Annotated in this window: 44 protein-coding genes and 1 tRNA gene (1 of these 45 only partly in view); 21 read left to right on the forward strand and 24 right to left on the reverse strand. The window is 63.4% G+C overall.

Annotation, left to right across the window (positions count from 1 at the left end; translation table 11 throughout):
• Together AC1DSJ_RS16800 and AC1DSJ_RS16805 are read left to right on the forward strand one after the other, a co-directional pair.
• Positions 1-289 carry the end of an acrylyl-CoA reductase family protein gene (locus tag AC1DSJ_RS16800; protein ID WP_441371672.1) on the forward strand. Its footprint begins 707 nt before the window's first position, so only the last 289 of its 996 coding nucleotides appear in the window; its start codon lies off the left edge, out of view; it ends in the stop codon at positions 287-289.
• A gap of 74 nt (positions 290-363) precedes the next feature.
• Entirely contained in the window at positions 364-2,508 is a 2,145-nt protein-coding gene (locus tag AC1DSJ_RS16805) for an acetate--CoA ligase family protein (RefSeq protein ID WP_441371673.1), read from the forward strand.
• Here AC1DSJ_RS16805 and AC1DSJ_RS16810 read toward each other — a convergent pair.
• The 4 genes from AC1DSJ_RS16810 to AC1DSJ_RS16825 form a co-directional block, all read right to left on the reverse strand.
• A complete protein-coding gene (locus AC1DSJ_RS16810; protein WP_441371674.1) occupies positions 2,468-3,721 on the reverse strand; it encodes a type II toxin-antitoxin system HipA family toxin in 1,254 nt (417 codons plus the stop codon). The two genes, AC1DSJ_RS16805 and AC1DSJ_RS16810, sit on opposite strands and share 41 nt — an antisense overlap.
• Entirely contained in the window at positions 3,718-3,975 is a 258-nt protein-coding gene (locus AC1DSJ_RS16815) for a helix-turn-helix domain-containing protein (protein WP_054427527.1), read from the reverse strand. The genes AC1DSJ_RS16810 and AC1DSJ_RS16815 overlap by 4 nt, the downstream gene beginning before the upstream one ends.
• A gap of 199 nt (positions 3,976-4,174) precedes the next feature.
• Positions 4,175-6,073 carry a molecular chaperone HtpG gene (htpG, locus tag AC1DSJ_RS16820; protein WP_054427526.1) on the reverse strand — a complete coding sequence of 633 codons (1,899 nt, stop codon included), beginning with the start codon at positions 6,071-6,073 and terminating at the stop codon, positions 4,175-4,177.
• 137 nt (positions 6,074-6,210) lie between these two features.
• Complete coding sequence (locus AC1DSJ_RS16825) at positions 6,211-7,611, reverse strand: DKNYY domain-containing protein (RefSeq protein ID WP_441371675.1); 1,401 nt, start codon at positions 7,609-7,611, stop codon at positions 6,211-6,213.
• A gap of 155 nt (positions 7,612-7,766) precedes the next feature.
• Between AC1DSJ_RS16825 and AC1DSJ_RS16830 the strand changes: the two genes are divergently transcribed.
• From AC1DSJ_RS16830 to AC1DSJ_RS16850, 5 genes are all read left to right on the forward strand, one after another.
• The gene (locus AC1DSJ_RS16830) at positions 7,767-9,155 is read left to right on the forward strand and encodes a uracil-xanthine permease family protein (RefSeq protein ID WP_175171012.1); all 1,389 of its coding nucleotides are present in this window, start codon (positions 7,767-7,769) and stop codon (positions 9,153-9,155) included.
• Positions 9,156-9,328: 173 nt separating this feature from the next.
• Positions 9,329-9,413: transfer RNA gene (locus AC1DSJ_RS16835), tRNA-Leu, on the forward strand.
• A gap of 266 nt (positions 9,414-9,679) precedes the next feature.
• Positions 9,680-10,318 (forward strand): nucleotidyltransferase domain-containing protein, encoded by a 639-nt coding sequence (locus AC1DSJ_RS16840; RefSeq protein WP_441371676.1) that lies wholly within the window; start codon positions 9,680-9,682, stop codon positions 10,316-10,318.
• A 290-nt stretch (positions 10,319-10,608) separates the two neighbouring features.
• The gene (locus AC1DSJ_RS16845; RefSeq protein ID WP_441371677.1) at positions 10,609-11,067 is read left to right on the forward strand and encodes a hypothetical protein; all 459 of its coding nucleotides are present in this window, start codon (positions 10,609-10,611) and stop codon (positions 11,065-11,067) included.
• Between the two features lie 40 nt (positions 11,068-11,107).
• On the forward strand, positions 11,108-11,575 hold the full coding sequence (locus AC1DSJ_RS16850) for a MarR family winged helix-turn-helix transcriptional regulator (protein WP_054427522.1): 468 nt from the start codon (positions 11,108-11,110) through the stop codon (positions 11,573-11,575).
• Positions 11,576-11,733: 158 nt separating this feature from the next.
• On the opposite strand, the gene AC1DSJ_RS16855 is transcribed toward AC1DSJ_RS16850, so the two are convergent.
• The 4 genes from AC1DSJ_RS16855 to AC1DSJ_RS16870 form a co-directional block, all read right to left on the reverse strand.
• On the reverse strand, positions 11,734-13,050 hold the full coding sequence (locus tag AC1DSJ_RS16855) for an MFS transporter (protein ID WP_175171015.1): 1,317 nt from the start codon (positions 13,048-13,050) through the stop codon (positions 11,734-11,736).
• 58 nt (positions 13,051-13,108) lie between these two features.
• A complete protein-coding gene (locus tag AC1DSJ_RS16860) occupies positions 13,109-16,327 on the reverse strand; it encodes a c-type cytochrome (RefSeq protein ID WP_441371678.1) in 3,219 nt (1,072 codons plus the stop codon).
• Positions 16,324-16,839, reverse strand: a complete 516-nt coding sequence (locus AC1DSJ_RS16865; protein ID WP_427945113.1) for a (2Fe-2S)-binding protein — start codon at positions 16,837-16,839, stop codon at positions 16,324-16,326. Before AC1DSJ_RS16865 ends, AC1DSJ_RS16860 begins: the two co-directional genes overlap by 4 nt.
• Before the next feature lie 94 nt (positions 16,840-16,933).
• Positions 16,934-18,091 carry an FAD-dependent monooxygenase gene (locus tag AC1DSJ_RS16870; RefSeq protein WP_054427518.1) on the reverse strand — a complete coding sequence of 386 codons (1,158 nt, stop codon included), beginning with the start codon at positions 18,089-18,091 and terminating at the stop codon, positions 16,934-16,936.
• Positions 18,092-18,364: 273 nt separating this feature from the next.
• On the opposite strand from AC1DSJ_RS16870, the gene AC1DSJ_RS16875 reads away from it, so the two are divergent.
• Genes AC1DSJ_RS16875 through AC1DSJ_RS16900 form a run of 6 tightly spaced genes read left to right on the forward strand, consistent with a single transcriptional unit; the run spans position 18,365 to position 25,120 of the window.
• Positions 18,365-19,141: a maleate cis-trans isomerase family protein gene (locus AC1DSJ_RS16875; RefSeq protein ID WP_441371679.1), complete on the forward strand. Its 777-nt coding sequence runs from the start codon at positions 18,365-18,367 to the stop codon at positions 19,139-19,141.
• Entirely contained in the window at positions 19,138-19,968 is an 831-nt protein-coding gene (locus AC1DSJ_RS16880; RefSeq protein WP_441371680.1) for an alpha/beta fold hydrolase, read from the forward strand. Before AC1DSJ_RS16875 ends, AC1DSJ_RS16880 begins: the two co-directional genes overlap by 4 nt.
• Positions 19,969-20,010: 42 nt before the next feature.
• The gene (locus tag AC1DSJ_RS16885; protein ID WP_441371681.1) at positions 20,011-21,084 is read left to right on the forward strand and encodes a 2,5-dihydroxypyridine 5,6-dioxygenase NicX family protein; all 1,074 of its coding nucleotides are present in this window, start codon (positions 20,011-20,013) and stop codon (positions 21,082-21,084) included.
• Positions 21,081-21,767: an isochorismatase family protein gene (locus AC1DSJ_RS16890; protein WP_054427514.1), complete on the forward strand. Its 687-nt coding sequence runs from the start codon at positions 21,081-21,083 to the stop codon at positions 21,765-21,767. Before AC1DSJ_RS16885 ends, AC1DSJ_RS16890 begins: the two co-directional genes overlap by 4 nt.
• A gap of 37 nt (positions 21,768-21,804) precedes the next feature.
• The gene (locus tag AC1DSJ_RS16895; protein WP_441371682.1) at positions 21,805-24,093 is read left to right on the forward strand and encodes a xanthine dehydrogenase family protein molybdopterin-binding subunit; all 2,289 of its coding nucleotides are present in this window, start codon (positions 21,805-21,807) and stop codon (positions 24,091-24,093) included.
• A 22-nt stretch (positions 24,094-24,115) separates the two neighbouring features.
• A complete protein-coding gene (locus AC1DSJ_RS16900) occupies positions 24,116-25,120 on the forward strand; it encodes an XdhC family protein (RefSeq protein ID WP_441371683.1) in 1,005 nt (334 codons plus the stop codon).
• A gap of 26 nt (positions 25,121-25,146) precedes the next feature.
• On the opposite strand, the gene AC1DSJ_RS16905 is transcribed toward AC1DSJ_RS16900, so the two are convergent.
• The 3 genes from AC1DSJ_RS16905 to AC1DSJ_RS16915 all read right to left on the reverse strand — a co-directional run bounded on the left by AC1DSJ_RS16905 (position 25,147) and on the right by AC1DSJ_RS16915 (position 28,371).
• Positions 25,147-25,692: a GAF domain-containing protein gene (locus tag AC1DSJ_RS16905; protein WP_342066798.1), complete on the reverse strand. Its 546-nt coding sequence runs from the start codon at positions 25,690-25,692 to the stop codon at positions 25,147-25,149.
• Complete coding sequence (locus AC1DSJ_RS16910; RefSeq protein WP_441371684.1) at positions 25,692-27,044, reverse strand: MFS transporter; 1,353 nt, start codon at positions 27,042-27,044, stop codon at positions 25,692-25,694. Before AC1DSJ_RS16910 ends, AC1DSJ_RS16905 begins: the two co-directional genes overlap by 1 nt.
• Positions 27,045-27,138: 94 nt before the next feature.
• Complete coding sequence (locus tag AC1DSJ_RS16915) at positions 27,139-28,371, reverse strand: metal-dependent hydrolase family protein (RefSeq protein ID WP_054427509.1); 1,233 nt, start codon at positions 28,369-28,371, stop codon at positions 27,139-27,141.
• A gap of 247 nt (positions 28,372-28,618) precedes the next feature.
• Here AC1DSJ_RS16915 and AC1DSJ_RS16920 point away from each other — a divergent pair, with 247 nt between their 5' ends.
• Positions 28,619-29,569 carry a LysR substrate-binding domain-containing protein gene (locus tag AC1DSJ_RS16920; RefSeq protein ID WP_346551768.1) on the forward strand — a complete coding sequence of 317 codons (951 nt, stop codon included), beginning with the start codon at positions 28,619-28,621 and terminating at the stop codon, positions 29,567-29,569.
• Here the strand turns inward: AC1DSJ_RS16920 and AC1DSJ_RS16925 are convergent.
• Positions 29,528-30,634: an FUSC family protein gene (locus AC1DSJ_RS16925; protein WP_441371685.1), complete on the reverse strand. Its 1,107-nt coding sequence runs from the start codon at positions 30,632-30,634 to the stop codon at positions 29,528-29,530. The genes AC1DSJ_RS16920 and AC1DSJ_RS16925 overlap by 42 nt on opposite strands.
• A gap of 187 nt (positions 30,635-30,821) precedes the next feature.
• On the opposite strand from AC1DSJ_RS16925, the gene AC1DSJ_RS16930 reads away from it, so the two are divergent.
• The 3 genes from AC1DSJ_RS16930 (at position 30,822) to AC1DSJ_RS16940 (ending at position 34,643) form a co-directional block, all read left to right on the forward strand.
• Positions 30,822-31,838, forward strand: a complete 1,017-nt coding sequence (locus AC1DSJ_RS16930) for an amino acid ABC transporter substrate-binding protein (RefSeq protein WP_054427506.1) — start codon at positions 30,822-30,824, stop codon at positions 31,836-31,838.
• A 235-nt stretch (positions 31,839-32,073) separates the two neighbouring features.
• Entirely contained in the window at positions 32,074-34,209 is a 2,136-nt protein-coding gene (locus tag AC1DSJ_RS16935; protein ID WP_441371686.1) for an ATP-dependent helicase, read from the forward strand.
• Between the two features lie 152 nt (positions 34,210-34,361).
• Positions 34,362-34,643: a peptidylprolyl isomerase gene (locus AC1DSJ_RS16940; RefSeq protein ID WP_054427504.1), complete on the forward strand. Its 282-nt coding sequence runs from the start codon at positions 34,362-34,364 to the stop codon at positions 34,641-34,643.
• A 128-nt stretch (positions 34,644-34,771) separates the two neighbouring features.
• On the opposite strand, the gene AC1DSJ_RS16945 is transcribed toward AC1DSJ_RS16940, so the two are convergent.
• From AC1DSJ_RS16945 to AC1DSJ_RS16960, 4 genes are all read right to left on the reverse strand, one after another.
• Positions 34,772-35,515 carry an ATP-binding cassette domain-containing protein gene (locus AC1DSJ_RS16945; RefSeq protein ID WP_054427599.1) on the reverse strand — a complete coding sequence of 248 codons (744 nt, stop codon included), beginning with the start codon at positions 35,513-35,515 and terminating at the stop codon, positions 34,772-34,774.
• Positions 35,516-35,537: 22 nt separating this feature from the next.
• Entirely contained in the window at positions 35,538-36,500 is a 963-nt protein-coding gene (locus AC1DSJ_RS16950) for a sugar ABC transporter substrate-binding protein (protein WP_346551733.1), read from the reverse strand.
• Between the two features lie 18 nt (positions 36,501-36,518).
• Entirely contained in the window at positions 36,519-37,460 is a 942-nt protein-coding gene (locus AC1DSJ_RS16955; protein WP_054427502.1) for an ABC transporter permease, read from the reverse strand.
• Between the two features lie 144 nt (positions 37,461-37,604).
• Positions 37,605-39,173, reverse strand: a complete 1,569-nt coding sequence (locus tag AC1DSJ_RS16960; RefSeq protein ID WP_441371687.1) for a xylulokinase — start codon at positions 39,171-39,173, stop codon at positions 37,605-37,607.
• 294 nt (positions 39,174-39,467) lie between these two features.
• Here AC1DSJ_RS16960 and kce point away from each other — a divergent pair, with 294 nt between their 5' ends.
• From kce to AC1DSJ_RS16975, 3 genes are all read left to right on the forward strand, one after another.
• Complete coding sequence (gene kce, locus AC1DSJ_RS16965; protein WP_054427501.1) at positions 39,468-40,403, forward strand: 3,5-dioxohexanoate:acetyl-CoA acetone transferase; 936 nt, start codon at positions 39,468-39,470, stop codon at positions 40,401-40,403.
• A 44-nt stretch (positions 40,404-40,447) separates the two neighbouring features.
• Positions 40,448-41,647, forward strand: coding sequence for an ABC transporter substrate-binding protein (locus tag AC1DSJ_RS16970; protein ID WP_175171029.1), 1,200 nt, complete (start codon positions 40,448-40,450; stop codon positions 41,645-41,647).
• Between the two features lie 88 nt (positions 41,648-41,735).
• Complete coding sequence (locus tag AC1DSJ_RS16975; protein WP_441371688.1) at positions 41,736-42,539, forward strand: SDR family oxidoreductase; 804 nt, start codon at positions 41,736-41,738, stop codon at positions 42,537-42,539.
• Between the two features lie 11 nt (positions 42,540-42,550).
• On the opposite strand, the gene AC1DSJ_RS16980 is transcribed toward AC1DSJ_RS16975, so the two are convergent.
• Positions 42,551-43,480 carry a LysR family transcriptional regulator gene (locus AC1DSJ_RS16980; RefSeq protein ID WP_054427498.1) on the reverse strand — a complete coding sequence of 310 codons (930 nt, stop codon included), beginning with the start codon at positions 43,478-43,480 and terminating at the stop codon, positions 42,551-42,553.
• A gap of 4 nt (positions 43,481-43,484) precedes the next feature.
• On the reverse strand, positions 43,485-44,969 hold the full coding sequence (locus AC1DSJ_RS16985) for a DUF1254 domain-containing protein (protein ID WP_441371689.1): 1,485 nt from the start codon (positions 44,967-44,969) through the stop codon (positions 43,485-43,487).
• A gap of 232 nt (positions 44,970-45,201) precedes the next feature.
• Here AC1DSJ_RS16985 and AC1DSJ_RS16990 point away from each other — a divergent pair, with 232 nt between their 5' ends.
• Positions 45,202-45,789 (forward strand): hypothetical protein, encoded by a 588-nt coding sequence (locus tag AC1DSJ_RS16990; RefSeq protein WP_441371690.1) that lies wholly within the window; start codon positions 45,202-45,204, stop codon positions 45,787-45,789.
• Between the two features lie 50 nt (positions 45,790-45,839).
• Here the strand turns inward: AC1DSJ_RS16990 and AC1DSJ_RS16995 are convergent, their stop codons facing one another.
• The 6 genes from AC1DSJ_RS16995 to AC1DSJ_RS17020 form a co-directional block, all read right to left on the reverse strand.
• Entirely contained in the window at positions 45,840-46,403 is a 564-nt protein-coding gene (locus AC1DSJ_RS16995; RefSeq protein ID WP_441371691.1) for an ureidoglycolate lyase, read from the reverse strand.
• Positions 46,400-46,639, reverse strand: a complete 240-nt coding sequence (locus AC1DSJ_RS17000; protein ID WP_441371692.1) for an Arm DNA-binding domain-containing protein — start codon at positions 46,637-46,639, stop codon at positions 46,400-46,402. The genes AC1DSJ_RS16995 and AC1DSJ_RS17000 overlap by 4 nt, the downstream gene beginning before the upstream one ends.
• A 74-nt stretch (positions 46,640-46,713) precedes the next feature.
• Positions 46,714-47,196, reverse strand: a complete 483-nt coding sequence (locus AC1DSJ_RS17005; RefSeq protein ID WP_441371693.1) for a DUF6708 domain-containing protein — start codon at positions 47,194-47,196, stop codon at positions 46,714-46,716.
• Positions 47,197-47,596: 400 nt separating this feature from the next.
• Positions 47,597-48,124: a DUF6708 domain-containing protein gene (locus AC1DSJ_RS17010; protein WP_441371694.1), complete on the reverse strand. Its 528-nt coding sequence runs from the start codon at positions 48,122-48,124 to the stop codon at positions 47,597-47,599.
• A 357-nt stretch (positions 48,125-48,481) separates the two neighbouring features.
• Entirely contained in the window at positions 48,482-49,039 is a 558-nt protein-coding gene (locus AC1DSJ_RS17015) for a DUF6708 domain-containing protein (protein ID WP_441371695.1), read from the reverse strand.
• Positions 49,040-49,320: 281 nt separating this feature from the next.
• Positions 49,321-50,598: hypothetical protein (locus AC1DSJ_RS17020; RefSeq protein WP_441371696.1), on the reverse strand; the 1,278-nt coding region annotated here is incomplete at its 5' end.

The raw sequence follows: 50,598 nt of genomic DNA on the forward strand, positions 1-50,598 counted from the left end.
GGCCAGCCTGCGCCCGGATGGCGTGGCCGCCGCGTTCGGCAATGCGGGCGGCGCGGAACTGCCCACCACGGTCATTCCCTTCATTCTGCGCGGCGTAAAGCTGCTGGGCATCAACGCCAACAGCCCGATGCCGCTGCGCCGCGCGCTATGGCAAAAACTCGCGGGTGAATACCGCCCGTCGCGGCTGGATCTTATCGCCCGTGTCATCGAACCCCAGGATTTGCCGCAAGCGCTGGCCGCCCTGCTTGAACGCGGCAGCACCGGCCGCAGCGTCGTGCGCTTCTCTTGATTGGTTTCTCCTGATTCGCTTGTCTTGATTCGCTTCTATCGACCCGCTTCTGCTGACTCTTTCCCGCCCAGACCATGACCACGCCTTCCGACGCTTCCCTGTCCCGCCTGTTCAATCCCGGCAGCATCGCCGTCGTGGGCGCTTCCGCCACGGCGGGCAAGATCGGCGCGATGCCGGTCAGTCTGCTGCGCCAGCACGGCTATGACGGCCGCATCTTGCCCATCAACCCACGCGCCGATGTCATTCAGGGCTTGCCCGCCGCGCCCGACCTGTCCGCGCTGGACGGCGACGTTGATCTGGTCATCCTGGCCGTGCCGGCGGCGCACGCGGCCCAGGCGCTGGAACGCGCGCGGCCCGGACAAGTGGGCGGCGCCGTCGTCTTCACGTCAGGCTTCTCGGAAACGGGTGCGTCCGGCGTGCACATGCAGGAACAGTTGTGCGCCATCGCGCGCGAACGCGGCATCCGCTTGCTGGGCCCCAACTGCCTGGGCTTCATGAATGTGCGGCGCAACGTCTACGCCACGTTTTCCCCCGCCCCCGCCAACGGCGCCGTGGCAGCGGGCGGCATCGGCATGGTGTCGCAAAGCGGCGCGTTCGGCGCCTACGCCTATTGCATGGCGCGCGACCGTGGCTTGGGGCTGTCGCACTGGATCAGCACCGGCAACGAGGCCGACATCGACGTGGCCGATTGCATCGAATGGCTGGCCCGCGACGCCGATACGCGCGTCATCATGGCGTACATGGAAGGCTGCCGCGACGGCGCCAAGCTGCGCCGCGCACTAGCCGCCGCGCGCGACGCCGGCAAGCCCGTCGTCGTGACGAAGATCGGCCGCACGCAGGCCGGCGCGCAAGCCGCTGCCTCGCACACCGCGGCACTTGCTGGCGACGACGCTGTCTACGATGCACTCTTTCGCCAATACGGCGCGCTGCGCGCCCGAACCATCGAAGAATTTTTCAACCTGGGATACGCGCTGGATACCTGGAAGCAGCGTCCACAGGGCAAGCGTCTGGGCATCTTCACGATCTCGGGCGGCGTCGGCGCACTGATGGCGGACGACGCCGAAGACGCCGGCTTGTCGCTGCCCGAACCCGACGCCTTGGCGCAAGCCCGGCTGCTGGAACGCGTGCCGTTCGCCGGGCCGCGGAACCCCATCGATGTCACCGGCCAGGTGGTATCCGAACCCGGCCTGCTGCTGGCCACCGCCGACGACATGCTGGCCGATGGCCGCTACGACGCACTGGCCGTGTTCCTGGCTGCCGCGGGGTCATCAGACACCTTGTGGCCCACGTTCGAAACCTTCGCCCGCGAAATGCGCAGCCGCCATCCCAACGTTCCGCTCGCCATCTGCGCTCTGTTCCCGCCCGACCGCCGCCGCGAACTCGAACGCCTGGGCACGCTGGTATTCGTCGACCCGAGCGCCGCGATCCGGACCATCGGCGCAGTGGCGAATCTGGCCGACATGCACGTCGCTGGGCAGACGGCCGCAGACCCTTCGGACGCCGCCCCTGCCGCCACATCCATCACGAAAATCTTCGACACCTACAACGAAGTGCAAGCGATGGAAGTTCTGCGCCTAGCGGGCATTCCCGTGCCAGACTGCACGCTTGCCACCGACGCCGACACCGCCGTCGCTGCCGCAGCGCGCGCATCAGGCCCCATGGTTTTGAAAGTGGTCTCGCCCGACATCCTGCATAAAAGCGATGTCGGCGGCGTGAAGCTGAACCTGCACGGTGAAGACGCCGTACGTCGCGGCCACGCAGCCATCCTGGACAGCGTGCGATCCCACTGCCCCGATGCCCGCATCGACGGCGTGCTGGTCGCCCCCATGGCGCCCAAGGGCGTGGAGTGCATCGTGGGCGTGCACGGCGACCCGGTCTTCGGCCCCGTCGTCATGTTCGGTTTGGGCGGCGTGTTCGTCGAAGTATTGAAAGACGTCAGCTTCCGCCTTGCCCCCTTTGACCGCACCCAAGCGATGGCGATGATCCGTGAAATCAAAGGCTATGCGCTGCTGCAAGGCGCACGCGGCACGCCTCCCTGCGACATCGGGGCGCTTGCCGATGCCTTGGCCGCGCTATCGCAATTCGCGCACGCGCATCGGGACGATTTCAGTTCAATCGAGGTCAACCCGCTGCTGGCGCTACCCGACGGCCAGGGCGCGCTGGCGTTAGACGCCGTGCTTATTCCCAACGCTGCGCGTGCTTGCGGGCGTTCGTCCTGATCCAGTTGCCCAGCCGTTCGATCAGCGTTCGTTCGGTGCCGACGGCGGCCTGCGCCAGCAGCGCCGCCTGCACTTGATCCAATGCGGTGGGCAACGCCGTCATCAATGCTCGCGCGACCGTCAATACATAACGGGGATTAAAGCCTAGCTCCATCGCCATCGCCTCGATCTGGCCGCGCGCGATGCGGCCCGGCATCATCTCGCCGCCAATCGACAGCGCAAATTTACGCGACAGCCCGGGATACATCGCCGTGCACATCAAGTCATAGAACGGCGCCAGCCGATACCGTCCGTCGGGCGACTGCAGCACTGACAGATTCTTCGCGTGACTATCGTTGTTGCCCACGCACAGATTGAAAATCACCCACTGCAAAAAGCGCTTCAGGTCCGCTGCGCTAACGCTCGCCTGTTTAAGCAAGCGAAGGCAGTCAACCAGCGATGGGCCACCATCCGCTTCGTACTTCACATCGGATGGCTTGCCAGCCAATTGGCACAAGTCCAGTTGATGCAAGCGCTGCAAACCGCCTTGGCCGTCTGGCACGCGGTCATAGCGTTTAATCAGACACGCCTGGGTATCAGACTGATAGTGCGCCTCTGCCACGCCTAAGCCGAGTTGGGCCGCCAATTGCATCACCAGGGTTTCATTCAGCGCCGACGCCCATACTCCCTTCAATCCGCCAATATCCGGCTTCAGGATGTGGGATGACGGTGCTGTACCAGCGGGTATTGCGGGCAATCCGTCTGCCAGAACCGTCAACAGCAACTTGTCTTGCGCGCCTGCCAAAGAGATCCGCGCGCCTTCTGCATTCTCGGCGACCAGCGCTGGGGTGGATGCATCCTTCAGCCGTGCGGCAACGGCTTGCCACGTGGTGGCGCGGTAATGCGGTGGCGCGGGCCGTTCGCCCTGCGGCAGAATCGTCAGGCCACTGGCGGTGTCGCCCCCAACGCTGCGCAACAGCCCGAACACCGTCGTTGCATGTCGGCTGATTTGCAGGAACTTGCGAATATGCCCTTCTGGCAACAGGTTTTCGAAGAAGGCATGAACGGCGTCGCTTGCGTGATCACCGCTTGCGAGTGGGATCGCAGGCGAAATCGCACGTGCGTCTGGCAGGCTCAACCAGGATTCGTCGTACACGAATCGGAGCGGCCGCTCGTCAAACAAGCGGCCCACTTTACGATCTGCTTGATACAGATCCAAGGCGCCAATGGTCATGACAACCTCGGGCGTTTCGGCACCACCTGAACTTCCAGGCCGAGCAGGTCCAACATGTCCAGCACCTTCTGCAATTGCAGCGTCGGCTTACCGCGTTCGAGTTCGCCGACAAAGCGATTGCCCGTGCCTGACAAGCCGGCCAGATCGGCTTGCAACAGCCCCTGAGCGCGCCGCACTCCCTTCACCAGCTCGCCGAGCTCGGCGGCCGTGTGTATTGAGACGGGGGACGAAAGGGTCGCCGGGTCAGTAGACATCGTCGCGCTCCAAAATTACCGTTCGGGAATTTTATGCTGTTTAGTTGGCGAAATCCATCAAATATTACCGAGCGGTACTTTCACTCAAAAATGGAGTGAATTACGAAGAAAACTTACCGATCGGGAATATTTCCACATTCCATCCCCCCACCCAAAAAAAAGGGCGCCCTCAGGCGCCCTTCCCTTCAACCCCTGCCGCTTACTTCAGCAACAACGCATTCAAGCGCTTCACGAATGCGGCCGGGTCGGCGATTTGCGCGCCTTCGGCCAGCAGGGCTTGGTCCAGCAGCAGACGTGCCCACTGGTCGAACTCGCTGTCATCTGCCGCGCGGATGCGGGCCAGCAGCGGGTGTTCCGGGTTGATTTCCAGCACCGGCTTCACGTTGGGCGCTTCCTGGCCGGCGGCCTTCAGCATGCGCAGCAGGTGCGGGCTGAGTTCGTTCTGGCCCACCACCACGCACGCCGGCGAATCCACCAGACGCAGCGTGACGCGCACTTCCTTGACCTGCTCTTCCAGCGTCTTTTGCAGGCGCTCGACCAGCGGCTTGAAGTCTTCAGCCACTTCGGCCTGATGCTTCTTTTCTTCGTCGTCAGCCAGTTCGGCCAAGTCCAGACCGCCCTTGGCCACCGACACCAGCGACTTGCCGTCGAACTCACGCAGGTAGGAAAGCATCCATTCGTCCACGCGATCCGACAGCAGCAGCACTTCAATGCCCTTCTTGCGGAAGATCTCCAGATGCGGGCTGTTGCTGGCCGCGGCGAACGTGTCTGCCGTGACGTAGTAAATCTTGTCCTGGCCTTCCTTCATGCGCGACACGTAGTCGGCGAACGACACCGTCTGCGCCTGGTCGCCCGACTGCGTGGACGCAAAGCGCATCAGCTTGGCGATACGTTCCAGATTGGCCGAATCTTCGCCCGCGCCTTCCTTCAGCACCTGGCCGAATTCCGACCAGAACGTGGCGTAGTCTTCCGGCTTGTTCTCAGCCAGGTCTTCCAAGAGCGACAGGATGCGCTTGGCCGAGCCTTCGCGAATCGCGCGCACATCACGGCTTTCCTGCAAGATTTCGCGCGACACGTTCAACGGCAGGTCGGCCGAATCAATCACGCCGCGCACAAAGCGCAGGTACGACGGCAGCAGCTGGTCGGCGTCGTCCATGATGAACACGCGCTTGACGTACAGCTTCACGCCGTGGCGGCCGTCGCGGTCCCACATGTCCATGGGTGCGTGCTTGGGCACATACAGCAGTTGCGTGTATTCGCTGCGGCCTTCGACGCGGTTATGCGTCCAGGCGAGCGGGTCGTCGTAGTCGTGCGAGACGGTCTTGTAGAACTCGCGGTACTGCTCGTCCGTGACGTCAGACTTGCTGCGGGCCCACAGGGCGCTTGCCTGGTTCACCGTTTCCAGTTCTTCGGTCTTGACCTGCTCGCCCTTCTCTTGGTCCCACTCTTCCTTGGCCATGCGGATCGGCAAGGAAATGTGGTCGGAGTAGCGGCGCAGAATCTCGCGCAGCTTCCAGCCGTTCAAGAGTTCGTCTTCATCAGCGCGCAGGTGCAGCGTCACGTCGGTACCGCGCGTGGCCTTCTCGGCGGCGGCAATCGTGAACTCGCCCTGGCCGTCGGATTCCCACTGGATGGCGTCGGTGGCGCCGGCGCGGCGGCTCACCACCGTGACCTTGTCAGCGACGATGAACGACGAATAAAAGCCCACGCCAAACTGACCGATCAGTTGCGCGTCTTTTTGCTTGTCGCCCGTCAGTTGCGAGAAGAATTCCCGCGTGCCGGAACGCGCGATCGTGCCCAAGTTAGCCACGGCTTCTTCACGCGACAGGCCGATGCCGTTGTCGGAAATCGTGATGGTGCGGGCGGCCTTGTCATAGCTGACCGTGATGGCCAGTTCGCCATTGCCTTCCAGCAGCTCGGGCTGGTCGATGGCTTCAAAGCGCAGCTTGTCGCAAGCGTCCGATGCGTTCGACACCAGCTCGCGCAGGAAAATTTCCTTGTTGCTGTACAGCGARTGRATCATCAGGTGCAGCAGTTGCTTCACCTCGGCCTGGAACCCCAGGGTTTCGGACGTGGAAGACGTGGCGGTTTGGCTCATAGTTTTACGAGAAGGTCGAAAAAATTAGGGACAAATAATGGCGGAATGCCCGGGCGCAACGGCGCTTGCGGTTGCGCTGCCCGGCAGCCGGGAAACCCTACTGTAGTGGGGGCTATCGCGCACTTTTCAAGGGTTCCTCAAAACAGTGACAGAAAGCCGCGATACCGCGTCTTGGCGTGAAGCACCTCCTCGCCGGCGGGCGCCTGGAGCTTTCCGCTGCGAATCAGCTTGCGGATATCGTCCATCCTGATGTCCAGCGTCTGCTGCGAACGCAACAGAAAATCTGCCGTCGCGCTGTCCATAATCCGATAGATGGGGCTGGACACCAATTGGCTGTTGCCCGTCTCGTCAAAATAATAAAGCCGCTCACCGTTCTGCCAGATCGAACCGAAGCGGTGATAGACGTCGCCCCGTTTTTTCCACCCGCCCACGGGCGCGTCGTTCAGCCGCATGATCAGCGTGGACCGGGAAATCAACCCGCCCCGGCCGCCCCGCGAAGAACCCCAGGACTCTTCGCCCTTTAAATACAGCACCTGCTTGCCGTCCGTAAACACAAACGGCGACATCGCCGAAAACCGCCCGGACGCGAACGGATCATCGCCCGCCCGCTCCATGCGCCGCTTTTGGTTATTGAAGAAATAAATGCCGTCCTTGCCCGCAAACAGCACTTGATAGATATGCTCGCCGCGCTCGCTCAAGAGCCGGTACGGCGCATGCGCCGCATCAAAGGGCTGCGCGCCCACGTAAATCATGCCGTCGCGCGGGTCGTGCAAATAGGCTTCGCGGTCCAGGTCGCCCACCTTGAAGGTATTGAGCGCCGGGTCATCCGACAGCGGCAGCAAGGTGTCATGAAAATACACGCGGCGCCCATCCGCAAAGAAATCATCGCTGGTCTGCTCGCGGCTATTCCGCGTGGCCGGTAAACGGCGCAGCGTGGCCGGCTGTGCCTGCGGCATTTCGCGGCCTTCGTAAAAGACGCGCGCCCCATCCGTTGCCAAATCCCGATCCAGCAGCGCCCGATAGGGTTGCGAGCTGGCGGGCAAGGCGGTAAACGGATGCAGATACGCCTGCGGCTTGGGGCCATGCCCGGTCCTGAACCGTATCGTCTGCCAGACCTCGCGCACGGCGCCCAGCTCGCGATTGATGGTGGTGAACAGCGCGCAGTAATACGTGGTGTCGCCGTCGCTGAAATAGCTATTGCCCAGAAACTGCGTCGACGCGGGTTTCAGGCCTGGCAGGATCAGATTGCCGCAATAGACGTGGCGGCTGTCCCTGGCGGCCTGGCGGCCATCATAGGTGGGCGTGTCAAACGCCTTGAAACTGGCCGGGTCCGCCTCGTCCATCCGGTAATAGCCATTGCTGGGCACGGCGGCGTAAATCGCGCCTTCATAACGCTTGTAGATGCTGCCCTTATACGATTCCCCGTCATCAGCGCCGGCGTAATCATCGTTGTCCAGCACCAGCAACAACAGCGTCATCGGCAAACCGGCGATGACCAAGGCCAGGATAATTCCGATCCATCTCTTGCGATTCAGCATTCGGCCTTTTTGCATTCACAGTGGCGGCCCAAAATTCTAACAAGCCCATACCGCCATTGCCGACCGCGATTAACTCCCCAGGCAAGCCCGGGCCTTCCCCGCTAAAATCCCGCACTTTCCCCTCCTACCCCCTCCACCTGGCCGGCCCTCCGCCCATGCAACCCGCCTCCCTTTCCCAACCCGCCCCCCACAGCGCCGCCGACGACGCGCCCAGCCATGATCTGGTCTATGGCCCCGACGACCGCCCCGCGCCGCCCGTCGCCTTCGTCGCCGCGTTGCAGCACCTGCTGGCCATCCTGGTTCCCATCGTCACCCCCGGCCTCTTGATCTGCCAGGCGCTCGGCGTCAGCAGCCGCGACACGACGCTGATCGTGTCGATGTCGCTGGTCATCTCCGGCATCGCCACCTACGTGCAGTGCAAGCGCTTCGGCCCCCTGGGCGCCGGGCTGCTCATCGTGCAGGGCACGAGCTTCAACTTCGTGGGGCCGCTGATCGCTGGCGGCTCGGTCATGGTCAAGCAAGGCACGCCCGTCGAAGCCGTAATGGCCGCGATCTTTGGCGTCGTCATCGCCGGCTCGTTCGTCGAGATGGGCATCAGCCGCATCCTGCCGTTCGTCAAACGCCTGATCACCCCGCTTGTCACCGGCATCGTCGTGCTGTTGATCGGCCTGACCCTGATCAAGGTCGGCCTGATCAGCATGGGCGGCGGCTTCGGCGCCATGGCCAACGGCACCTTTGCCAGCGCGGAAAACCTGACGCTGTCCGGCCTGGTGCTGGGCACGATTATCCTGCTGAACCGCGTGCCGGTCGTATGGATTCGCAGCACGGCGCTGGTCCTGGCGCTGGCCATCGGCTACATCGCTGCCGCCGCCATGGGCCGCCTGGACTTCACCGGCGCGCGCGAAGCCGCCCTGTTCCAGATTCCCGTGCCGCTGCACTTCGGCCTGGGCTTCTCGTGGGCGCTGTTCGTGCCGATGCTGATCATTTATCTGGTCACGTCGCTGGAAGCCATCGGCGACGTCACCGCCACCAGCAAGGTGTCCAAGCAGCCCGTTGAAGGCCCGCTGTGGATGCAGCGCATCAAGGGCGGTGTCCTCGTCAACGGCGCGAATTCGCTCTTGGCCGGCGTGTTCAACACCTTCCCGAGCTCGGTCTTCGCGCAGAACAACGGCGTGATCCAGCTGACCGGCATCGCCAGCCGCCACGTCGGCGTGTGGATCGCCGGCATGCTGATCCTGCTGGGCCTGTTCCCGGGCGTGGCGGGCGTGCTGCAAGCCGTGCCCGAGCCCGTACTGGGCGGCGCCGCCATGGTGATGTTCGGCGCGGTCGCCGCATCCGGCATCAACATCCTGGCCGGCATCCAGCTGGACCGCCGCGCGCTGCTGATCATCGCCGTGTCGCTGGCCTTGGGCCTGGGCGTGTCGCAAGTGCCGGAAATCCTGTCGCACCTGCCGCACGCAGTGAAAAGCGTGCTGGAATCGGGCGTGGCTACCGGCGGCATCTGCGCGCTGGTGATGAACTGGTTCCTGCCGGAAAAGAAGTAATTGCGGGATGGGGCGGATGGGCGTTGCCAGTGGATTTTGGGGCTGGCGACGCCCCGATCCCCCCCTGTCAGACCGCCCAAAAAACAGGCCGCCTGACAATTTTCAAAAGTCCGCATATAATCGCTGTCTTCGTTCTCCCGCAGCCGTCATCTGGACGTGTTCGCGACCCCCTTGCCCGGGTGGTGAAATTGGTAGACGCAGGGGACTCAAAATCCCCCGCCGCAAGGCGTGCCGGTTCGATTCCGGCCCCGGGCACCAGAAAGCTCTCAAGCATTCGCCGGTTATATCGAAACCGCGCAACGCAAATTCCTCTGCATTGATTCCGCCATACGTTCCGCCTTTAGCCGGCGTAGAACGATGTGCTCGGGCGCGACGAGTTCGTTGCACGAACCAAGAATGCACGACAGAAGATTCAAAAGCCTCTGCACAAGCAGAGGCTTTTTTTCGTTGCGGAGTTTGGCACGGGGGTAAACCCAGCCGCACGTTGAGCCACTAACGATGGGCAGCTTCTCAACATTCCCAATATGGGTACAATCACACCCAATATGGGTATATCAGCCAAAGCCCCCCTCCCGCACAGCAGCCTTGCCGATGCGCTCTTTCCTGGCACCAAACAACGCGTGCTGGGGTTGTTGTTCGGCCAGCCGGATCGCAGCTTCTATGCCACCGAAGTGATCGGGCTTGTCGCCAGTGGATCGGGAGCTGTGCAGCGCGAGTTGGCCAATCTCGCGCAGACCGGCTTGGTGACTGTGAAAGCGGTCGGCAATCAGAAGCACTACCAAGCCAATCCCGACTCGCCCATCTTCGCGGAACTCTGCGCCATCGTGCAAAAAACGATCGGCTTGGCGGAACCGCTACGCGAGGCGCTTGCCCCGATGGCACCGAAGATCCAGGCGGCTTTCGTCTACGGCTCGGTTGCAAAAAACACCGACACCGCTCGCAGCGACATTGATCTGATGTTGCTTAGTGACGACGTCAGCTACGGCGATGTATTCGCAGCATTGGAGGTTGCGGGTAATACGCTTGGCAGGCCGGTGAATCCGACCATACTGACGCACAAGGAATTCACCAAACGGGTGAAGACGCAAGAGTCTTTTCTGACCCGAGTGCTGGCGCAGCCCAAGATCTGGATCATAGGAGGAGACGGTGACCTCCCCATTTGAAACGCTCAGCGGCCCGGGAAAGCCACTGAAGCCCGAGCCTCCCGACCCCAGGGAATTTGAAGGTCTGAAACGCTCAGGGCATGCAAGGCTGTTGCTGCGAAGGTCGATGCACTCGCACCGCTAGACGCGGGGAATGCAAGCGGCAACGCATAGGCGTGATTGCCCCAGAAGGCGTCACACCCCGACTCATCGTCAGATACCGTCAAGAGCGCCCGGAGTCGCATCGGAAGATCATGAAGTTCTCACATCACCTATGGGCAGTGGCCCTCAGCGTCATGGCGTCTTCGAGTATGGCCACGGAACCCTCCGCTCCTGGTGAGCTGGACGCCATACAACGTGCATCGCCGCAAGAGGCCCCTCATAAGGCGCCAGCTGACATCGCCGCTTCACCCCCAGCGCCCATCCAGATCTACGCCCCATCCGCGCCCTGCCGTGCCAAAACTGTCCGGCCCGGCGCCAAGACGATTGAAATCTACTGGACTAACGGTACGGATGGCGCGCGTGTGACGACTGACGAAGTCGATCACTACGTGGATTTGAACGTGGTCGTCAGAACGACAGGCTATCGGCATGGCGACTGCATCGAAGTCAAATTCCATTCTTCAGACGGCGAGGATGTCGCTATGGGAGAAAAGGAAATCGTGGTGCGCGGCAGAGTGAACGAAAGTGGCATCGCTTACTTCAAAGAACCGTTAAGAAACCATACTCTCTGGCTACGGGCACACACCCCTCAAAGCGTGTACCGTTGACAAAAATCATCATGACTCTTGCATCGCTTCGGATAGGCTTATGCGCAACGTAAAAGGCAAGTCCTCGTCCACCACGGACGGCTATTTGTTTTCTGATCAGATAGGTCACCTGCTGCGGCGTGTCTATCAGCGGCACACCGCGCTGTTTCAGCAATACATTCCCGATTCCCAACTCACCGCCGCGCAATTCGTGGTGCTGTGTTCGGTGCGGGACAATGGCGCGAGCTCGTTGGCCGACCTGGTCAAGGCCACGGTCATTGATCAGGCCACGGTGCGCGGCGTGGTGGACCGGCTCAAGCAGCGTGAATTGGTGCAGGTGGACCACGACCCGGTCGACCGCCGCAAAGTCGTCATCAACCTGACGCCCATCGGGCAGGCGCTGGTTCAGGAAATGGAACCGTTCGCCAAGCAGATCACCGAAAGCACCTACGGCACACTGAACCCCGCCGAACGTCTGGCGCTGGATTTTCTGCTGACCAAAATGCTGAACGGCGACGAACAGGAATAACCCGTTCATCGCCGCTGTTCAGTTGTGTCCGTCGCCGTTCCGCAAGCCTGCTCATCGCGTTCCGCAAGCACGCTCATCGCTCCAGGCCACGGCTCGTAGCCATTCAGCGCCACACACCGCGGCCTATCGCGGCATGTGGCGATTGATCAAGCCACCAATCAATCCAGCGCCCGGTTCCTCGATTCCACATCCACGGACCAGATCGCGACGGCGCCCGCCACCAGCATGCTCGACAGCACCACCAGCGACAGCGTGAAGTGGCTGGTCATGATGGGTGCGATGATGGCCGGTGCGAACAGCCCGCCAAAGCGCGCCACTGCTCCCGCCATGCCCATGCCGCTTGCGCGCAGGTCTGTCGGGTAGACCTCGGGCGTGAACGCGTACAGCGCGCCCCACGTGCCCAGCAGCGAGAAGCTCATCAACAAGGTCGAGCCGATCACAACGGCAGGCGACGTGCCCAAGCTGTACAGCATGCATCCCACCGCGCTCAGGATCAGGAAGCCGATCAGCGTGGGCTTGCGGCCCCAGCGTTCAACGCCATAGGCCGACAGCGCGAAGCCGGGCAGTTGCACCAGCGCCAGCAGCACCAGAAATTCCTGCCCGCGCATGAAGGCGAAGCCTTCCGTGCTGAGCTTGACCGGCAGGTAGACGAAGACGCCGTAGTACGCGATGGAGATCAGCGCCCATGCTAGCAACAGCCCAATACTGCGGCGGCGATAGCTGGACGAGAACAGCGCGAACATGGATTTGTGCACGGGCGCTTCCGGTTGCAGCGCAGGCACTTCGACGTCACGGCGGTTGACGCGCGCAACACGCTCCAGCACCTTGCGCGCCTGGTCTGACTTGCCGTTCCGATTCAAGTACATCGGCGATTCAGGGATGTAGAAGCGCAGCACCACACCGATCAAGGCAGGCAGGCCGGTCACGAAGAAGATCACGCGCCAGGCGTCATCGCCCCACGACACGGCGACCAGCGCCAGCAGCGCCAGGAAGATGGTGCCCACGGCCCAGAACGATTCCAGCAGCACGAGCCAGCGGCCACGGCGATCACTGGGCAAGAATTCCGCCATCATCGTGTAGTCCACCGGCAGCGTGCCGCCCACGCCGATGCCGGTCAGGAAACGCAGGAACAGCAGCCACGTGAATTCCGGCGCAAAGGCCGACGCCACGCCCGCGCAGGCGTCGATGACCACGGCAATCATCAGGACCGGGCGCCGCCCGATGCGGTCGGCCATCCGGCCGAACACGAAGGCGCCAATCAGCATGCCGATAAAAAAGAACGTGCCGCTCTGAAGCGCTTGCGGCACGGTGATGCCGAAGGTCTTCGCGATGGACGGCGCGGAGAATCCGATGGACAACACTTGCATGGCGTCGGCCATCCAGACCAACCCGAATATCACGAAGAGCCGGTACTGGAACTTGCCGACACCCGCCACCTGAATGGCTTTGTCCACTGAAACCAATGAAGCTGACATAAATGAAACCCCTTGATGTGATCATCGCTAAAACCGCACGCGTTATGTCCGCGTTTCCTTAATGCAGCGCCGCATGCTCGCGTAGCCGCTTAATCGTTGCCGTGGGATCAGGCCAAGGCGGCGCTTGTGACGCATGGCGTTCCCGCAAATAACCGACCAAGTCCGCGACCTGCTGGTCGTTAAGGCTGTCCTTGAATCCCGGCATGTATCCCAACGCGTCGTCGGCGGGTTCCTGGATGCCATTCAAGATCACCTGGATCAGGTTGTCGGGCGTGGCCGCATGCACGTTGGTGTTTGCGCTTAGCAACGGCCTTGCGCCAAACAGCGTGGGGCCGCTGCCTGCGTCATGACAGGCCGCGCAGGCGTTCTGATAGATGCGTTCGCCATTGGCGCGACGGCCCTGAAGGGCATGTATCGTCGCGGCGGCGGGCGGGGGGGTGGTGGTGATTGGCGACGGCGCGGGGGTCACTGCGTAAGGCGATGGCCCGGTAGCGGCGGCGTCAGGCGACGGCGCAGCGGGCATATCGGCGGAAGCGGTCAGATCGCCCACCGCCGCCGGAGCCGCCGCGCCCGCCCCCTTCGGCAAGTCCAACAGATACGTCGTGATGGCGCGCACGTCGCTATCGGGCAATTCGGCCAGGCCATGAATGACCGGCGCCATCGGCCCCGCCGCCACGCCATGCCGCGTTGAATAGCCCGTGCGCAGATACTGAAACAGCTCATCGCTGCCCCAGGCGCGCGGGCCGCTGGCCAACTGGTTCAGCGCGGGCGCGGTCCAGCCTTCGGCCTCGCCGCCCGCCAGATAATGCACGCCGGTTTTCTCCGCGCCCAGTGGGTTGCGCGGGGAATGGCATGCGGCGCAATGGCCTGCGCCTTCTACCAGATACGCGCCCCGCAACCACTGCGCGCTGCGCGACGGGTCGGGCGTGAACGGCGTGGCGTCGTGAAACAACGCGTTCCAGCCCGCCAGCAGCGGACGCATATTGAACGGGAACGCCAGCTGTGTCTTGGGCGGTTCCGACTTCACGGCAGGCTGCGACATCAAGTAACCGTACAGCGCCTGCATGTCCGCATCGCTCAGCTTGGCGTAGGCCGTGTACGGGAATGCGGGATACAGTTGCCGGCCATCCTGATGCACGCCTTGGCGCATGGCGCGTTCGAATGCCGTGTACGACCAGCGGCCAATACCGGTGTCGTTGTCGGGCGTGATGTTGGTGGTGTAAATCGTGCCGAAGGGGGTGTCCAGCGCCAGGCCGCCCGCATTGGTTTGGCCGCCAGGGGCCGTGTGGCAGACCATGCAATCGCCCGCGGCCGCCACCAGGCGCCCGCGTTCAAGCGCACGCATTGAATACAGCGACACGTCCGGCCCCGCCGTAAGCGGCAGCGCCGGCTTCATCGGCCAGAGCGTCACGGCCAGACCCGCCAGACCTGCAAGCCCCGCCGCGCCCGCAGCCAGCCACACCCTGGCGCGCGACAAGGCAGTGCGCGCGGGGCGGCGTCCCGCCAGCGCCACGCGCAATGACTCGGCTTCGAACGGCGCTTGCCGCAGGCGCACGCCGGTTGCGTTGTGGATGGCGTTGGCGATGGCCGCCGCTGCGGGCAAGGTCACCACGCCGTCCACGTCCAACTGGCCTTGCGTGACGACATCGCCCACAGGCTCGCGGCGGCTCAGTTCATGCGCAGTTTCGTATCGGGACAATGCGCCAGACGAGTCATCCGCGCCCTGCGATGCCGGGCTGGACCAATCGTCGAAGGCGGGTGGCGCGGCCAGCAAGCGGCGGGCGTTCTCCAACAACCACGGAGATTGGCTTTCTATTTCAGCGCGCACCGGCGCGCTGTGCGCGGGGTGCGCGGGGTGCGCGGGGTGCAGATGCTGGCTATCATGCCCGGCAACCACGCGGGTCACATCGACGTGGCCGGTCTGCGGCTGCACGGCCACCTCGGCGACCCAGGCGCTCCACACCGTGCGGGCCGCGCCGGATTCGTCCGTGCATTGCACCTGCGCAGTGGCGAAGCCGGTTCCGCGCAGCACGCCCGCCCGCGCGGGCGGGGTGTCAGCCGCGGGCAGACCCGCCTGTTCAACGACTTGGCGCGCCAAGTTGCGCGCCCTGCCCTCGGGCAAGTGCCGCAGCCGCCATTGCACGGGGTCTTCGTTCAAGGCCAAGGCCTGCTCATGCCACAAGCTTTCCTGCGCAAACACCTGCGCGGCATTCAAGGCATCAACACTTGCGTGCAGCGGCACGGCAGCGCGCTTGCCGAACGCGATGGGCGCATCGCTGCGCGCGGTGGCCTGCGCCGAGGCACCGGCCTGCCCAGGCTGGCTCAACATGCGCGCCAGACTGGGACGCACCGCCCAGGGCGCATCCGATGCAAACACGTTGTTCAACGCATCAGCTGAATGCGCGGATGGCGATATCGCGGCGCGATCGGAAGCCAAATCAGCGGCCACATCAGGGGCCAAATCAGAGCCCAAATCAGTGCCCACGTCAGTGCCCACTTCAGTGCCCACATCGGACCCCACATCGGAGCCCATATCAGAGCCCATATCAGAGCCCATATCAGAGCCCAAATGAGAGCCCACATCGGCAGCCACCGAACCGTTCGCCTTCGACACGCGCAGCACGAGCTCATCGGCCGCCCCCGACTGGCAAGGCACGCACACCGGCCGGCCCACGGCCTGCGACAGCAGCGCGGCATCGGCCGCGGCGTCCATCAGGTCCAGGGGATGCAAGGCGTCTGTGGCGATAGCACGCGCGCCATCGCCTTCCGCCGTTACCGTGATCGCTGCGTCTTGCTGCTGTAGCAGCACCGCAAGCTCGCGCCTGATCAACGCCAGCGTTGCCGCCGTGCAAGCCGGCAGCCACACGCGGGTGTGCCCGTTCAAGCTCCATGCCACCACACGTGCGCCCACAGGCGGTTCGGATTGTGACGGCCGCAATGTGTATTGAAGTGCATCAGCATCCACCTTGGACGCCGGCGATGACGCATCAGGCGTCAAGCGCTGCCACACCGGCGCCAAGGCCGCCGCCGCTTGCCGCGCGTATAACGGCGTCACCGCCACCACGCCCGCGAAATGCGTGCGCAGCACCGCCGCCACCACACCCGGCTGCGCGCGAACCTCTGCCAGCTGCACCCGCTGCAATACGCTGCCCCGGTAGCGCGCGCCGTCCCACAACACCTCGGGCGGACGCAGCGCCAAGCCGTGCAACAGATCATCGGGCAGCGCGGCCGGCAGGCTGGCGGCGCGCGAGGGTGCGTCGAAAGGAATTGCGCTCATCGCGTGGGCTCGCCCTTCGCCGCCCGCAGCTGCACCGCCCGCATCGCCGCCTGCATGATCTCGACATGCGTACCGCAGCGGCACAGGTTGTGATGCAGCTCGCTGCGTATCGCGTCTTCAGTGGGGTTGGGATTGCGCCGCAGCAGCGCTTCCACCGTCATGATCATGCCGTTCAAGCAGTAGCCGCATTGCGCCGCCTGGCAGTCGATGAAGGCTTGCTGCGTGGGGCCGGGCTGCTCGCGCGTGCCCAGCCCTTCCAGCGTGGTCACCGCCCGCCCCTGCGCCGCCTTGACCGGGATGACGCACGACCGCGCCGCCACCCCATCGATCAGCACCGTGCACGCGCCGCATTCGCCCAGGCCGCAGCCGTACTTGGGGCTGTTCAGCTCAAGATCGTTACGCAATACGTGCAGCAGCGCCGTCCCGGGCGCGGCCGGCACGGCGCATTCGCGTCCGTTGACGGTCAAGCGGATCGGAGGGGTGACGCTGCTTGAATTGGCTGAAGATCCCATGGGGCGTGACGCATGTCGGCAGTTCGGAAGGTACGAAGGTTGCCGCGACGCGGGCTGGGGATCAAGCCCCTTTGCCCGCGCGGCGGACACGGCGTCAGGCGGCGGCCCGGGACTTGGGGTCCACAAGCGGCGCGCTGAACACGTCGTAACCAAAGCACCAGGACGGGTCCTCGTTAGTGCGCAGCCAGGTGTTGTCGTGCGAAATGCGTTGCACCTTGCTGGCGCGTTCGGCGCGGTTGGCTTCGTACAGCGCAAACGCCAGCTCGTGGTTGTTCACGCCAACTTCCTTGAAGCAACGCGCCAGCATGGCGCCATCTTCAATGGCCATGGCGGCGCCTTGCGCCATGTGCGGCTTCATCGGGTGGCAGGCGTCGCCCAACAGCACCAGGCGGCCCCGGCTCCACAGCGGCAGCGGATCACGTTCCAGCAATGACCACTTGGTCACGTCCACCGTGGCGTCAATCAGCGCCTGCACCGTGGGATGCCAGCCGCTGAACGCCTCGCGCATTTCGTCCTTGCTGCTGGGCAGCCAACGGTCATTCAGGTCCCAGTGTTCGACGGGTACGCCCGTCACGTAATAGAGCTCGTCCGCCTTGCCGGTCACGAAGTACACCATCATGTGGCGGTCGTCGCTCCACCATTTCACGCAGGCGTCGAACGGCAGCATGCCGGCCTTGACCTGCGGCGTGGGAAACACCGCGCGGTGCGCCAGATAGCCTGCGTACTTGGGCAGTTCCGGCCCCAGCAGTTCTTCGCGGATACGGGAGTTCACGCCGTCGGCGCCGATCACGATGTCGGCTTCTTCCGACGTGCCATCGGCAAAGTGCATCACCACCACATCGCCCTTGTCTTCCACGCGCGTCAGGCTCTTGTCGTAGACAACAGCGCTCTTGGGCAGGGCGTCGATCAGCAAGGCATGGAAGTCGCCGCGGTGCACGGTCAGGTACGACGCGCCGTATTCCTTCACGGCGTAATCACCCAGCGGAATCTGCGCCAGGATGTCGCCCGTTTCCCAGTGGCGGCTGTACCAGTAATCCGGGTGCGACCCCTGAGCATTAAGCGCGTCTTCGACCCCGATGCGGCGCAGGATCTTCATGACGTTCGGCCCCACGTGGATGCCGGCCCCTAGCCGCGAAAAACCCGGCGCCTGCTCGTAGACGCGGACATTCAGCCCTTCCTTGAGCAACAGCGCTGCGGTGGCGGCGCCGCCGAGACCCGCGCCGACGATGGCGATACGAGGGGATGTAGACACGGAACTTCTCCTTGCTGTTTTTTGAAAATCCAGAAAAGCGAACGCTTGAAAATTATGAAGTACACGCTTTAATTTTTGGTACCAAAATTTTCAGATCAAGCGTAAACCCCAAGACAGAGCACCAAAATAGTGCCTATATTTCACATGATTAGGTGAAAACCACTACGGAATGCAGGCTGGTCATCTGTCTCGCTCTTTGCAAGAATAGAGCGTATACGCTTCTTTTGAATTTATCGAAAACCCTAGGACCGACACTTTTTCAAGGCTTCCTACATGACGAAGACATTCCGAATTGGCCAGATCGTCCCCAGCTCGAACACGACGATGGAAACTGAAGTGCCCGCCATGCTGCAGGCGCATTCGTCGCTGCGCCCCGCCGACCGCTTTACGTTCCACTCCAGCCGCATGCGCATGAAGAAAGTGCAGAAGGAAGAGCTGGCCGCCATGGACGCCGAGAGCGACCGCTGCGCGCTGGAACTCAGCGATGCGCGGGTCGATGTGCTGGGCTACGCCTGCCTGGTCGCCATCATGGCGATGGGGCGCGGCTATCACCGCGTCTCGCAAAAGCGCCTGACCGAACGCACCGCCGAAAACGGCGCATCCGCCCCCGTCATCACCAGCGCCGGTGCGCTGGTGGAAGCGCTGCACGTCATGGGCGCAAAAAAGATTGCGCTGGTCGCGCCCTACATGGTGCCGCTGACCGAACTGGTCATGGACTACATCGCCGCCGAGGGTTTTGAAATTGTGGATTGGCGCGCGCTGGAAATTCCCGACAACCTGGAAGTGGGCCGCCATGACCCCGCCAAGCTGCCGAGCATCGTCGCGGGCATGAACGTGGCCGATGCCGATGTGATCGTGCTGTCGGCCTGCGTGCAAATGCCGTCGCTGCCGGCGGTGTCGCAAGTCGAAGCCGAAACGGGCAAGCCCGTGCTCACCGCGTCCATCGCCACCACCTACGCCATCCTGAAGGAATTGGGGCTGGACCCGGTGGTGCCGGGCGCTGGCGCCCTGCTCTCGGGCGCGTACCCCTATTCCCGGAGCGCACAATGACCCCCAGCACCTATCTCTACGGCGGCCAGGTACACGCCAACGGCATCCGCCAACACTATCTGCGCTATGGCGGCACGGCCGATAACCGAGCCAGCCGCGCCGCCGTCATCCTGATCCCCGGCATCACCAGCCCCGCCGTCACCTGGGGCTTTGTCGCCGAACACCTGGGCCGCCAATTCGACACCTATGTGCTCGACGTGCGCGGTCGCGGCCTGTCGGCCTCCGGCCCCGGGCTGGACTACGGCCTGAACGCGCAAGCCGCCGACGTCACCGCTTTCGCGCAAGCCTTGGGGCTGGAACGCTACACGCTCGTCGGCCATTCGATGGGCGGCCGCATTGCCGTGCGTGCAGCCAGCAAGCAACCGCAAGGGCTGGCAAGTCTGGTCATCGTTGACCCGCCCGTGTCCGGCCCCGGCCGCCGCGCCTACCCCGCCAATCTGGCCTGGTACGTCGACTCCATCCGGCAAGCCACCCACGGCATGACCGCCGAAGACATGAAGGCGTTCTGCCCCACCTGGACCGAGGCCCAACGCCAGTTGCGCGCGCAGTGGCTGCACACCTGCCATGAGCCCGCCATCGTGCAGAGCTTTGAAGACTTTGGCCGCGACGACATCCACGCCGACCTGCCCCGCATCACCGTGCCGCTGCTGTTGATGACGGCCGAAAAAGGCGGCGTGGTCGGTGACGACGACGTGGCGGAATGGCAGGGCCTGGCGCCGCAGACGCAGCATGTGCGCGTGCTGGGTGCGGGCCACATGATTCCCTGGGACAACGAAGCCGGCTTCTACGCCGCGTTCGGCGATTTCCTTGGGGCTCGGGTGGACTGACGCGCCCTCTACCAATCACTTTGCCGCCTTAAGGAATTCGCCATGTCCGTCAGCGATATCGATTTGATCCACGCCTGGAAGCAGGTGCTAACGCTGTCCCGCTTGGAAGCCGGCCAGATCGTCACCGTGTTGACCGGCGCCGACACGCATCCGCAAACCTTGCGCTGCGCAATTGCCGCCGCCACCGACATGGGCGCGCGCGTCAACCGCCTGGACCTGCCGCCCGTCAACGCCGATAAATCCATCAGCCGCGATGCGCTGGCGTATCTGGGCACCACGCCGCTCACCGGCAACCCGGCCGCCATCGCGGCGCTGACGGCCAGCGACCTGGTTCTGGATTTGATGACGCTGCTGTTCTCACCCGAGCAGCACGAGATCCTGAAGACCGGCACCAAGATCCTGCTGGCCATCGAACCGCCCGAAGTGCTGTGCCGGCTGGTGCCCACCGACGCCGACCGCACGCGTGTGCAAACCGCGGCGCGCCGCATCGAAGCGTCCAAGCAGATGCACATCACGTCAGACGCCGGCACCGACCTGCGCTGCGCGCTGGGCGACTTCCCGGCCATTTCCGAATATGGTTTTGTCGACCAGCCCGGCCGCTGGGACCACTGGCCCAGCGGCTTCGTGCTGACGTGGCCCAACGAAGGCCAGAGCAATGGCCGCGTGGTGCTGGACCGCGGCGACATCCTGCTGCCCATGAAAGACTACGTGACCGACCCCATCGAACTTGTCATTGAAAGCGGCTACGTCACGCGCATCAACGGCGGTTTGCAGGCCGACATCCTGAAGGAATACATGGCGGCCTATGACGATCCGGAAGCCTATGCCGTGTCGCACATCGGCTGGGGCTTGCAGCCGCGCGCGCAGTGGTCAATGCTGGCGCACTACAACAAGGAAGCGCATATCGGCATGGACGCCCGCGCCTTCGAAGGCAACTTCCTGTGGTCCATGGGCCCCAATAACGAAGCAGGCGGCAGCCGCAATACCGCCTGCCATATCGACATCCCGATGCGCCATTGCAGCGTCGCACTCGACGGCCAGCCCGTCGTGATTCGTGGCGTGGTGCAAGACGAACCCGGACTGGCGCGCGCCGCCCGCCGCAAGGACACCCCATGAACGCATCCACCCAAACGATTCCCGCCGATGCCGTGCCCGGCGACATCTCGGCCTATTCCCGCCAGGGCTTCGGCACGCCGCTGCCGCTCAAAGCGCCCTTCGGCTTGTTGATCGTCGACTTCGTCAATGGCTTTGCCGACCCGGCCGTGCTGGGCGGCGGCAACATCCCTGAAGCCATCGCGCAGACGCGCCACCTGCTGGCCCATGCCCGCGCGCGCGGCTGGCCCGTGGCCCACAGCCGCATCGTGTTCTCTGACGACGATGCCGACAGCAACATCTTCTGCCTGAAAGTGCCCGCCATGCTGGCGCTGAAAGAACACAGCCCCAACAGCGCCATCGTGCCTGAGCTGGCCCCCGCGCCCGGCGAATACGTGGTGCGCAAGAGCACGCCGTCCGCCTTCTTCGGCACGATGCTTGCACCGTGGCTTGCGCAACGCGGCGTGCAGACCTTGCTGGTGGCCGGCTGCGTCACCAGCGGCTGCGTGCGCGCAAGCGTGGTGGACGCCATGCAGGCGGGCTTTCGGCCGCTGGTCGTAGCCGACTGCTGCGGCGACCGCGCCCTGGGTCCGCATGACGCCAACCTCTTCGACATGGCGCAGAAGTACGCCGCCGTCATGCCGTGGGAGCAAGCGCTGTCAGAGACTAACGCCATGGTGGACTCCCTAATGCCGGCGGCTCGCTGAACCCGGCATAATCATCGCCCGGCCTGGACCTGCCCCAATGCCCCTGCCCCAGCCTCACCATTTGTCCCCCGCGCTGCTCGCTCATGCCGACGCATTACTCGTTGTGCGCGAGCCCACCGCGCCGCCCAAGCCGGCGCCGGGGCAACCCGGCACCGCGACGGATTATGTTCAGGCCACCCCCGAAATCTTCGTCGCGGTGGTGGCCGATGGCAGCCGGGTGTCGGAAGGCGGCGCAGGCTGGCGTGTGCTGGCCTTCAATGGCCACGTAGACCTGGGCACCGGCATCCGCACGTCGCTTGCGCAAATCGTCGCCGAAGAAATCGACGTGCCGATGGCGCGGCTGGACATGGTGCTGGGCCACACCAACGCCGCGCCCAATCAAGGGCCAACCATTGCCAGCGCCAGCATCCAGATCTCGGCCGTTCCACTGCGCCGCGCCGCCGCCCAGGCGCGCGAACACTTGATGCAGCTGGCCGCCGAACGATGGAACCTGCCGCGTGACGCGCTGCGTGTGCGCGACGGCGTGGTGCGCCCCCGCTGCGACTATGACCCGCGCCAGTTGGACTACGGTGAACTGCTAGCCGGCCAGCACATTCGGCTGACACTGGCCCCGCCCGATCAACCCGTCCGCTTGAAGCCCGCCAGCGACTACCGCATCGTTGGGCAAGGTGTGGCGCGCGTGGACATTCCCGCCAAGGCCACGGGCGAACTCAGCTTTGTGCATGACGTGCGCGTGCCTGGCATGCGTCATGGCCGCGTGGTTCGTCCGCCGCATCCCGGGCGCGACGCCGGAGACTTCATTGGCCGTTGCCTGATCGATGTAGACCGGGATTCCGTCGCGCATCTGCCCGGCAACGTGCAGGTGGTGGCGCAAGGCGATTTCATCGGCGTGGTGGCGGATCGTGAAGAGCAGGCCATTGCCGCGATGCGCGCGCTGAAGGTGCGCTGGAAGCCGATTCCGCCCGCGCCGCAATTGGACGATCTGGCTGCCGCCATCCGCACGAATCCGTCGAAGGCACGGCCCTTGATTGAAGACGGCGACGTGGATGCCGTCTGTGCCCAGGCCGCCACGCATTTGCGCCGCACCTACGTCTGGCCCTATCAGATGCATGCATCCATCGGCCCGTCTTGCGCCGTGGCGGATTTTTGCGACGGCCGGCTTACCGTCTGGACCGGCACGCAGAACCCGCACATGCTGCGCACCGATCTCGACCGCCTCTTGAAACTGGGCGAAGGCCAGATTGAGCTGATCCGCCTGGAGGCCGCCGGTTGTTATGGCCGCAATTGCGCCGACGACGTCTGCGCCGACGCGGCCTTGCTGTCGCGGGCCGTGGGCGCGCCCGTGCGCGTGCAACTCACGCGCGAACAAGAGCATCAGTGGGAGCCCAAAGGCACCGGGCAATTGATGGACGTGGGCGCGGCCATTGATGCGCAAGGTGAGCTGCTGGCTTACGACTTCGCCGTGCGTTACCCGTCCAACGACGCGCCACTGCTGGCGCTGCTGCTGACGGGCGCCATACCGGGCGAACCGCGCACGTTGGAAATGGGCGACCGCACCGCCGCGCCGCCCTACCGTTACGCAAACCGCCGCGTCGTCTGCCACGACATGCCGCCCATCGTGCGCTCGTCCTGGCTGCGCGGCGTGTCGGCGCTGCCGAATTCCTTCGCGCATGACTGCATGATCGACGAACTGGCCGAGGCGGCAGGCGCCGACCCGGTCGACTACCGCTTGCGCAACCTGGATGACGCGCGCGCCGTTGCACTGATCGACGCCACCGCAAAACACGCCGGATGGCAGCCACGCACGCCGGGCAGCCGAGGCAAGCCGGATGCCGACGGCATGCTGCATGGCCGGGGCGTGGCCTATGCCCGCTACGTGCATAGCAAGTTTCCCGGCTTTGGCGCGGCCTGGGCCGCCTGGGTCATCGACCTAAGCGTCGACGCCGCCACCGGCCGCCTCCGCGTGCAACGCATCGTCGTCGGGCAAGACACCGGCATGGTGATCAACCCGGACGGCGTGCGCCATCAAATCCACGGCAACGTCGTGCAAACGCTCAGCCGCTGCCTGCTTGAAAAAGTGGACTTCGACCAGGCCGGCGTATCCAGCCGCGAATGGGGCGGCTACCCCATCATCGGCTTCAAAGATCTGCCCGCTATCGATGTCTTGCAGATGCCGCGCCAAGACGAACCGCCCATGGGCGCGGGCGAATCGGCTTCGGTGCCTGGCCCCGCCGCGATTGCCAACGCGCTTTTCGATGCGACCGGGCGACGCTTCTATGAAGCCCCGTTCACGCCCGAGTCGGTGCGCGCCGCGCTGGCGGGCTGAGCGTTTGACGGGAAACCCACGCATGACCGACATCAACCTATTGGTATTGCGCCACGCCGTCGAATGGGCACACGCCGGCATTCCCGTGTGGCTGTTCACGGTGGCGCGAACGTGGGGCTCATCCCCCCGGCCACCCGGATCGATCATGGCAACGAACGCGCAAGGCGCGGTGGCTGGGTCCGTGTCGGGCGGCTGCATCGAAGATGATCTGGCGGCGCGCGTGCAGGAAATGGACGCGGCGCCACAGCCGCCCGCCGTGCTGCGCTATGGCGTGCTGGCCGATGACGCGCGGCGCTTCGGCATCCCCTGCGGCGGTACGGTGGAATTGGTGATGGAACGCGTCGGCCCGCAAAGCCTGTTGCCCGAACTATTGAACGCCTGCATCCAACGGCGTTGCGTGGCGCGCACGCTGGACTTGGCGTCGGGGCAGGCCACGCTGCAAGCCGGCCCGCCCGACGGCGCACCGAGCTTGGCCGCCACCACCTTCACCACGCACTTCGGCCCTACCGCGCGGCTGATCGTGATCGGCGCGGGCGACACCAGCCGGTATCTGTGCCAGATCGCCCTGACGCTGGGCTTTGACATCATCGTCTGCGACCCGCGCGACGCGCATCCGCACGACTGGGCGCAGGCGGGCATGACGTTCACGCGTGAAATGCCCGACGACGTCATCTTGCGGCTGCGGCCCGACAGGCGCACGGCCGTCATTGCGCTAACCCATGATCCGAAGCTTGATGACCTGGCGCTGATCGATGCGCTGCAATCCGACGCGTTCTACGTCGGCGCAATCGGCTCGCGCAAGAACAGCTTTCAGCGGCGGTCGCGGCTGCGCGAGTACTTCGATCTGGATGAGGCCGCGCTGAACAAGCTGCACGGCCCGGCCGGCATTTTCATTGGCAGCAAAACCCCCGCCGAGATCGCGTTATCGATCATGGCGGAGGTGGTGGCCGCGAAGAATGGCGCGGCACAAGACACGTGGGAACGCGTGGCCCAGGGCAAGGAACGGCCTGCCCTGGAAGGCCCGTAGGCACCCTTAGACGCCCTTAGACGCCCTTAGACGCTGTCCAGGCTGGAGCGGTCCACCTCGGCGGCGGCCGATTGCGCGGCGCGCATTTCCTCGATGAAGACCGGCGCGCACACGCCAGCGATCAGCGCCGCCAGATCGTGATCCGCCTTGTCATAGGCATGGCGGCCGCTCAGCATGTTCAACGACCCGATCACCCGGCCCTCGTGACGCACCGGAATGTTGAACGCCGATTGCAACCCGCGATCAATCAGCATCGGCGCTTCAGAGAACACCGTGCGCACATCGTCTTCATTGCTGGCCACATACAGCCGCCCTTGCTCCAGCACATGGCGCGACCAGGGGCCGCTGCCGGTGGCCTTGAAACCGCCCAGCGGGCTGATGCTTTCGTCTGACGTGTACAGACGCTTCATCAGCTGATGCGACTCCAGATACAGCAGCGCCGTGAAGAGCTTGTGCCCGAAGGCTTCCTCAAGCAGGCCAGAGATCACGTTCCACTGCGCCTCGCGGCTGCTTGCCAGCCCCAAGGCCCGCGCATGCCTGGCCCACGGTTCGAATGCCGATGCGGACGTCATCAGCTGATCTCCTCAAGCACCACGCCACGCGTGTTCTTGCCGAAGAACAGAATGCCCAGGCCGCCCACCAGCAAAATGGCCGTCATCATGGCGAACACGCCCGCAAAGCCCAACACCGGGTACGCCACGCCCACGATGGTGGGCGACGCAATCGAGCCGATCCGCGCAAAGGCCGACGCCGCGCCCATGCCGGTTGCCCGGATAGAGGTCGGGTAGATTTCGGCGGTGTAGGTGTACTGGCCCGCGATCACGCCGTTCATGCCGAAAGACAGCAGCATGCTCAACATGATGATTTGCTGTTCGCCACTGGCCAGCGCCAAGCCCAATGCCGACAGGCACGACAGCAGCATGTAGATCAGAATCGTGTACTTGCGACCGATCTTGTCGTTGAAGTACGCGGCCGAGAAGTAGCCCGGAATCTGCGACAGATAAATCAGGATCGTGTACGAGAAGCTCTTGGTGATCGTGAAGCCGCGTTCAACCAGCAGGCTGGGAATCCACACCAGGAAGGCGTAGTAGCAGAACAGCACGGTGATCCAGAACACCCACACCAGCGCCGTCGTGCCCAGATACTGTTTGGAGAACAGCGAGGCCAGCTTGGCCATGGCGGTCTGTTGCGCGGCAGGCTTGGAGTTGGCCTTGCGCGTGGACACGGGCGTGGGCAGCGGACGGCCCAGCTTTTGCTCCACCTCGGCTTCGATGGCCGAGCAAATGCGGTTGGCTTCGGCGGTTTGGCCCGTGTGTTCCAGCCAACGCGGCGACTCAAACAACGACTTGCGCCACCACAACAGGAACACCACCGGCACGGACGCAATGATCATGATCCAGCGCCAGCCATCGTCGCTCAACGGCACGATGAAGTAGCCCAGCAACGCCGACATCACGAAGCCGAACGAGAAGAAGCCGGCCAGCGCGCCGGTGAAGCGGCCGCGATACTTGCTGCTGACGAACTCCGCCAGGTACGGCGCGATGATGGCGCCTTCCGCGCCCATCCCAATGCCCGCGATCATGCGCAGGATGTAGAACTCGTGATAGTTGCGGGCAAACGCGTTGATGAAGGTGGCCACGCAGAACAGCAGCAAGGCCCACATCATGATTTTCTTGCGGCCGTAGCGGTCGCCCAGAATGCCGGAGAACAGCGCGCCCACCAGGAAGCCCACATAGGTGCTGCTGGCGATCCAGCCGATCTGGCCGGTGGAAAGCCCCCATTGCACGCGCAACGACGGAATGATGAAGGCAATGATGCCGGCGTCCAGCGCTTCAAAAGCGAGGCCCAGGCCGCCGATCATCAGCAGCCGGAAATGAAAGCTGGAGAACGGCAGCCGCTCCAGGCGGTCCGATACGGAATACATGATGACGATAGTTCCGGTAGAAATGTGAAAGCGGGCGGGGCGCGCGGGCATTGAGCGCACGCGTGCCTGGCCCGGCAGGGGCTGGGTTCAGTGCTTAGTTCAGCGCGTTCTTGTGCAGCAAGCCGCGGTTCATGATCAGCTTGAGCGAATCGGGCTTGGTCAACAGCGCGATGTCATCCAGCGGATTGCCATCCACCAGCAACAGGTCGGCATGGGCGCCCTCGCACACTTCACCGAGCAGGCCTTCCTGATTCAGGATCTCGGCGCCGATCAGCGTCGCCTGCTGAATCACCTTGGCGTTGCCCAGCACGCGGGCGCGCAGCGTCAGTTCATCGGCTTGCATGTAGTGGGTTTCGCCCAGCAGGTCGCTGCCGTAGCCCATCTTCACGCCGACTTCGTCCAGGATTTCAAGCGCGGTCAGCCCTTGCGTGCGCACGGTGGCAATCTTCTTCACGGAGTCCAGCGGCAAGCCATAACGCTCGCCGTCATTGGCCAGGCCTTCATAGGTGATCAGCGTGGGCACCATGTACGCGCCGTGCTCTTTCATCACCTGCGCGGCCTCGCGGTCGACCAGGTTGCCGTGTTCGATGGTGCGAACGCCGCAGCGCACCGCACGCGTAATCGCGCGCGGCGTGTAGGCATGCGCCATCACATAGGTGTTGGCGTTGCTGGCTTCTTCCACAATGGCGATCAGCTCGGCTTCCGAGAAGCCCAGGTTCTGAATCGGGTCATTGGGCGAGGCCACACCGCCAGACGCCATGACCTTGATCTGGGTGGCGCCCTTCAGGATTTCTTCGCGCACCGCCAGGCGGCAGTTGTCCACGCCATCCACCACGCGGCCGATGTTGCCGATCTTGACCGAGCACGGGCAGGGGTCGAGTTCGTCGTTGCGCTGGCGGAAGTCGCCATGGCCGCCCGTCTGCGACAAGGCCTTGCCCGAGCAGAACAGGCGCGGCCCATCGACCGTTCCGTCCAGCACGGCTTGCGCCAGCGCCCAGTCGGCGCCGCCCGCGTCACGCACCGACGTGAAGCCGCGGTCCAGCATGCCCTGCATGATGGGCAGCGCGCGCAGCAGGGCCAGCGCATTCGGCAAGGACGCCACGCGGCCCAGGTTGAACGACGACGCCACCACGTGCACGTGGCAATCGATCATGCCCGGCATCAGGGTCATGCCCTTGGCATCCAGCACCTGCGCATCCGGCGCCGTCAATTCGTCGGCGCTGATGCGGGTGATCATCCCGTCCTCGATCAGCACATTGGTTGCCTCTTCGAGGACCAGTGATCGGGTATTCAAGATCTTGCAATTCTTAACAACAACCGGCTTCATAAATAAATCACGCTATCTGTTCAACATGCAGGAAATTCAGCATGGCGAACTCTACCGGTACAATCCAAACGTCCGATACCGGGTCTCCCCTTAGGGAATCGACACAAATTTGAACAGCCTTATGAGTAATACTCATACCCTGTCTTTTCCGGCTGGGTGATTGCCGCCCCGGTATTCGCCGACCGATGTATTCGCTCACGCATGGTTTAACTGCCCCATGAGACGCCGCTGCCCCACCCTCTCTGAATTGAATGCGTTCACCGCAGCGGCGCGCCATCTGTCGTTCTCCAAGGCGGGCAAAGAGCTGTTCGTTACGCAAAGCGCCATCAGCCGGCACATCGCCACGCTGGAAAGCTACCTGGGCCACGCGCTGTTCATTCGCGCCACCAACGGCCTGCAGCTGACCCGCATGGGCGCTACCTACCTGAGCCTGATCCGACCGGCGCTGCACACGCTGGAAAGCGCCACGTCGCAGGTCATGGCGACCCAACAATCGGCCAAATCGCTGAACGTATCGGCCGCGCCCACGTTTGCCGCGCAATGGCTGTTCCCCCGCCTGAAGACCTTCCGCGAATTCAATCCCGACATCTCCATCAACTTCGTCCGCTACAGCGTGGCGGATTACAAAAGCACCGAACTGGATTTCGATGCGTCCATTCAATATGGCTACGGGGATTGGCACGACGGTGACGCCAAGTACCTGACGGGCCGGGAAACCCGGCTGGTGTGCTCGCGCGAGTATCTGGACCAGCATCCCATCAGCAGCCTGGAAGACATCAAGCAATGCACGCTGTTGCAGCACATTGAGATTCCGCTGTCGTGGGAATACTGGTTTTCTACTTACCTCGGCGATTATGACCGCGCGCGTTTCGGGCCGGGGTTCAATCTGTTTTCGATGATTATCCAAGCCGCGTCGTCAGGCTTTGGCGTGGCGCTGATGCCGCATTGCCTGATCGAAAAGGAATTGGCCACGGGGCAATTGGTGGATATATTCGACCGCACGTTTGAAAGCCCGCTTGGCTATTATCTTTGCGCGCCCAACTGGCGCAGCAATATGGAAAGCTACGACCGGCTGAGCCAGTGGCTGTCGCATGAGTGTTTGCATGGCGCGTCAGGGCCGGCTGCGGCAGACTGCCCTTACTGCGACGCCAGTGAATCAGCTGATCCGCTTGGGCAGCACGGCCCGCATCCAGCGTGACAGCAGCGGCCGGATGCGCTGATTGTGCAGAAGCACTGCACCCAGCACGCCAATGAACGCCCCAATCACCGTATCCACGAACCGCGCCTGTATCACCGCCGAGGGATAGCCCTGGCCCAGATGCGGCGCCTCGGCAAGGAAGATCGTCAGCGGCGTGATCAGCGCCACCGCGCTGGCGTAGTGCCGCACCACCAAGGTTTCTATCCCGAACGACAGCGCCATCATCACCAGGCTCAACGTCCACACATTCAGCGGCAGGCTCAATAATGCCCACGCCACGCATAAGCCCAGCGCCGTACCAAAAATTCGATGCAGCTGGCGGTTCCACGCCGCCCACAAGCTGGCCCCCTGGATAATCGCCAGGCAGCTGACGGGCACCCAATAGGGCCGCGGCAATTGCAGCAGTTCGGCCACCAGCAAGGAAATTCCTACGAACAGCCCGATGATGATGGAGTCATACACGACAAAGTCAAAGGTCGGCTTGGGCAGCGGGGTTTCAACAGGAGGCGGCGCCACGCGCGTCATGTGCAGGGAATAGGCAAACGCCACCAGGCAGGCAACCAAACACCCCAGCGCCACCATGCCTACGCGCATCGGCACATCTTCAATACGCCCCGGCGTGTAGGCCGCAATGGCTGTCGCCATAATGAAAAACAAGCTGCCCGGCGGGCCTAGCCGGTAGCAGCGGCACACCATATTGACCAGGATGGCGATGATCGTCAGCGCGGCAACCATCGCGGTGGGCCAGAACTGCGTCAGCGCGCCCACCGCAAAGCAGGCCACCATGCCGAACGACGCGGCCAGCAACATCATCATGCGGTGCTGCAAGGAAGAATTGGGCAGGCTCAGGAACACCATGCCGCCCAGGCTGGACATCAAGCCATAATCCATGCGCCCGAAATACGCGCCCACCATCAGCGGCAGGCCCGACGACAACGCCGCCGCCAGCGGCATTTCCCAACGGCGGTCGCTGGTGTTGACGCGGATCAGTTCACGCCACGTATCCCCGCACCTGCTCCTTGACGAAGCCAATCGGCCGCCATAACCCGCGGCTTTCGCGTGCATCCCTGTTGTCGTCGTCTTGTTTCATCCCTGGCCCCTCGTCGGCATGGCGAAGATTATCCTCCGCAAATTCCGTCCAGTGGATTTAACGGGAATTCCCTGATATTCCCGCCCCGGCGCGCTGGCTACCATTCCGCGCACTCGGCCACCGGCCGACAGAATACCCATGCGCTCAACGCGCGGAGACACCATGAAAGCACTTAAACACGTCGCGGCAGGCACCGCATTATTCCTTTCGTCCTGGGCGGCCACCGCCGGCGTGACTTTCGATAGCGTCAAGAATAAGGGCTTCGTCCAATGCGGCGTGTCCACGGGCGTGGCTGGCTTCTCGGTCAATGACAGCAAGGGCGGCTGGATCGGCCTGGACGTCGACCTGTGCCGCGCGCTTGCCATCACCATGTTTGGCGACCCCGCCAAATCCAAGATCATGGCGGTCAGCGCCGTGCAACGTTTCACCGCCCTGCAATCCGGCGAAGTGGACGTCTTGCCGCGCAACACCACGCTGTCGCTCACGCGTGACACCACCTTGGGCCTGATCGGCGTCGGCGTGAACTACTACGACAGCCAGGGCATCATGGTGAACAAATCCTTGAACGTGAAAAGCGCCAAGGAACTGGACGGCGCAACCGTCTGCGTGCAGCCCGGCACCACCACGGAACTGAACCTGGCGGACTGGTTCCGTTCGCAGAACATCGTCTTCAAGCCCGTTGTGGTCGAGCGTCTGGACGAGATCATCCGCGCATTTGCAGTGGGCCGCTGCGATGCCTTCACCGGCGACAAATCCCAACTGGCCGCCGCGCGCAGCAACTTGGAGAACCCGGGCCAGTACGACATTCTTCCCGAGAACTTCTCGAAGGAACCGCTGGGCCCGATGGTGCGCCAGGGCGACGAGCAATGGTTCAACGTCGTGCGCTGGACGATGTTCGCCATGCTGGAAGCCGAGGAATACGGCATCACGTCGAAGAACGTGGATGAAATGCTCAAAAGCACGAATCCCAACGTGCAGCGCCTGCTGGGCGTGACGCCAGGCATGGGCAAGAACCTGGGCGTGGACGATAAGTGGGCCTACAACATCATCAAGCACATCGGCAATTACGGTGAGAGCTTCGAGAAGAACCTGGGCCCCAGCAGCCCGTTGAAGCTGTCGCGCGGATTGAACGCGTCGTACCGCGATGGCGGGCTGATGTATGGGTGGCCGGTGCGCTAAACGCGCGTAGAACGCGGCTCCTGAACGGCCGGCGAACGCCCAACGCGCTCGCCGGCCGTTTTGCGTTTGGGGAGCGGGTGGCAGGATATGCCGAGCCGGGTTGGGCCGGATGGGTCTGCACAGGCACCGGTTTGGAAGCCGCGCAGCAGAATCGCCCGGAGAAACCAGACCCCGGGAGTCGTTACACTGGCGGTTCACCTCCTGCGACCATTCTGTTCGCGCCTGCCCCGCCTAGATGACGACAACCTCCCCCTCCGCCCAGTTCTTCCCCGCCGGATTCGTGCCCACCGAGGAACAGACCAAGATCCAAACCTCGCGGAGCCGGACCAGCCTTGTCATCGCCAACGCAGGCGCCGCCAAAACCACCACCTTGGCGCTGCGCGTCGGCGAGGCCCTGACACGCGGCTTGCCGCCCGAAGACATTCTGGCGCTGACCTTCACGGACGAAGCCCGGCAGGTTCTGCAAACGCGTCTGGTGGAAGTCGGCATCGCCTACAACACGGCGCGGCGCGTCAATGTGCTGACCGTTGAAGAGTTCGCGCAGCGCGTGTTGTCGAAAATCGAAGACGGCAAACCCGAGAGCCTGCCGACCACGCGCGAACAACAAAGCTATGCCTTGTATGCGCTGGAAAACGTCGCCATCAATCACGCGCAGTATGCAGACGATCTCGACATTCGCACCCACAACACCGCGGTCAGCCAGTTTCTGGATAATCTGCTGAAACTGAAAGCCACGATGATGTTGTCGCCCGACAATATTGCCGACCCCGAATACACCGCCAACAGCCTGGGCATTCCGCTGACGGATTATCTGTGGGCCATCGAATATGAAAAGCAGCGCATCGACGTCTTCGGCTTCATCGACGCGCGTGGCTTCTTCGATGCCACGTACGACCTGGCCTGCCTGATACGCAACGGCGCCGACGCGCGCGACGTGCTGCCCGCGTACCGGCTGGTCTTGTGCGACGAGCTGCACGACATCAACGAGGCCTCGTTCTGCATTATCGAAGCGCTGCTAAGCGTGGGCATCACGTACTTCGTCGGCGTCGGCGATAAAGACCAGGTGATCTATTCGCACTTGGGCGCCGACGAATCGTTCCTGCAACACCGCATCGCGTCCAGCTTCCCCGACTGCGTAAGCTTCCCGCTGACGATGACCTACCGCCACGGCCCGCATCTGGCCTACGCGATGGAAGCCTTCAAACGTAAACCCGTCGATTCAAACCTGCCGTTGCGCACGGATATACACGAACGCCCCTACGCGCGGGCCCCGGGCGCGTGCGGCGCCGAGGTCGTGCGCGCCGTGCTTCAGTGGAAGCAAGACCGTAAACCGCTGGACGGCTGCTGCATTCTGCTGCGCGATGCGCACCAATCCATCGAAATCGAAAACGCGCTGATGAACGCCGGGGTGCAATACCGCACGCTGACGATGAAGAGTTACCTGCTGCGCGAAGAAATCCTGTTCCTGCGCGGCATGATCGCCATCGCGCTTGACGACTTCCACCACGTCGCCACGCCCGCCACGCGCGAAGCCATCGTCGACGCGCTGACCACCTTTGCCGAAGTGCCGCTAACGCCGCAGGAATTGCGCGAGGCCCAAACCACGCTGGCCAAGGAACCGTCCGCGCTCAAGCACTTTTTCACCGGCCAGATCCAACGCGTCGGCAGCCCGGCGGCGCGCGGCCGGATTTCTGACGCGGTGGCGCACTTGCGTGAAGTCTCCGCCGACTCCCCCGCCTTCGCCGCGCTGGAAAAAGTCCGCGAACTGGTGGACATGGATAAGCTGGCAACGCGTCTGTACGTGCATCCGTACGAAGCCTCCGTCGTCACCAAGTCCATCACCGGCTTCATCGCTTCCGCAAAAAGCTCCGGCAAAACGCTGCGCGAATTCTCAGAATGGATCGGCGCCGCCGAAGCCTTCGCGGACGCCCGGCCCGGAAAGAACACGGTGCAGCTGGACTGCATCGCGAACGTCAAAGGCAAGGAATTCGACCACGTCATCCTGCCGTTCATGGACGCCGGCGAGTTCCCGAATCCGCTGCGAAAAGTGAGTGAGGAAGAAAACCTGTTCTACGTCGCCGCGACGCGTACGAAAGCACGGTTGACGCTGGTGTCTACGGAAGACGCGGCACGGCGCAGCGTGTTTATCGGGCAGATGCAGCTGGCGGGCATTCAACGACGCGCAGATACCGCCGTGCGCCGGAACATGGCGGCACCGGTGCAGGCGGTGGGCCATCGGGATTTGCGGGTCGCGTATGCGAATCGGGACGTGGTGAAGGCGCTGGGCGCGCAGTGGGATAAGACGAGAAAGGTCTGGTACGTGCCGAGCGGGATGGATCTGGAGGCGTTTCGGGAGTGGTTGGTGGAGTAGGCGTTGTTATCTTTTGTAAGATATCCGCGCCTGTCGTAGCCCCCCGGACACCGAGCCCCGTCTCGCTCCCGTTTATCATTACGGGGTAGTGAGCACGCTCAAATGCGTTACTCTCCCCTTCCCCAATCACTCCCCCCCTCCAGGAGCCCCACATGGCACAAGCCTCCGCCCGTCACATCCTCGTTTCCACCGAAGCCAAGTGCAACGAACTCAAGACCTCCATTGAAAACGGCGCTGACTTCGCTCAAGTCGCCAAGGAAAACTCCAGCTGCCCGTCGAGCCGTGACGGTGGCAATCTGGGTACGTTTGGCCCGGGCCAGATGGTCAAGGAATTCGATACCGTCGTGTTCAGCGCCCCGGTTGGCGTTGTCCAGGGTCCGGTGAAGACCCAGTTTGGTTATCACCTGGTTGAAGTGACCAGCCGCCAGGACTAAGTCCCGCCGCTGCACGCAAAAAAAACTGCCGCCTGGGGTGACCCGGCGGCGGTTTTTTTTATTGCTGTTTGCGATTGCTGTTGCGATTGCTGCCCGCGCTTGCAATCCTCGCGCCAACGTATCCGGCGCTATCCGTCCTTGCCCGTCATCACCCGATGCGCCAAGGCATCTGCGTCCAGCCCGGCGATATCCCGTTCGATGACCTTGACGCCGCCCTTCAGGATCGCCACACGATCCGCCAGCGCCACCACATCCGCCATGTTGTGGCTGATCAGGATCACTGTGCGTCCTTCTTCGCGCAGTTTGCGCACCAGGTTCAACACCAGCGCGGTTTCCTTGACGCCCAGGGCGGCGGTGGGTTCGTCCATGATGACGACGCGCGCGTCCCAGCGCAGGGCGCGGGCGATGGCGACGGCTTGGCGTTGGCCGCCTGACATGCGTTCGACGGGGCGGTCCATGTCTTCGATGGGTACCGACAGGCGCTGCAAATAGCCGCGTGCTTCTTCGGCCATGCGGCGCTTGTCCAGCACTTGGAACGGCCCCACGCGGCGCACGCGTTCCGCGCCCATGAAGACGTTTTCCCAGATGGACAGGCGCGGCGCCAGCGCTAAATCCTGGTAGATCGTTGCAATGCCCTGCACCAGCGCGTCGTGCGGCGAGCGGAACGCGACCGGCTTGCCGTTCAGGCTCAGGTTGCCGCCCGTGGGCGCTTGCGCGCCGGAGATGATGCGGATCAGCGTGGATTTGCCCGCGCCGTTGTCGCCGCAGATGGCCATCACCTTGCCTTCGGGCACGTCCAGGTCCACGCCCTTCAGGGCCTCAACAGCCCCATAGGACTTCCGAATCTGGCGAAGCGACAACGCGGCGGTCATGGTGGTCACGGTTTTGTCAGGGTTACTTGGCGGCGGGTTGCAGGAATTTCTGGACGTTGCTGGCGTCGACCAGCACGGAATCCATGAACAGGTACGGGCCTGACGCCACCTTCTCTTTGGGTTCCTTCTTCACGACGATGCGGTCGATTGAGTCGATGGCGCTGGTGCCCAGTTGCTCGAACGGGATCATCATCGTGGCGGTGATCAGGCTGTTGGGGTCGGCGATGCGGCGATAGGTTTCAGGGCCGCCGTCCACCGATACCAAGGTGATGTCGCCCTTCTTCATGCCTTGGGATTGCAGCAGGTCGTCGATGACATAGGCTTGCCCGTCAAACGATGCCCACACGCCTTTGAACTGGCCTTGATGGCGCAGAAACAGCGCCTGCATACCGTTGCGCACGTCGTCGCGCCAGCTTTGAGTGCGGGCCATGCTGAACTTGGCCAGGTCTTTGACGGCGGTGTTTTCCGTGAGGACGGCGTCGAGCATCTTGCCGCGAATGCGGGTGCCGGAGTTGCCATCAAAGCGCGCGGACAGGATGTTGCCCTGGTAGCCCATCTTGCCCAGCAGATACAGCACCGACTGCGCGCCGGTGGCGTATTCGTTAACTTCCACGTCGAACAGCATGTGCGGGCTGGCGCCGGACATCACACCAACAACGGGGATGCCTTTCTCTTTGGCGGCTTGCAGCTGGGCATCGGTTTCCACGGGCTTGCCCATGGCGATGACGATGGCGTCGACCTTCTTGTTGACGAGCGTATCCAACTGTTCGGCCAGTTTGGGCAGTGAGCCTTCGGCGTTCAGTTGCGTCACGGTCCAGCCTTTGGCGCGGGCGGCTTCGGCCGCGGCGTTGGCGACACGGGCGTGCGTTTCGGACGACATCTGGAACGCGACGATGCCCACGTCAAAGGCGTGAGCGGCGCTGGCGGCCAGGGCCTGGACAGCAAACGCGCTGACAAGCAGCGTGCGCTTAAGCAATGTCTTCATGGTGGTTTCCCCTTCGGATCAGAATTTGAAAGCCGCTTTCTTCAGCACGGCCGATGACACCGCGACGGACGCGATCATGATGAAGCCCAGCACGATGTCCTGCACGTAGTACGGCGCGCCCATCAGCACGAGGCCGTTGCCCAGCACCTTCAAGATCAGCGCGGCAACAAGCGTGCCGGGGATGTTGGCGTGGCCCGGGTTGAACATGGTCATGCCCAGCAGCACAGCAGCGATGGCGTACAGGAAGTAGTCGCCCGCCATGTTGGGCGCGGCGGACGACAGGCTGGACGTGAGCAGCACCGCGGCCAGGCCGGCGCACACGCCGGACAGCGCCAGGCCGATGCTTTTCATGGCGCGGATGTTGATGCCGGCCAGCCGCGCGGATTCCCCCGCTTCGCCCGTGGCCGTCATGCGCGCGCCGGTGCGCGTCCACTTGATCAGGAAGTAGGCGGCCAGCACGGTGCCCAGCATCCAGAGCACCAGTGCGGGAATGCCGAAGGGTTTGGCGCGCGCCAGATCGGTGAAGGTGGCGGGCCAGCGGCCCACGTAGGACACGCCGTCGGTCAACATGAAGGCGAAGCCGCGCGCCATGGCCGCCATGCCTAGCGTCGCAATCAGTGAAGGGACGCGCAGTCGGGTCACGGCAATGCCGTTGACCAGGCCGCAGAGCAGCCCGACGCCCAGGCCCGCTGCAACCGCCATCAACACGGGCTGGCCGGTATGCACCAGCGCGCCGGTGACGACGGCGGCAAGGCTCGCCACGTCGGCCACGGATAAATCCAGTTCAGCGGTAACCAGCGCCAGCGTGAAGCCGATGGCGATGATGGCCAGGAAGCTGGTTTCCTTGGCGATGTTCAATAGATTGTTCGGCGCCGCGAAATTTTGCGCGGCGATTGCGAAGAAGCCCACCAGGACCAATCCTGCGATTGCCGTGCCGTACTTTTCCAGGATGCCGCGCATCGACTTGACCCTTGCTGCGTTGATTTTCGTTGTCGTGCAAGGGTTATCCACCACCTGCCGGGCGTTAGCGCCCTGATGGCGTAGCAGTTTATACCCGGGCGGCGGCCGGCAGGGGCGCGTTGTCGCTGCGTGGACTTAGGGTTTTTACGGCAATCGCAACCCGGCCAAGGCGTGCGACACCGGGGTCAACGCCGCCTCAGCGGCGCGGAACTGGGCGTACAACGCGCGATAGGCGTCCCTGCGCGCGGCCTGCGGTTCGTAGCGATGGGCGGGCCGCACGAGTGCATCCTGCGCGGCGGCAAAGCTGCCGTAGCGGCCCAGCGCGGTCCAGGCGGCAACCGCCGCACCCACCACGCCCGGCTGTTCGGCCTGGCCCACGACGACGGCGCGTTCGCAGATGTCGGCCTTGACCTGGCACCACTGCGGGTTGGACGCCGCGCCGCCACCGAAACGGATTTCCCCTACCGCGCTGCCCAGCGCGGCTTCGGCGCGTTCCAGCACGGTGCGATTCAGGAAGGCCACGCCCTCAAGCACTGCCCACGCCAAGTCGCCCGGACCATGGCGCCGATTCAGGCCAACGAAAGCGCCACGCAGATGCGGGTCCCAGTACGGCACGCGCTCGCCTTGCAGATAAGGCAGGAACAGCGCGGGCTGCGGATCTCGCGGCGCGTTCAGCAGCGCGTTCATGGCGTGGCCGACGCCCGCCATGCCGTCTTCACCCAAGCGCCCCAGCAAGGGAAGCAGCCATGCGATGGTGTCCGCGCCGTTCTGGCCCGGTCCGCCAATCTGGTGATTGCCGTTGCCCCAGTCAACCGTCATCAGCCCTTGCGCCTGCACCGGCTCGGCGCCCACCGCGCCAAACACTTCGGTGGTACCCGAGATGTTGTAGGCATAGCCCGCGCGCAGCGCGCCCAAGCCGGCCACGGCCGCCCAGGTGTCGTTGGAACACGCGACGACGCTGCGACCGGCCAGCCGCGCCAATGCCCCGGGCAAGCCGGGCTGGACGGCGGCGACGACCGCCAACGGGTCCAGCAGCGGCGGCACCCAGGCAGGGTCGGCGCCTAGCGCGGTCAACAGGTCAGGCCCGCCCGCGTGCGGCTGCGCGGCCGCTGCCAGCCGCGCCATCGACACGGTGTCGCTGGCGGCACGGCCCGTCAGGCGGAAATTCAGATAGTCCTTGGGTTCCAGCACGACGCGCACGCGGGCGGCGTGTTGCGGCTCGGTGCGCAGTAACCACGCCAGGCGCGCCCAGGGGTGGAACGCGTTGATCTGTTTACGTTCGGGGTGATCAGCAGGGATGGCCGCCAGCCATTCGCCCACGTCCGCCGCCGTACGCGTGTCGCGCCATGTGATGGCCGGGCGGATGGCGGCGCCCTGCGCATCAACGAACACCTGCGTGCGCGTGACGCCGCAGATGGCGATGGCGGCAACGGCATCGAACGCCGCGCCCGCTTGCTCGGCCAAGGTGTTGGATAGGGTTTGCAGGCCGCGCCACCACGCGTCGGCGTCGATCTCGTCCCAGCCGGGCGGGCCGCCCGCACCCGCTGGGCTGTCGATGAAGCAGGAATGCGCGATGCCGCCTGCCTCGTCGACCAGCGCGGCCCGAAAGCGCGTGCCGCCTAGGTCCACGGCCAGCACATAGCCAGAGCCGGAGCCGGAGCCGGAAGAGGACGATTCGGAAGAAGCCGTGGAGACGATCGATGGGGCGGACATAGCCGGGAATTGTATTTCAGGGCGGACTGGCAGCGTGGATGTCGAGGTGGCGTTGGGGTGGCATCGAAACGATGTTGGGGCGATGCCGAGCCGACGGCCGGGGTGGCGTCGAGACGATGCCGGGCTGACGGCCGGCGTGGCATCGCTGCTGCGGCCGTCGTTGCGCCGCAGCACCGGAAACCCTATCAGTTGATAATTTCTGTTCAGGTGACAAGGGCAAGACCGTACGACAGAATGGGCCGCACCCGGAGGAGACAGCCGGGGCCAAAAAATAACATCACACGTCCAAGGCCCATGAAAAAAACCAAGAGCAATGTGATCATCACCTGCGCCATTACGGGGTCGGTTCATACGCCGTCGATGTCCCCGTATCTGCCGGTGACGCCGGACGACATCGCGCAGTCGGCGCTGGACGCCGCCGAGGCCGGCGCAGCCATCGTGCATCTGCACGCGCGCGACCCGCAAACCGGCAAGCCCACGCAAGACCCCGCGCTGTATGCGCAATTCTTGCCGCGCATCAAGGCTGCCAGCGATGTCGTCATCAACATCACGACGGGCGGTTCGCCCGTGCTGCCGGTCAGCGAACGCATGCTGCCCGCCACCCAATTCAAGCCCGAAGTGGCCTCATTGAATATGGGGTCGATGAACTTCGGCATGTACGAATTGCTGGAACGCTTCCAGGAATTCAAGCACGACTGGGAACGCCCGTATCTGGAGTCCAGCAACGACTTGATCTTTCGGAACACGTTCAAGGACATCGAGCACATCCTTGCGTCCTGCAACGACAACGGCACGCGTTTTGAGATCGAATGCTACGACGTTGGCCATCTGTATACGGCCGCGCACTTTGTGGACAAGGGCTTGCTGAAGCCGCCGTTCCTGATCCAGTCGGTATTCGGAATTCGCGGCGGCATCGGCACCCACCCCGAAGATGTGATGACGATGCGCCGCACGGCCGACCGGCTGTTTGGTGACGACTACGTGTGGTCAGTGCTGGCCGCCGGCCGCAAGCAAACGCCGCTTGCCACGATGTCGGCCACGATGGGCGGCAACGTGCGCGTGGGGCTGGAGGATTCGCTGTGGGACGGGCCGGGCGAATTGGCGCGCTCGAACGCGGACCAGGTACGGCGCATCCGCCGCATTCTTGAAGACCTGTCGCTGCGCATCGCCACGCCCGACGACGCGCGCGAGATCTTGCAACTGAAAGGCCGGAACAACGTGGCGTTTTGACCGCGCACCGACAACGATTCATACCCTAGCGGGGAGACAACATCATGAAGAACACCTTGAACGCGGCCGTGGCCGCCGCATTGCTGAGCCTGGGCGCGGCCGCCCACGCCGACGACAGCGTGATCCGCATCGGCTTCATCACCGATATGTCGGGCTTGTCGGCAGACGCCGATGGCCCCGGTGGCGCCGAAGCCATCAAGATGGCGGTGGCGGACATGGGCGGCGCCATCGACGGCAAAAAGATTGAAGTGCTGGTGGCCGACCACCAGAACCGCGCCGACATCGCGTCGTCGCGAGCGCGCGAATGGCTGGACCAGAAAGGCGTCGACATGCTGATCGCGGGCGCGAACTCGGCCGCCGCACTGGCCATGGCGAAGGTGGCCGAAGAAAAGAAGACGCCGTTCTTCGTGGTCAGCGCGGGTGCGTCGGAATTGACGAACGCGCAGTGCACGCCCTACACCGTGCACTACGTGTACGACACCGTATCGCTGTCGCGCGGCACGGCCCGCGCCATGCTCAAGGAAGGCAATAAGGACTGGTACTTCCTGACGGTGGACCACGCCTTCGGCCACGCGCTGGAGCGCGACGCGTCCGCCGTGGTGCAAGCCAATGGCGGCCAGGTGAAGGGCCGCGTGCGGCACCCGCTGAACACGGCAGACTTCTCGTCATACATCTTGCAGGCGCAGGCGTCGGGCGCAACCGTATTGGGTTTGGCGAACTCCGCCAACGACACCAGCAACGCCGTGAAGGCCGCCGCAGAATTCGGGCTGACGCCCAAGATGAAGATCGCCGGCCTGCTGGTGCTGATCACCGACATCCACGCGCTGGGCCTGGCCGCCGCGCAAGACATGTACCTGACCACGGCCTGGTACTGGGACCAGGACGACGCGTCGCGCAAGTGGGCGGCGCGCTTTGAAGAGCGCATGAAGAAGAAGCCGTCGATGCTGCAAGCGGGCGATTATTCGGTCACCACTACCTATCTGAATGCGGTGAAAGCCACCGGCACGACCGATGGCGACACGATCATGAAGTGGGTAAAGAGCAACCCCGTGAATGACTTCTTCGTTCAGAACGCAACGGTACGCGCAGATGGCCTGCTGGTGCACGACATGTATCTGATGCAGGTGAAGAAGCCCGCGGAATCCAAGGGGCCGTGGGACTACTACAAGCTGATCGCGAAGATTCCGGGTGGCGACATCTACACGTCGCCGCAGGAATCCAAGTGCCGCTTGATGACGCCCTGAGCCGGATGCGCCCGCCGCGCCCTCCGCGCCCTCTGCACCCGCTTCGCACGCTGCCCCTGCTGCGCCCGACACACCTCTAGGAACACCCATGACCTCGCAAGACTTGACCGCCCTGCCGGTGGACCTGAGCGGCCGCCGCGTCATCATCACCGCCGGCGCATCGGGCATCGGCGCGGCGCTGGCCGATGCCTTTGCCGACCGCGGCGCGCGCGTGCATCTGTGTGATGTGGACGACGGCGCCTTGGCCCACTGCCGCCACGCCTGGAGCCGCGCCGACGTCAGCCGCCGCGACGACATCGACCGCTACATGCAGACCGCGCTGGCGCACCTGGGCGGGCTGGACGTGCTGGTGAACAACGCCGGCATTGCCGGCCCCACCGCCAGCGTCACCGACATTGAACCGGCCGACCTGAGCGCCACGCTGGACATCAACCTGGCGTCGCAGTTTCACACCGTGCGCCACGCCGTGCCCGCGCTGCGCGAAGCCGGTGGCGGCTCCATCATCAACATCAGTTCGGTGGCGGGCCGTATGGGGTTGCCCATGCGCACGCCCTATGCCGCGTCCAAATGGGGCGTGGTGGGGCTGACGCGGTCGTTGGCCGTGGAGCTGGGCACCTACGGCATCCGCGTTAACGCCCTGCTGCCGGGCTTGGTGGCCGGCCCGCGCATCGACCGCGTCATCGCCGCCCGGGCGCGCACCATGGGGCTGACGGTGGAAGAAGAAACCAAGCTGGAATTGGCGGGCGTCAGCCTTCGGCAATTCGTCAACGCCGCCGATATCGCGAACATGGCCTTGTTCCTGGCCAGCCCGTTTGGCGCGATGATCAGCGGGCAAGCCATCAGCATCGACGGCGATCTGCAATCGCTGCCGTGGCAGCCGCCGGCGGACTGACGCGCGGCGTGCTACCCGATCAGCTGGATCGTGTCCGCAAAAACGCCCGCCCGGCGCGCTTGCGCCGTGGCGTGCAGCGCGCCCAACAACCGCTCAGCCAGTTCCTGGTTTTGCGCCTCTCTGCGGGTGATCAACACGAACTCGAACCACTGCCGCGAGGTAAGCGGCAGCGCGACGATGTCGGGATAGACGGACGCAATATCCGACGCCGACAACGCATTGACCAGGCTGATGCCTTTCACGGCGCGCACCGTTCCCGGCACCAAGGTCATGTGCGCTTGCATGCTGGAATCCAACGCTGCGGTATCACCAATGTCGCCCTGCGCGACCACGTAATCGGACCACAGCGGCTTCACGAACGACTCCGGTGAAATATCCGCTACCGCAATCGCCCCGCGCTGCGCCAGGGGATGCTCGCGGTGCACGATAGCCATGACGTCGGTGCGCAGAAAAGGCGTGAAGTTCAGACGCGGGCTGTCGCGCCCGACCGCGCCCAGGCCAAAGTCAGCCCGCATGGTTTCGACGGCGCTGATCACCTGCACCGATGATTCCACGTCCACCGAGAAGGGCCGCTTGCCATGTTCATCCACATAGCGCTTCACGGCCTCGGGCGCATACACCAGGGCCAGCGCAGGCGAGGACGCAATACGCAAACCGCGCCCGCCAAACTGCTCGATGCTGTGCAGCGCTTCGTCGATGCGCACCAGCTCGTCCAGCACGAACTTCGCTTCGGTGTAGAGATACTGCCCGGCTTCCGTGGGCCGCAGGGTCTTGTGCGAGCGGTCAAACAACTGCACACCCGTGGCGCTTTCCAGCCGCGACACGGCGTGGCTGATCGCGGGCTGCGTCAGGCTCATCACCTGGGCAGCCTGACGCGTCGAACCGGTCATGACGACCGTATAGAAGATGCGCAGGTCGTGGATATTGAAATTGCGCTTCATACCCCTACTTCGCCACGCGTTCAATTTCTGGCGATACCCACTTTCCGCTCAGCAAATCCGGCTTCGGCCAGTAATATCGCATCGTCACCATGAATGGGCCATCGGGCGCGGGCAGCCAATTGGATTCCTTGCCCTTGCCCGGCGATTGCGCCTGGATGTATAGCGTCAAGCCGCCGTCCGGGTCTTTCTTCAGCGACGGCAGCATGGGCGAATTGATCAGATATCGATTGATGGCGTTCGGCGCCAGCAACTGTTCGGGCAAGCGATACATCGTCATGGACCAGAACGCGTTGACGGGCGGCAGGCTGCGTGGCGCAAAACGCAATGTGTACGCGTATTTGCCATCCAGCTCCTGACCGCGGCTGTCTTTCTCCAGCACGGGGTATAGCGCCTCTTCGCGCGAGTTGGCGCCGATGCCCACCTGCGTACCGGTCGCGCGCGCCAGGTAGTTGTTTTTCAACGTGCTGCGGTCGCCAAACAGCGTGTCGGTTTTGCCGCCGAGCGCCGTGCGGTTCTTGTCGATATCGTTTTGCGCCGTATGCATGCCTTCCCGCAGCGCGCGGCGCAGCCGGGGGTCCAGGCTTTCTGCCTTGTAAGGCTCGCCCGGCCGGATGCCGATGCTGGCAAAGCGTTCGCGCAGCCACTTCTCGGTAGGATGCGTGGGCGCAAATTGCATCAGAAAGGCCAGCTGGTTATAGAACTCCAGCGACGTGCGCATCTCACCGGGCGGCACCGGAGGTATCCACTCAACGGCCGCAGGCGCGGGCGGCGCGGTCCGCTTGGCAAAGGCCGACAGCGGCTGAATCTTGTAGCGCGACTGGATGCGTTTGACGTTTTCAAGATCGGCCGCGTTGAACAGCTGCGTGCGGCCCACCATGTTGACGAGTTCCGTCTCCGACTTGATCACCTTGGTAATGCCTGCCGGTACCTTACCGTTCCAGCGCGGACCCGCGATCAGGAAATTGCCACCGCCGTTACCCGTGCTGCGGCTGCCGATATACGCAAAATTGTACGTATACAGATCCATCAATTGCAGAACAAAGTAGCGCCGCTTTTCCATCGGCGGCACGCTGATGACGACGGGTTCCGCCCGCAGATCCAGCACGGCGAATGAATACGGCGTGTCGGAATTCGGCGTGACAAAGGCTGTGTCTTCCGGCGTGAACACGCGCGCAATGTTGTTGACCGTGTTGAACGGCCCCTTGTACTGCGGGTTGCTCTTGTCGATGCTGAACGCATACATGGTCTGGTAGCTGGCGACCATGGGCGTGCCATACAGATAGGCCTCGCTGGCGATGCTGCGCGCTTGTTGCGCCGTGACGCCATGGATACCGACCGACTGCGACCCCGTGGCCTCGTCGGGCGACGTGAAGCTGCACCCGGCCAGCCCTGCCGTCAGGCCGGCGGCAACCACGGTGGCGGTGAGCCAACGCGCAGGCGCGCGTCGTGCAAGGCAGGAAAATCCAGTGATACTCTGGCGGTCGCGCATGGTTTGCTCCAACACGGTCAAGATGTTGGCAACGCCCAGGTGGCGGCAGCGTCGCAGGCAAGGCAGAATTTCCGGGGACGATTCTGGCATATTTCCCGGCAATGAAGAAGAAAGGGTGTGGCGCGCGCGCCGCATCAGCGCACTGAAACGTCCGGCAGGGCGTCCGCGCGCGGTACAACCGCACGTTGCGACCCCGCATTGCAATCCCGCTTTGCAATCCCTCAGGTACATCATGCAAGACGACGACTCCGCCCGCCCCACCGTCCCGGACACCAATGTGCGGGCGTCTTCCTACTACGTATTGCAGGCGCCGCACGTGTGTAAGCAATGTGGGCAGGCCATGCCGGTGTTCGCGCTGGCCGTGCCGCCCGGCCACGAAAGCACCGAAGCCGACAGCGAGCTGGACGAAAACGAAGACAGCCTTGGCCTGGCGCCGGGGGATTTTCACGACTGGCTGTTCCGCCCTGAGGCATGGCAGACGATACCCGGCCCGGCCTTGCTTTCCCAGGTCTACATGCTGTCGGCGGATGTCGCATTGACCTTGCAAAGTCTGGCGCCAGCATTGCGTCAGGATGCCACGCAACAAGAACAATGGACCAACTTCTGCGAGCATTGCGGCAGCGCGGTGTGGGAAGGCGGGCTGTACCCGACCCCGGGTCAGCCCTTTTGCCCGAAGGACGATGCCGCCGCCGCGCAGATCACCGTGCACACCGTTGACGCGCCGTTCGATGGCTACGCCCGCATGATCTGGACAGACGGCTATCGGAATAAGTGGCCGTTGTTCAAACGGCTGGGCGTGGCGTGCAGCGAGGGGGAATGATTGCTGGCGCGTCTGGCGGCGGAGTCGGCCGCCGCTAACGCATCCCATGCTTACGCGTCGACTTCCTGCGCTTGCTCCGCCAGGTTTTCCAGGTGATGCAACGGAATGGCGACGATGGCGCTTTCCGAGGCGCTCGCGTCGGTCGTCAGATGCTGGATCAGATCCACCGTGGTCGAGCGGCGCGTCAGCATCAGGCAGGTGACCTCGCCATCGATGACCCGCGTCGCATGCCAGCACCCCGGCCGCATGCAGATGCCCTGCCCTTGCGGCACGCGAAACGCGGCAAGCGTCGCCAGATCGGGGCTGCCATCCGCAGCGCTCTGCGCCACCACTTGAATGATCTCGCCGGTAAGCGGCACGATGGCCTGCTGCGTCAGCAAGTGCTTTTCCAGGTTCGTGATTTCCGTGGACGGGCTGCGATAGTTCACCCACAACAGTTCGGCATCACCGCCCGCGCCCGTGTTGAACACATGCTCTTGCCAAAAATCGGTGGCAGGGTTCGAGAACAACGGTACGCCGTTGCCGTCCGGCATCGGCTTGCCCAGCATCCAGCCGTACGCGGTAAAGGCGTCGGGTGTCAGAACATTGACTTCCAATTGCTTGTTGCTTGTCATGCAGAACCCTGTGATGGCTTGGGCAAAGCGCCGCGTTTTGGAAACTCGGCGTCGTAGTCGAAATCGCCGCGGGCAATGGCTTCCAGAATGGCTGCGCGCCGATCCGCAGCGCGCTTGAGGTTGGCGGCCGTGGGCTTGACGCGGATACGCTCGACGCAGTGCCGGCCTTCAAAAAAGAAGCCGATCTCGATCGACGATTCCGACGCGGGCCTGACCCCATCGAACCCCTGGCTCATCGCCTTTCCCGTGGTGATTGCTGATGGGCGACATGATATCGCTTCAACGTGACGGGTGTAACCCTGGGTTGAAGTCAGGGCGCGCTGCGGGATTCAAAGTCCATTGCCTCGGGCCATATGACCCGAGGCGCCCAGCGCAACGCCAGGTTGTACGCGGGCACATCGTTCGCATCGCGCGGTTCGATGTCGCACGGCGGCAAGGCTTGCGGGCCTTGCTGCATGTAAGTGCAGACGTAGGCCCAGACGTTGTCGAGGTCGTGGTTGTAGGTGCTGAGGTAGAAGCGTTCGATGACGTCATTGGTGTTGGGTTTCACGATGGCAATCGATACGCCCCACTTGATCATCAAGCCACCGCCAGAGGTGGCGCCCCATTGTTCCCAGACTTCTGCGCGGACGTCGTCCCAGGGGTAGCTGGCGGTGGTGACGTACCAGCGGGTGAAGGGGTTCCACCAGACCATGTGGAAGCCGTAGACGTAGATACGGCGGCGGGCGCGGTTGAAGCGGATGGGGAGGTCGCGTGGGGGGGATACCTCGGCCAGATAAATAAATGCGGTCATCCAGACGCCAATCGCCAAGACGAACAAAGCAATCCATAGCGTCGACCAATCGCTCGCGGTGAACGCTCCGGGATGGTCCACAAGCAAACTCCAAATGATGTCAGGTACTCCGATGATGGTCGCGTAGAGCATAAAGGGGAGAAACAGCAACAACACCCCACGAATGCGGGACGACCGTCGAGACAGTTCCATGTAGACGTCATCAAGATAATTGGGCGCATTCTCACGCAAGTTTGGAGGTGCACCAGGACGCTCATTGGGGCCGGGCAAATCGCGTTTCCATCCCGTGCAGGCCGGGCTGAGTTTAGGTTGAGCCATTACGCTTCCTCGGTCATGCTGAGGCGGGCGTAGCCGGTAAGGTGGCTCTTGCCTGGCGACATATGGATTGCATGTATCAACATCATTGACCCTTGCCCGCAAACCCACGCGAATCTCCACTAGATCGCGACTCCAAATCCATCTCTTCCGGCCACTCCACCCGAGGCGCCCAGCGCAGCGCCAGGTTGTACGCGGGTACGTCGTTCGCGTCCCGTGGTTCGATGTCGCAAGGCGGCAAGGCTTGCGGGCCTTGCTGCATGTAAGTGCAGACGTAGGCCCAAAGATTGTCCAGGTCGTGGTTGTAGGTGCTGAGGTGGAAGCGTTCGATGACGTCATTGGTGTTGGGTTTGACGATGGCGATGGATACGCCCCACTTGATCATCAAACCACCGCCAGAGGTGGCGCCCCATTGCTCCCAGACTTCCGAGCGGACATCGTCCCAGGGGTAGCTGGCGGTGGTGACGTACCAGCGGGTGAAGGGATTCCACCAGACCATGTGGAAGCCGTAGACGTAGATACGGCGGCGGGCGCGGTTGAAGCGGATGGGGAGGTCGCGGGGTGGGGAGACGTCGAAGCGATAAGCAATGTAGGCGGGAATTGCGAGCAACATAATTAACAGCAGCTCAGTCACTACGAATTCAATGCTCAGTTCAACCTCAGCCCCTCTTCTGAAGATGATCAAAAAGCTCCATCCGAGGAAACACGCGCATAGTGGAACAAAGAGCAGCAGCAAACCGCGAATGTTGGACGAACGCCTCGATAGTTCCATATATATTTCGTCAACATGGTTGGGCGCGTCCTCCCGCAGCGTTGCCGCAACTTCGGTCGGATCATTAGGTCCCGGTAGATCGCGTTGCCATCCTGCGCAGGGCGGATTGAGTTTTGATCTGGCCATTACGCTTCCTCGGTCATGCTGATGCGGGCGTAGCTGTTAGGGCCGCCTCGTCAGGTGCAATAGTGATTGCCCTCACCACCACCCTCCACTCCGGCCCTCCAACGCTCGTGAATCTCCGCTAGATCGCGACTCCAAATCCATCTCTTCTGGCCACTCCACCCGAGGCGCCCAGCGCAACGCTAGGTTGTACGCGGGTACGTCGTTCGCGTCCCGTGGTTCGATGTCGCAAGGCGGCAAGGCTTGCGGGCCTTGCTGCATGTAGGTGCAGACGTAGGCCCAAAGATTGTCCAGGTCGTGGTTGTAGGTGCTGAGGTGAAAGCGTTCGATGACGTCATTGGTGTTGGGTTTGACGATGGCGATCGATACGCCCCACTTGATCATCAAACCGCCGCCAGAGGTGGCGCCCCATTGTTCCCAGACTTCCGCGCGGACATCGTCCCAGGGGTAGCTGGCGGTGGTGACGTACCAGCGGGTGAAGGGGTTCCACCAGACCATGTGGAAGCCGTAGACGTAGATGCGGCGGCGGGCGCGGTTGAAGCGGATGGGGAGGTCGCGGGGCTGGGTAATCTCAAGCCGGTACAGGAGCACGGTGGTCCATGCGCAAAGGGCAATGGTAAATAGGGAAAGCAAGACCGTGGTCAAGTCATCAAAATTGAATGCGACAACGTCCCGATTCAGAACGGAAACAATAATCCTAGGCCCGCCGATCACCGCCCAATAAACGGTAAAGACAATGCCGAACAGTAGAACCCCACGTATGCTGGATGAGCGTCGAGACAGCTCCATGTAAATACCATCTATGTGATTCGGCGCATCTTCCCGAAGGCTAGGCAGAGCCTCGGGAGGATCGTCTGGCCCAGGCAAATCTCGTTGCCACCCAGGACAACGCGGCATGAGTTTGGCTTGGGCCATTAGGCTTCCTCGGTCATGCTGATGCGGGCATATCCGGAAAGGTCTTCCCTATCTGGCCAGAAGGTGATTTCGATGGTCGCGCTTTTAATGCTGTGTAAGGGGCCGAGCCAATATCGGCAGCTCAGGACGGGAAGCTCCTGGGTTGGTAAACGCTGACCGTTCGCAGTCAGATGTCTGAAATCACCCAACGGGGGAGCCCTGTCATGACTGTTGTGATTCATCGCCGCAAGCACGTCGTCAGTCAATAATGGAGTACGCCGTCCACTTCTTTCGACGCCAAATCGCTGTACAAGCAGCTTGAATTCAAAGCGCGACAACGTGGGATCGAAACCAGGAAGCACAATTCGATACCCTAGCTCAGTGCCCGACTCAACGCCACCTGTTGCCTTAATGTCCAAAATGTCCGCCGTTAATAGTTGGTCGGCATCCATGACGCGTTTAGCGGTACGAAACCCGACGTTTGCGTCCATGCCGAGCACTGCGGCGTTCAACGCTGACATCGCCGCGTCCATTTGATCGGGGCTCCCCCAACGGACATCTCCGGCACCCCGCCCGAAGTAAGAACGCCGCGCCCACAGTTCCAGGCTGTCTGATTCCAGATCTCTGGCTATCTTCCCTATGGCAAAAGCGATTAGTCCCAACACTATTCCAATCCCCAGCGTCCCCAACAATGCGCCCCCAGTCATCGCACCGTGAACACTGAATATCGCTCCAACAATGGAGATTGAACCGCTAATACTGTGCTTCTCGTCAGCACGTTCATCACCCACGCCTTTAGCTCGATTCGCCGCCGCAAAACTCCCCACCCCATCCGCCACCCCTCCCAACGCCGCTATCACTCCCCCTGCCTTGATCAGCGTCTTCCCCATCCCAATCGCCCTGGCCACGGCCCCACCTTCTACCGCCGCCACCCGTCGCATGAACGGCTGTACGCTCTCCGCGCCAATCCTCAGCGTCAATCCACCCGCCTCCACTCCTGCACCCAGCAACCCCACCCCCGCCCCATACAACGCGGCCATCGCTTCGGGGTGCCTTGCCCCAACCGTCTCCCGCGCCGCCTCCAGGCTGGTTCGCACGCTGTCATGCAGGAAATACAAGCTGACCAGCGATAGCGCGCCATAACCCGACCCGACCGACAATCGCTTCAGACTCGTCAGCCCATTCTTGGCGAACTCCTGCGCGTGCGCCGCGCTTAGTTCCAGGCCTTTCAGCAATTGCGCAGCCGGGGCTTCCAGGTTCTTCATACCGGCCGAGATCTTTCGCATTGCGCCGTTTGA

Source organism: Achromobacter sp. 01N37 (genome assembly GCF_056399725.1).

What these genes read in the sequence shown, in the direction of transcription:
- AC1DSJ_RS16805 (WP_441371673.1), top strand. Translation starts at nt 364, where the DNA reads ATGACCACGCCTTCCGACGCTTCCCTGTCCCGCCTGTTCAATCCCGGC.
- AC1DSJ_RS16810 (WP_441371674.1), bottom strand. Translation starts at nt 3,721, where the DNA reads ATGACCATTGGCGCCTTGGATCTGTATCAAGCAGATCGTAAAGTGGGC.
- AC1DSJ_RS16815 (WP_054427527.1), bottom strand. Translation starts at nt 3,975, where the DNA reads ATGTCTACTGACCCGGCGACCCTTTCGTCCCCCGTCTCAATACACACG.
- AC1DSJ_RS16825 (WP_441371675.1), bottom strand. Translation starts at nt 7,611, where the DNA reads ATGCTGAATCGCAAGAGATGGATCGGAATTATCCTGGCCTTGGTCATC.
- AC1DSJ_RS16830 (WP_175171012.1), top strand. Translation starts at nt 7,767, where the DNA reads ATGCAACCCGCCTCCCTTTCCCAACCCGCCCCCCACAGCGCCGCCGAC.
- AC1DSJ_RS16840 (WP_441371676.1), top strand. Translation starts at nt 9,680, where the DNA reads ATGGGTACAATCACACCCAATATGGGTATATCAGCCAAAGCCCCCCTC.
- AC1DSJ_RS16845 (WP_441371677.1), top strand. Translation starts at nt 10,609, where the DNA reads ATGGCCACGGAACCCTCCGCTCCTGGTGAGCTGGACGCCATACAACGT.
- AC1DSJ_RS16850 (WP_054427522.1), top strand. Translation starts at nt 11,108, where the DNA reads ATGCGCAACGTAAAAGGCAAGTCCTCGTCCACCACGGACGGCTATTTG.
- AC1DSJ_RS16855 (WP_175171015.1), bottom strand. Translation starts at nt 13,050, where the DNA reads ATGTCAGCTTCATTGGTTTCAGTGGACAAAGCCATTCAGGTGGCGGGT.
- AC1DSJ_RS16860 (WP_441371678.1), bottom strand. Translation starts at nt 16,327, where the DNA reads ATGAGCGCAATTCCTTTCGACGCACCCTCGCGCGCCGCCAGCCTGCCG.
- AC1DSJ_RS16865 (WP_427945113.1), bottom strand. Translation starts at nt 16,839, where the DNA reads ATGGGATCTTCAGCCAATTCAAGCAGCGTCACCCCTCCGATCCGCTTG.
- AC1DSJ_RS16875 (WP_441371679.1), top strand. Translation starts at nt 18,365, where the DNA reads ATGACGAAGACATTCCGAATTGGCCAGATCGTCCCCAGCTCGAACACG.
- AC1DSJ_RS16880 (WP_441371680.1), top strand. Translation starts at nt 19,138, where the DNA reads ATGACCCCCAGCACCTATCTCTACGGCGGCCAGGTACACGCCAACGGC.
- AC1DSJ_RS16885 (WP_441371681.1), top strand. Translation starts at nt 20,011, where the DNA reads ATGTCCGTCAGCGATATCGATTTGATCCACGCCTGGAAGCAGGTGCTA.
- AC1DSJ_RS16890 (WP_054427514.1), top strand. Translation starts at nt 21,081, where the DNA reads ATGAACGCATCCACCCAAACGATTCCCGCCGATGCCGTGCCCGGCGAC.
- AC1DSJ_RS16895 (WP_441371682.1), top strand. Translation starts at nt 21,805, where the DNA reads ATGCCCCTGCCCCAGCCTCACCATTTGTCCCCCGCGCTGCTCGCTCAT.
- AC1DSJ_RS16900 (WP_441371683.1), top strand. Translation starts at nt 24,116, where the DNA reads ATGACCGACATCAACCTATTGGTATTGCGCCACGCCGTCGAATGGGCA.
- AC1DSJ_RS16905 (WP_342066798.1), bottom strand. Translation starts at nt 25,692, where the DNA reads ATGACGTCCGCATCGGCATTCGAACCGTGGGCCAGGCATGCGCGGGCC.
- AC1DSJ_RS16910 (WP_441371684.1), bottom strand. Translation starts at nt 27,044, where the DNA reads ATGTATTCCGTATCGGACCGCCTGGAGCGGCTGCCGTTCTCCAGCTTT.
- AC1DSJ_RS16915 (WP_054427509.1), bottom strand. Translation starts at nt 28,371, where the DNA reads ATGAAGCCGGTTGTTGTTAAGAATTGCAAGATCTTGAATACCCGATCA.
- AC1DSJ_RS16925 (WP_441371685.1), bottom strand. Translation starts at nt 30,634, where the DNA reads ATGCACGCGAAAGCCGCGGGTTATGGCGGCCGATTGGCTTCGTCAAGG.
- AC1DSJ_RS16930 (WP_054427506.1), top strand. Translation starts at nt 30,822, where the DNA reads ATGAAAGCACTTAAACACGTCGCGGCAGGCACCGCATTATTCCTTTCG.
- AC1DSJ_RS16935 (WP_441371686.1), top strand. Translation starts at nt 32,074, where the DNA reads ATGACGACAACCTCCCCCTCCGCCCAGTTCTTCCCCGCCGGATTCGTG.
- AC1DSJ_RS16940 (WP_054427504.1), top strand. Translation starts at nt 34,362, where the DNA reads ATGGCACAAGCCTCCGCCCGTCACATCCTCGTTTCCACCGAAGCCAAG.
- AC1DSJ_RS16945 (WP_054427599.1), bottom strand. Translation starts at nt 35,515, where the DNA reads ATGACCGCCGCGTTGTCGCTTCGCCAGATTCGGAAGTCCTATGGGGCT.
- AC1DSJ_RS16950 (WP_346551733.1), bottom strand. Translation starts at nt 36,500, where the DNA reads ATGAAGACATTGCTTAAGCGCACGCTGCTTGTCAGCGCGTTTGCTGTC.
- AC1DSJ_RS16955 (WP_054427502.1), bottom strand. Translation starts at nt 37,460, where the DNA reads ATGCGCGGCATCCTGGAAAAGTACGGCACGGCAATCGCAGGATTGGTC.
- AC1DSJ_RS16960 (WP_441371687.1), bottom strand. Translation starts at nt 39,173, where the DNA reads ATGTCCGCCCCATCGATCGTCTCCACGGCTTCTTCCGAATCGTCCTCT.
- kce (WP_054427501.1), top strand. Translation starts at nt 39,468, where the DNA reads ATGAAAAAAACCAAGAGCAATGTGATCATCACCTGCGCCATTACGGGG.
- AC1DSJ_RS16970 (WP_175171029.1), top strand. Translation starts at nt 40,448, where the DNA reads ATGAAGAACACCTTGAACGCGGCCGTGGCCGCCGCATTGCTGAGCCTG.
- AC1DSJ_RS16975 (WP_441371688.1), top strand. Translation starts at nt 41,736, where the DNA reads ATGACCTCGCAAGACTTGACCGCCCTGCCGGTGGACCTGAGCGGCCGC.
- AC1DSJ_RS16980 (WP_054427498.1), bottom strand. Translation starts at nt 43,480, where the DNA reads ATGAAGCGCAATTTCAATATCCACGACCTGCGCATCTTCTATACGGTC.
- AC1DSJ_RS16985 (WP_441371689.1), bottom strand. Translation starts at nt 44,969, where the DNA reads ATGCGCGACCGCCAGAGTATCACTGGATTTTCCTGCCTTGCACGACGC.
- AC1DSJ_RS16990 (WP_441371690.1), top strand. Translation starts at nt 45,202, where the DNA reads ATGCAAGACGACGACTCCGCCCGCCCCACCGTCCCGGACACCAATGTG.
- AC1DSJ_RS16995 (WP_441371691.1), bottom strand. Translation starts at nt 46,403, where the DNA reads ATGACAAGCAACAAGCAATTGGAAGTCAATGTTCTGACACCCGACGCC.
- AC1DSJ_RS17000 (WP_441371692.1), bottom strand. Translation starts at nt 46,639, where the DNA reads ATGAGCCAGGGGTTCGATGGGGTCAGGCCCGCGTCGGAATCGTCGATC.
- AC1DSJ_RS17005 (WP_441371693.1), bottom strand. Translation starts at nt 47,196, where the DNA reads ATGACCGCATTTATTTATCTGGCCGAGGTATCCCCCCCACGCGACCTC.
- AC1DSJ_RS17010 (WP_441371694.1), bottom strand. Translation starts at nt 48,124, where the DNA reads ATGTTGCTCGCAATTCCCGCCTACATTGCTTATCGCTTCGACGTCTCC.